Here is a 55,991-nt window from a genome sequence, read left to right on the forward strand (position 1 = left end):
GACTGGTACTAATAGGCCGAGGACTTACCAACAAAGAAGCTACGCGTCCACTGTGCGGTATCTGAAACAACACACAGACACTGCAGCAGACACCCGAAACACGATTATTGTTGTGTTTTTGGTTGTCAGCGCTGTTGTGTGGATAGTTTCATAGAGTTACGGCGGCCATAGCGGCAGGGAAACGCCCGGTCCCATTCCGAACCCGGAAGCTAAGCCTGCCAGCGCCGATGGTACTGCACTCGACAGGGTGTGGGAGAGTAGGACACCGCCGGAACATCATTGCGAAAGGCCCCCAACATTGTTGGGGGCCTTTCTGCGTTCCACGACTTCTCACCACTGGTCGGCGCTCTTGCGGCCGAGTGCTCGCCGACTACGGTGGAGCGCGTGGCCACCACCAGAATCGGCAGGCATATCGGCGCACCGCGGTCGGTGGTCTATCGCTTGTTGATCGATGCGGACGCGGTACGGACCTGGATGGTTCCCACCGGAATGACCAGTCGTGTCCACGAATTCGATCCGACGCCGGGTGGGGCCTTCCGTATCTCGCTGACCTATGACGAGCCGACTGCTGTCGGTAAGACCTCCGCGCACACCGACACGTTCGGCGGCCGCTTCGTCACCCTCGTTCCCGATGAACAGGTCGTGCAGATCGTCGAATTCGTGACGGAGAATCCCGATATTCGCGGCGAGATGACCATCACCTACCGCCTGGCCGACGCCGAGCACGGCGGAACCGACCTGGTGGCACTGCACGACGGCGTCCCGCCGGGGGTGGCGCCGGACGAGAACGAGTTGGGTTGGCGGATCTCACTCGGCAAACTCGCCGAACTGGCGGAATCGTTGTCGACCCACTGATACTTCGCGGCCCTACAACAGCTGGCAACCGGCTGTGCAGGCGTGGTATTTCGTCGCTGTCGCTGTCGCTGTCGCTGTCGCTGTCGCTGTCGCCCGTTCGGCGGCGGGTGGGTGATGATCGCCAGTCCGCCAGTCCGCCAGTCCGCCAGTCCGCCAGTCGCCCGATGGCCTGACCTTGCGGCCATCGCCAGGTGAGAGTGACGCTCTGGCGTCGAGAGTGACGCTGTGGCGTCCGAATGCTGTGCCGAGCCGATGCTCTCAGTTTCGGGGCCGACCGGGCTTGTTCGGTGCGGGTATGCCGCGCCGCGTGGTACGGCACATCAACTCGTATGTGGGTCGAAAGCACATCAGCCCGTACGTAAGCACATCGACCCGTGCGTAAAGGCGCTGGACCCAACGGTTCGGGGGGCGGACCGATCTGTTCCCGTCGAACTGCCTGATCAGCCGTCGCTTTTCACGCTGTGTGTCCTCGTTCGTGGTGCCTGGCTGATTGAGCCGAACAGCGGTGGGTATGGCCGCCGATGTTGTGATCGGCGCGGCCGCGTGGATCCGAGGGATGTGCACGGAGAGGGAGGGGCGCTCGCGGGTCGAGAAGCGGCGGGGACGGAATGGAGGCACAGTGGAGTGATGTCGCCGTTGGACGATCGGCATCCGTCCAGCATTTCGGACTGGGACGATGCGCGACGGAAGGCTCGATTCCGAGCGACTCGCCTCGGACACGACTGGCTGACGTGGCGCCGCACCAGGCTGATGCTGCTGCGGGTCGCCGCGCTGTTCGTCGCGGGGCTCATCGTGTTCGCGCAGTACTGGGCGATCGACGTGGCCCCGGAACGCGCGCGTCTGGCACGCACCGAGCCGGCCGTGCTGCCCATCGCCGCGCCCGCCGACAGCAGGAACTGGGATACGGTCGTCGTCGATATGGTCGGGTTGGGCGGGCTCAACGCCAGCGACACCGCCGCCGCGCTCCCCTCGTTGAGCCGCATGGGTGTGGTGTGGGCGATCAAATACGACAACCGCGGTATCGATACCAAGGTCATCGCGGATCTGATCACCCGCGCGGCGCAGATGTCGGGGCTGAAGAACGTGATCCTCGTCGGGCACAGTATGGGCGGGGTGATCGCGCTCGAAGTCGCCAAACACATCCACACCGACAGTGATCGTCGACTGGTGGCGGTGCTGCTGGATTGCACGCCGATGGATCTCAACGCCGTGCGTCCCGAAAGCCGTGGCCGCGGTGAGGATATGGTGCGCTGGATGGGGTGGCTGCCGGGAGCGCGCGAGAGCCGCGCGTTGCGACTGCTCGTCGAAACCTATGCGCGTCGAGAGCAATTCGTCGACGACACCGGCTACGGGTTGCCCGGCATCCGGTTCGCCGAATTGCGTTCGGTCCTCGACGAGGTGTTGCGCGAGAAGATCTACTCGGCCGACGCGGCGAGTAACGGCCTGATCGAAGCACAGTTCCTGGCGATCGTGGCGGGCGGCGCGGTCAACGATCTGCGCGCGCTGTCCGAGCCGGTCGACGGAAAACCGCCCCCCGCCATCGTCTTCCTGCGCCCGCGCGATCCCGCCGCGGACGGCGTGGTCGACGTCGAATATTCGCACCGGGTGCTCGTCGAACAGGTGGGTGGCGTCGACGGAACCCTGCTCGTCGCATTCCCGCGCAATACCGGCCACGCCAACCCCCGACAACGGCCCAACGAATACAACCGGGTGATCACCGATCAGGTGCTGCCGTTCGTCCAGCGCTACCAAGCGCAGGCCAGGGCCACCCAGAACACTGCCGCACCCCGCTGAGACCATCCCTTCCGGAGCCGGAGCCGGAGCCGGAGCCGGAGCCGGAGCCGGAGCCGGAGCCGGAGCCGGAGCCGGAGCCGGAGCCGGAGCCGGAGCCGGAGGCTAGAGGCCAGAGCCCAGAGCCCAGAGGTCGGTCGGAGTTCGAATCAGGGCAAACCAAACCGTATGCAGGGGAGCGGCAACTTGTTTAAATCACCGGCATGTATCGACCAAGTACGATGTTCCCCGGCCTTCGTGGCCGCACGATCGCCGCGTTGCTCGCCGTGGCTACTGTTGCGAGCCTTGGTCTGACCGGGTGCGTGAGCAACGACGAACCGGTCGGTACCACCAATGCTGATGCGCCGCTGCCCACCGAGATTCCCGCCGGTACCACCCTGACCATCGCCGATCAGTCCGAGCGCTTGCAGAGTGCGCTGCGAATTTCGGGCGAGCTGGACAAGTTGCCGTTCAAGGTGCAGTTCGCCAATTTCGTCGGCGGGCCCGCGATCCTCGAGGCGTTCCGCGCCGAGGCGGCGGATGTGGCGCCGGTCGGTGACGTTCCCCCGATCCACGCGTTGATCGCCGGTCAGGACGTGCCGATCATCGCGGCCTACCAGACCGCGCCGAGCGCGATGAAACTCGCGGTGGCGCCGGGGCGTTCGATCACCCGCCTGGTGGATCTGAAGGGGAAGAAGATCGCCTACGCCGAGGGCACCGCCCAGCAGGCCGCGGTGTTGCGCGCGTTGAACAAGGCGGATCTGAAACCCGATGACGTGCAGCTCGTCCGGTTGCAGTTGGCCGAATTCCCCGATGCGGTGCGGACCGGACAGGTCGACGTCGCGCCGCTCATCGAGCCGAACGTGACCCGGTTCCTGCGCACCCAGGGCGCGTCCTTGATTCCGGATTCGGAGACGACCGGTATCTACAGCGGTCTGGCCTACCTGTACGCCCGGCGGGCGGTGCTACAGGATCCGGCCAAGGCAGCAGCGACGCGGGCGCTCGTCGCCGCCTATGTGCGGGCCTACCAGTGGGTGAACACCCATCCGGAGGAGTGGGCGCAGAAATACTACGTGGACAACCAGAAGGTCGGTCCGGAGGACGCGAAGCGGATCATCGATTCGCTGGGCACCTACACGTTCCCGCACCTGGACCAGGCGCTCGTCGATCAGCAGCAGTCGACCATCGATGTGATCGACGCGGCCGGTCAGTCGCCCAAGAAGGTGAAGGCCTCCAACGGCTTCGATCTCCGCTTCGACGCGGTCATCTCCGAGACCGTGCCCGCGGCGGGAGCCACATTCGTGCGAGGGAAGAACTGATGGCTATCAGGACCGCCGACGCTGGCGTATTCGGCAGGCTGCAACGGGCGGACAGGGCCGCCTCGACGAAGGTGCTGGCCCAGCGCAGGCCCGCGCGTCCGAGGCTGGGCCCCGGCCGGGCGATTCCCGGGGGAATCGCGATCGGCCCGGTGCTGCTGATCGCGGCCTGGGTGATCGGCTCGGCGAGCGGATCATTGGATCCGGAGACCTTGCCCGCGCCGTGGACGGTGGCCCAGACCGCGGGCGACCTGATCGCGGACGGCAGACTGCAATCGAATCTGCTCACCTCGGTACAGCGGGCGGGCTGGGGTCTCGGCATCGGTGTGCTGGTCGGACTGGTACTCGCGCTCGTCGCGGGTCTGAGCCGAGTCGGCGAGGCGGTGGTGGACGGCCCGATCCAGATCAAGCGGTCGATTCCGACGCTGGCGCTGATCCCGCTGTTCATCGTGTGGTTCGGTATCGGCGAGGAGATGAAACTCATCGTCATCACCACCAGTGTCGCGATTCCGATCTACATCAACACCCACGCGCATCTGCGCAGTGTCGATGCCCGCTACGTGGAACTCGCTCAGACCGTGGGGCTTTCCCGGTGGGGTTTCATCCGCAAGGTGGCGCTGCCGGGTTCGCTGCCGGGATTCTTCACCGGACTTCGCCTCGCCGTCACCATCGCGTGGCTGGCGCTGGTCGTGGTGGAACAGGTCAACGCCACCAGCGGCATCGGCTATCTGATGACGCAGGCCCGTACCTACGGCCAGATCGACGTCATCGTCGTCGGCCTGGTGATCTACGGCCTGCTCGGCCTGCTCGGTGATATCGCCGTGCGCGCGACCGAGAGGAGGGCGCTGTCATGGCGACAGACCTTGGGAGACTGAACAAATCCGCCATCGTCCGGTTGCGTAACCTCAATCGTGGTTTCGGTGAGCGCGTGGTGTTACGCGGAATCGATATCGATATCGAGCGCGGTGAATTCGTCGCGCTGCTCGGGCGCAGCGGCTCGGGTAAGAGCACGCTGCTGCGCGCGCTGGCCGAACTCGACTACGACGTGCCCGGTTCCGGCGATCTGACCGTGCCGTCGGAACGCGCCGTGGTGTTCCAGGATTCGCGGCTGCTGCCGTGGTTGCGGGTGCTGGACAATGTGACACTCGGTCTCGGCGGCTCCGACGCCGCGGGACGCGGTCGCACGGCATTGGCCGAAGTGGGTCTCGCCGGGCGTGAACGGGCCTGGCCCAAGGAACTGTCCGGTGGTGAGCAGCAGCGCGTGGCGCTGGCCCGTTCGCTGGTCAGGGAACCGGAACTGCTGCTGGCCGATGAGCCTTTCGGCGCGCTCGACGCGCTCACCCGGATCAAGATGCATGTACTGCTGCAGGAGTTGTGCGCCAAGCACAAGCCCGCGGTCCTGCTGGTGACCCACGATGTGGACGAGGCGGTGCTGCTCGCCGACCGGGTGCTGGTCCTCGACGAGGGGCAGATCGTGCTCGATCAGCGCGTCGAGTTGGGCCGTCCACGCCGCCACGGTGATCCGGAATTCATTCGTTTGCGCGAGATCCTGCTCGCCGGCCTCGGTGTCGGTGTGGAAGGGATCCCGTCGAATACTCGCGAGGAAGCGAAACAGCCTTCATGACCGAGCCACGTCAGCTCAGCCTCAACGCTTTCATCTACCCGTCCGGACATCACGAAGCCGCCTGGCGGCATCCGCAGAGCAGGCCGGAGCGGATCTACGACGTCGGCTACTACCAGGAGATCGGCCGGACCGCCGAAGCGGCCAAGCTGGACGCGGTCTTCTTCGCCGACGGACCGGCGTTGCGCGCCGATGTGAAGCACAACGCGGTATCCGGCCTCGAGCCCATCACGCTGCTCACCGCGATCGCCACGGCCACCACGCATCTGGGTCTGATCGCGACGGCGTCGACCACCTACTACGAGCCCTACAACCTGGCTCGCCTGTTCTCCACCCTCGATCACATCTCCGGTGGTCGCGCGGGCTGGAATATCGTCACCACCGGCACCGATCTCGCAGCGGCGAATTTCGGCCTCGACGCGCACCCCGACCACGCCGAACGCTACGCGCGGGCACGGGAATTCGTCGACGCGGTGGTCTCGCTGTGGGACAGCTGGGAAGACGACGCGATCCTGCTCGACAAGGAAGCGGGTATCTACGCCGATCCGGACAAGATCCATCAGATCGACTTCGTCGGCGAATACCTCAAGGTGCGTGGGCCTTTCAACGCTCCCCGCACACCGCAGGGGCATCCGGTGCTCGTGCAGGCGGGCGCGTCCAACGACGGCCGCGCTTTCGCGGGCAAATACGCCGAGGCCATCTTCACCGCCCATCAGCGGCTCGTGGACGCACAGGCGTTCTACTCCGACATCAAGGCCCAGGCGCGTGCGTTCGGTCGCGATCCCGACCAGATCAAGATCCTGCCCGGCATCAGCCCGTTCATCGCCGACACCGAGGCCGAGGCCAAGAAACTGGAGCGCGAGTTCAACGAACTCACCGTTCCCGACTACGGCCTCAAGCAGTTGGAGTCGATCGCGGGCACGAGTCTGCGCCATCTGCCGCTGGACGGGCCGGTTCCCCTCGAATTGTTCAGCGACGCGGGCGATGTCACCGATAACAGCCGCAGCCGTTTGCAGGTCGTCGCGGGCATCGTCGAGCGGGAACGGCCGACGGTTCGCGGGCTGCTGCACCGCCTCGCCGGTGCTCGTGGGCACCGGGTCTTCGCCGGAACTCCGGAGCAGGTGGCCGATACCATCGAGGAATGGTTCCGCAACGGCGCGGCCGACGGCTTCAATGTGATGCCGCCGTACTACCCGGGCGGTCTCGAGGTGTTCGCGCGGACCGTCGTGCCGATTCTGCAGGAACGCGGCATCTTCCGGACCGAGTACACCGGCACCACGTTGCGCGATCATTTCGGGCTGACCAGGCCCGAGAGCCGCTACGCGCGCCACCCGGCACTGGCCGGGTGAGCGCCGCGGGCTGCTGTACCGGCGCCGGACACCCGGTGCGGTCGGACCGGCTCGACGTCGCGACGGCGGGCCGGTGACCGGCGGATCGATATCCGCCGACACCTCGGTCGCGCTGCGTCGTCTGGCGTGGACGATGTTCGTGCCGATGGCGATCTACAGCGTCGGCTACGGCGCGGCCGGGCCGATGTATGTGCTGCGGGCCGTCGATCTCGGCGCCTCCGCGGGCCAGGCCGGTGTCATCGTCGCGCTCACCGGGCTCGGCATGGTGCTCGCCGATCTGCCCGCGGGCGGGATCGTGGCCCGGATCGGGGAGCGCGGCGCCATCGCGGTCGGGTCGGGTGTCGGCATGATCGGGGTGGCCGCGGCGCTGTGCGCGCCGAATGTCGGAGTACTCGCGGTGGGCATGCTGCTCGTCGGCGCGTCCGGTGCGGTGTGGGGGCTGGCGCGCCAGTCGTATCTGGTCGCCGTCGTCGCACCGGCCGATCGCGGCAGGGCGATGTCGCTGCTGGCGGCTTCCTCGCGGTTCGGATTGTTCTGCGGACCGTTCCTCGGCGCGGTTCCGGTGCATTTCTTCGGGCCGAACGGGGCCCTGTGGCTGCAACTCGTCGCGACAGCGATCTCGGCGGCGGCCATGGTGGCGATCCCGTCGGCGGACGGCGAGCATTCCGACGGCAGCGTCCAGCCGTTGCGCGCGGTGATCGTCGAGAACCGCCGCGTTCTCGCCACCCTGGGTTCCTCGGCGTTGCTCGTCGGCGCGGCACGGGCGGCGAGGCTCGCGCTGTTGCCGCTGTGGGCGGCGCATATCGGGGTGAACGCGGCGACCATCAGCCTGATCTTCGGAGTGGCCGGTGCGGTCGATGTCCTGATGTCGTATCCCGCCGGTATCTGGCTGGATCGGTATGGACGACGCGCGACCGGTGTCCCCGCCATGGCGTTGTTCGCGCTCGGCTACGCCAGCCTGCCGCTGACCTCGTCGGCCGTCGCGATCGGAGTGTCGGCGTTCATCCTGGGTGTCGCCAACGGTCTGAGCAACGGGCTGATCATGACCGTGGGCGCGGATGTCGCCCCGGAGGCCAGGCGTGCGGAATTCCTCGGGGCGTGGCGGCTCACGCATGACGCGGGCGCCTTCGTCGGGCCGATCGCGGTCGGGGCCATCAGCGTGGTCACCGTGCTCGCGGGATCGGCGGTCGCGCTCGCGGTGACGTCGGTACTGGGGGCGGCGACGATGTACCGCTGGTTCCCCGGCGTGCCGTCGCCGGGGAAGGACCCGGATCGGCGTGGCGGGCGGCCGGAGCGTGAGGTCGAGAGTGGGGTCGAAATACCCACGGGCGGAAAATAGTTCGCCGCGCGGTGGGTGACATCGGCGATGACACCGAACCGGGCATGGTGGCCCGGGCGGTACGGCGACGGGCGTCGGCGACTCAGCGGCGCAGTGCACCGGTGGCATCGAATTGCGCACCGCGCCCGCGCATCTGCGAGCGGTACCAGTTCTCGCGATGCGCCCGGGTGACGCGTTCGTGCAGGCGGTCGAGGCCCGGCACCGTGCGGCGGGCGATCTCGGCGACGGCGACGAACGGGGTGCGGGCCAGCGGCCACAGAATCCACGGGAACGCGCTGGGCAGGTCGTATCGGCGGCGGGTGATCGGCGACATGTACAGCGCGGTGTAGGCCGAGTGCAGCCGGTAGTTGTACGCCTGACGCAACCGGCGCAGACCGCGCTGGTCGGGGCGGGGCGCGAAGGCCGCCGGATAGGATTCGATCAATTCGCGGCCCTGCTCACCGGCGTCGTCGGCGCGCGAGATCATGACCATCGCGAGAATGCGCAGGGCGTCGCCGATGGTCTCGGGATACCAGTCGACGCGCACGCCGAGCAGATGGCCCATATAGCGTTGGAAATGCAGTAGCGCGCGCATTTCGCCGGGGGTGGTGAAATGTCCGAGTGGCCACAGACCCAGCGCTGGCGTGATGCTTCCCGCCAGCAGGGTGAGCAGCATATAGCTCTGGCTGATGGGAAGGCCCCAGCGCCGCGGATCCCATTCCCGGTGCTGGGCAACGCGTTTGCGTACCGAGACGTGCATGATCCGGACCTTGAGGGCGGTGGCCCGGCCCGCCGATCCCGGTGTCAGGATCGCGCCTGGCTCGGAGACGTCGATCCAGAATCGGGTCGTCTCGAGGAATCGCCTGAGCGCGTTGTCTCCGGCGTAGCCGCCCGCCAGCGACAGCGGGGTGGCGACGGCGGCCTCGGTGTACATCTCGAGTGTTTCCGCGCCCGCCATCGCGAAGAGCATGGTGCCCCACCGTCGCCAGATCGCCGCGCCCTGTTCCACGAGTTCGGGGCGGACCCAGTCGGGGACCGTCTCGAATTCCCGGAACAACTCGCGCATCGCGTCGTGCGCGTCGGGAACCGCGTCCACGCCGTCGCGCAATGCCGTCTCCAGCTGTTTGCGGCCGCGTTTGGCGCCGGTCTCGCCGTCGAACACCTCGGCGACGAAGCGTTCGGCGGTCGGATCACCGCGGTAGAGGTCGGCGCGGAACGCCTCGGCGATGTCGTCGGCCGGGAAGAGATCGGTGCGGAACAGCGTCATGAAGCTTTCCCGGATCCGGCGGATACCGCGGCTCTCGCGGCGTTCCCGGTAGCGGAACGAGGTCGGGTGGTGTGCCGCGGCCGTCCGCGGTGTTTCCGCGCCGACCGGTACCGAGATCTCCATGCTGACCCGCGCTTTCGACAGAGCTGGATGGTGCGACCGGAACCCCCGGCCTCACATACCCTAAGGTATGTCGCAACATACTCTAAAGTATGTCTGCATGTCTCGGTCGCCGGTGGCACTGTTAATCTGGGACCGCATCGGAGTCGACTCGCGCTCGCCGTGCCCCGTGAACGGCCCGGTTCGGGCCGGTGGGGCGGAACCGGATGCGGATGACGGCGCCGGAATGGCTCGTCCCAACAACGAGAAGGCGGCGATGACAGAAGGGTCGGACCAACACCCGTCGCCCGTCGTCGAGGTGTCCAAACGCAAAGCCGCGGCCGCCGCGCGACGGACCCGGCGCGCGCCCAAACTCACGGTCACGAACTGGGTCGACGCGGCGATGTCGGTCCTGCTGAGCGAGGGTGTCGCCGCGATCTCGATCGCCCGGCTGTGTGAACACCTCGGCGTCACCAAGGGCAGTTTCTACTGGCATTTCGATGATCTGGAACATCTGCTCGAGGCGACGGCCGACCACTGGTGCGCCGCGCAGAACGACAGCGTTCGCGGCTTGCAGGGGCTGGAGGCCCTGTCACCGGATCGGCGACTCCAGCGCATGGGCGAACTGCTCGCGGGCGACGAGTTGTGGAAGGTCGAGTACGCGGTCCGCGACTGGGCCCGCACCAATCCCAAGGTGTTCGACGCGGTGCGATCCCTGGATCAGCGGATCTTCGCGGTACTGGAACAGACCCTGACCGAACTCGGTTTCGCCGCCGCCGACGCGCGGATGCGGGCCGGGATCCTGTCGTTCATCGGTATCGGATTCGTCCACGGGCGTGCCACGCTGCCGACACCGAACGCCGAACAGATCAGGGCGACTTTCGATTTCATCACCCGCCCCTGACCGGAAGACGTCTCAACGCACCCGGGTGCCGAGCAGGTGGCGCACACCGCCGACGAACAATCGCAGACCGAAATCGAAAGTCGCGGTGGCGTCGGGGGTTTCGTCCAGCGGCGAGGTGTCCTCGGCGAGCGCGCCGACGGAATCCATCTGCATACGGGACTGCTCGTCGACGGTCTGACCGAGGACGTAGTACAGCAGCGTGAACGCCGCCGACTCGGCTTCGGGGCGTGGCATACCCGCGCGGATCACGGCACCGACCATGCGCTCGCGCCCCTTGCTCGTGGTCAGCCTCGACGCGTAGGTGGCCGAAACCAGTTCGGCGCCGTCGCGGTAGGTGAGCAGGCAATCGCGCAGCCGGTGGGCCAGTTCGGTGATCTGGGCCGACCACTCCTCGGCGGCGACGGGCTCGTCCATCGGCGCCAGGATCCGGTCGGCGACCGCGCCGAGCAGCGCCTGTTTGTTCGGGAAATGCCAGTAGAGCGCGCCGGGCTGGACCTGTAGTGATCCCGCCAGCCGACGCATCGTCAGATCGCCGAGACCGTACTGGTCCAGGATGGCGATCGCGCCGTCGACCACGTCCGCTCTGTGCAGTTGCACCCGAAGCCCTCCCCGTGTGGATGTTTGACTCGCTGTCTACCGCTACCCTAGCCTGAACACCGTTCAAGTTGCACGGCCACCTCGGCCGGACGAAGGGATTCGTGCAGTGACCCAGGCACCAGTGACCACCGATATCCTGGCTGTCGCCCGCGAGCAGGTGCTCGTGCGCGGCGAGGGGTTGAGCCAGGAGCAGACGCTGGAAGTGCTGCGCCTGGGCGACGACAGACTGGAGGATCTGCTCGCCCTCGCGCACGAGGTCCGCATGCGCTGGTGCGGCCCCGAGGTCGAGGTCGAGGGCATCATCTCGCTCAAGACCGGCGGCTGCCCCGAGGACTGCCACTTCTGCTCGCAGTCGGGCCTGTTCCAGTCCCCGGTCCGCGCCGCGTGGCTCGATATCCCGAGCCTGGTCGAGGCCGCCAAACAGACCGCCAAATCCGGCGCCACCGAGTTCTGCATCGTCGCGGCCGTCCGCGGACCCGACGAACGTCTGATGGCCCAGGTCGCCGCCGGCGTCGAGGCGATCCGCAACGAAGTCGACATCCAGGTCGCGTGTTCGCTGGGCATGCTCACCCAGGAACAGGTCGATCAGCTGGCCGCGATGGGCGTGCACCGCTACAACCACAATCTCGAGACCTCGAAGTCGTACTTCCCGAACGTGGTCACCACCCACACCTGGGAGGAGCGCTGGGACACCCTGCGCATGGTGCGCGAGGCAGGCATGGAGGTCTGCTGCGGCGGCATCCTCGGCATGGGCGAAACACTGGAGCAGCGTGCGGAATTCGCGGCGAACCTCGCGGTGCTCGAACCCGACGAGGTGCCGCTGAACTTCCTCAACCCGCGCCCCGGCACCCCCTTCGGCGACCTCGACGTGCTGCCCGCGTCCGACGCGCTGCGCGCCGTCGCCGCTTTCCGCCTGGCGCTGCCGCGCACCATGCTGCGCTTCGCGGGCGGACGCGAGATCACCCTCGGCGACCTCGGCGCGAAACAGGGCATCCTCGGCGGCATCAACGCCGTCATCGTCGGTAACTACCTGACCACGCTCGGGCGTCCCGCCGAAGCCGACCTCGATCTGCTCGGCGAGCTGAAGATGCCGATCAAGGCGCTCAACGAAACGCTGTGAGCCGCGACCATGAGTAATGTCATGGACATGGACGAGCGCTACAACCCGTTCACCGGCAAACGGATAGTGCCAGGGGTCGACGACGTGGTTCCCGCGTCCGCGGCGATGGGCCTGGAGCCGCCGCGATTCTGTGAACAGTGCGGCAGGCGCATGATCGTGCAGGTGAGCCCCGACGGCTGGTGGGCGAAATGTTCGCGCCACGGTGTCATCGATTCGGCGCGTCTGGAACACCGGTAGTGGCGGCGGTGGGATCCGGCGGCCTGCGACGCGAAGTGGTCGCGGGACTGCTGACCGTCGCCGGTGTCGTGCTGGCGAGCGCGATCGGCGGCGCGATCTGGGGGTATCTCGCGCCCGTCGAACAATTGCTGGTCACCGAGGCCGGGCGCGGGGTGGTGCTCACGGGGGAGAGCGTCCACCAGTTCGACGCGCTCGCGATATTCGTCTGCGTCGGCGCGGTGGTCGGTGTGCTCTCGGCCGCGGGAGTGTGGCGGCTGCGCTCGGTACGCGGACCCGTCCTCCAACTGGGGCTGCTGGCCGGATCGTTACTCGGCGCGTTCGCCATGCGGACCATCGGCGAGGCCGTGGCCGAATGGCATCACGCGCGCCCCGACGATCCGCCGGTGGGACAGATCATCGATATCGCCCCCGAATTGGGAAGCGCTCTCGCGATGATCGCGCAGCCGTTGCTGGCGTCGCTGGTGTTGATGTTCCTGGCCGCGTTGAGCCCGTCGGAGGATCTCGGCACCGGATTCGGTGGTCCCTTCGGTGCGACGCGACCGGTCCAGCGCTTCGTTCCCGATCTCGAACCCGGGGCGTCGTACACGCCGTACGGCCCGAACGGTGGTCACGGCGGGTATGACCCCGCCGCGGGCGCGGGCCCGGTGCGGGAGAGTCGCCCGGCTCGCTGACGCGGGAATTCGCGCGGCTCCCGGCGTCCGTCCGTGACGCGAACCCGTCGCGTCACGGTCGCAGATCGGCACCGCCGCGGATCCGATGCGCACCGACGCCCATCTCGCTGCCGACGCCGGTCCCGCCGCCATCCGATCCGCACCGACCCGGGCCGCGGGAACAGCCGCAAGCGTCCCGGTGTTCTGCCCACGGACGACCTGGCGCTCGGCCCATCGCGATGTTGCGGGCATCCGGTTGTAGGACGCGAATAATCGGTGGAAGCGGGGGATCGCGGCGGCTACGGTGGGTGTCCGCCCCGGCCGACCTTCGTGGGAATAGCGGAGTCGCCGTGGCGTGTTCGGTGAAGACATGGTCGGGGGAGCATCGATCGTGGAGAGGGGGTGTCATCGATGAAAGCCGAGATGCGTGCCGTGCCCGGGCCGGGTGTGGCCGAGCGCGACGAGCGACCGGATCTGGCCGCGTGGCGTCGGCGTCACGCGCTGCGGCAGAGCAGTGCCGCGCAGCCGGTCCGCAACGAGCGGAAGTATCGGCGCGGCGCGAAACACCGCAAGCGGTCGATGGATTCCTGACGAAAGCGGTCACGCGCGACGATGTCGGAACGGTCGTGCGATCGCCGGGACCTCTCGAATCAGTCGGTCTTCCACAGTGATTCACGTCGGTGGACGCAGTGCAGCGAACTCGTCGGTGACACGGATACCGGAGTCGCTGAAACGGTAGAGGGCGGCGGGACGTCCCCCCGCGCGTCCGGGAGCGGCGGTGGCTCCGGTGGGCGTGATGACCTTGCGCCGGGTCAGGACCCGCTGGAGGTTGGTGGTGTCGACGTCGTAACCCAGTGCGGCGCAATAGATCGCGCGCAGCGTCGACATCGTGAACGCCGACGGGGCAAGGGCGAAGGCGATATTGGTGTAGGAGAGTTTGGCGGCGAGCCGGGTTCTGGCGTGTTCCACGACGGTGCCGTGGTCGAAGGACATGGTCGGCAGGGCCGAGACCGGATGCCAGGCGGTGTCGGCGGGGAGTTCGGGATCGACGGTGAGGGGCACGAGCCCGAGGTAGGCCGAGGCGATGCGGCGCGGCGCGGGGACCCGGTCGGGAGCGCTGAACACCGCGAGTTGTTCGAGGTGGGCCAGTTCGCGCACGTCGACCTTCTCGGCGAGTTGACGCCGGGCCGAGATGTCGAGATCCTCGTCGTCGCGGAGTCGACCTCCGGGTAGTGACCAGGTGTCCTTCTGCGGGTCGAGGGCGCGCTCCCACAGCAGTACGGCCAATTCTGTTCGCTGATCGGGTCCGCACGGGGCGAACGCGGTCTCGATCGTCTCGACAGCCTCGACAACGCCACTACCTGCGGTGATGTCCTTCGAGAATCGACGAACCTGGAACACGGCGGTGAGCGTTTCATGGATGGTGCTACTATGGGCCACGTTTTCGATTGTAAGTCGAAAACCTGGTTTGGTGCGAATTACGGCGAAGAGGCCGGCCGCACGAGGAAGGGAGCCATCATGGCGACAATGGGTGCACAGCTCGCGCCTGCGCTGATGGAGCAGGTGGTCGACGGACCATCGGGATTCACCGGTGTCGAGGCGACGCCGCAGTGGGCGGAAGAGGTCAAGCGGCTCGCGCGTGCGCGCAACGCGACGATTCTCGCGCACAACTACCAGCTGCCCGAGATCCAGGACGTGGCCGATCACGTCGGCGACTCGCTGGCGCTGTCCCGGATCGCGGCCGAAGCCGCCGAGGACACCATCGTGTTCTGCGGCGTGCACTTCATGGCCGAGACGGCGAAGATCCTCAGCCCGGAGAAGACCGTCCTCATCCCGGATCAGCGGGCGGGCTGCTCACTGGCGGATTCGATCACCGCCGACGAACTGCGCGCGTGGAAAGCCGAATTCCCGAATGCCATGGTCGTGTCGTACGTGAACACCACGGCCGAGGTGAAGGCGCTCACCGACATCTGCTGCACGTCGTCGAACGCGGTGGACGTCGTCGCCTCCATCGACCCCGATCGCGAGGTGCTGTTCCTACCGGACCAGTTCCTCGGCGCGCACGTCAAACGCGTCACCGGGCGCGAGAACATGCACATCTGGGCGGGCGAATGCCACGTCCACGCGGGCATCAACGGCGACGAGCTCACCGAGCAGGCGCGCACGCATCCCGACGCCGAACTGTTCGTGCACCCCGAATGCGGTTGCGCGACGTCGGCGCTGTACCTGGCGGGCGAGGGTTCCTTCCCGGCCGACCGGGTGCACATCCTCTCGACCGGCGGCATGATCGACGCGGCCAAGGCGGCCAAGTCCAGCCAGGTGCTCGTCGCCACCGAGGTCGGCATGCTGCACCAGCTGCGTAAGGCCGCGCCCGGGATCGACTTCAAGGCCGTCAACGATCGCGCCTCCTGCAAGTACATGAAGATGATCACCCCGGCCGCGCTGCTGCGCTGCCTGGTCGAGGGCGCCGACGAAGTGCACGTCGACGTGGAAACCGCTGCCCGCGGCCGTAGCTCGGTGCAACGGATGATCGAGATCGGCAATCCCGGCGGGGGCGAGTGACGGCCCTTCCGGGCGCAGGGCGCGCGCGGACCCGAGGGTCGGCGCGCGCGTGATCTATGGAGGCCGCCGCTGGGCGGCCGCCGGGCCGGGTGGGCCCGGAGCGAGAGGCGTGGAGAGATGACGGCTCCGGTATCGATCGAGTGGGAAGCCGCCGCCGATCTCGTGGTGATCGGCGGCGGTGTCGCCGGTCTGACAGCGGCGCGCACGGCGTCGCTGCACGGGGCGCGGGTGCTGGTGCTCAGCAAGGGCGGACCCACCGATACATCGACGCAGTACGCCCAGGGCGGTATCGCCGTGGTGGCGCCGCAAGAGGATTCGATCGAATCCCACGTCCTCGACACCGTCGAGGCGGGTGCGGGACTGTGCGAAGTGGAGGCGGTGCGTTCCATCGTCTCCGGGGGGCAGGACGCGGTCGCCGCGCTGACCGATCTCGGCGCGGTCTTCGATCTCGGCCGCGACGGCCAGATCTCGCGCACCCGCGAGGGCGGGCACAGCACCCGCAGGATCATCCACGCCGGTGGTGACGCCACCGGCGCGGAGGTACAGCGCGCCCTCAACGCGGCCGGACTGCCCGTGCTGTTCGGCGCGGCGGCCTGCGAGGTGGTCACCGGGCCGACCGGGGTGCGCGGGGTGATCGCGGTGTCGGAGCGGGGTTTCGGCGTCGTGCACACCCCGGCGGTCCTGCTCGCGACCGGCGGTCTCGGTCAGCTGTACGCGCTGAGCACCAACCCCTCCGGCGCGACGGCGGACGGGATCGCGCTCGCGCTGTGGGCCGGGGCGGCGGTAGCGGACCTGGAATTCGTGCAGTTCCATCCCACCGTGCTCTACACCCCCGGCGGTACCGGACGGCGTCCGCTGATCAGCGAGGCGGTGCGCGGCGAGGGCGCGATACTGGTCGACTCCGCGGGGGATTCGGTCACCGCGGGCGTACATCCACGGGGTGATCTCGCCCCGCGCGATGTCGTCTCGCGGGCCATCGCCGCGCGCATGCGTGAACTCGGCACCGATCACGTCTATCTCGACGGCCGCGCGATCGACGGATTCGTCGAACGTTTCCCGACCATCACCGCCAGCTGTCGCGCGGCGGGTCTGGATCCGCGCGTCGATCTCATCCCGGTCGCCCCCGCCGCGCACTACCAGTGCGGAGGTGTGGTCACCGATCCGTACGGTCGCACCGGGGTTCCCGGCCTGTACGCGGCGGGCGAAGTGGCGCGGACCGGACTGCACGGTGCGAACCGGTTGGCCTCCAACAGTCTGCTCGAAGGTCTCGTCGTCGGTGAGCGGGTCGGCGCGGCGGTCGCCGAGCGCAGGGATATGCCTGCCGAGGTGACCGAGATCAGGACCCGGACCATGCCGAGGGTGGCGCGCGCGGCGCTGCAACAGGTGATGACGGCGCACGCGTCGGTGGTCAGGGACCGCGACGGTCTCGACGAGGCGAACGCGCGCCTGGAACGCGCTGTCCTGCGCAGCATGTCGACACGTTTCACCCAGTCGATACGCAACGCGGCGGGCGATTCCGCCGCGGTGGCACCGGAGGCGCTGGCGGCCAAGCGCATCGCCGATATCGAAGACGGGGCGCTCACCTTGACGGCGCGCGTCCTGCTGCTGGCCGCGGCGGCCCGCACCGAGAGCAGGGGCTGCCACACCCGCTCCGACCATCCCGTGTCGGACCCGGCGTTGCGGCACAGCATTCCGATCCGCTTGGACAGCGACGGACATCCCGACGTGCGTCCGATGGCGGGCGCTCCCGAGGGTCCGCTGCTGGCGACCCGGCTCGCCGCCGATCCGGACGGGCCGGAACTGTCGATCGCGGTGCCGTGAGCACCGCGATCGGACAGCGCTTCCGACCGGATCGACCGGACTCGGACCACCGGACGGTCAACGCTCGCGCATGCCGCGCCGAGCCGTCCCCACCGCATATTCGCTTCGGCGAGAACACGTTAGGAGTGCACCCATGACGCTCGATACCGCGTTGAACCAGGACGAAGTGGTCGCGCTGATCCGCACCGCGCTCGACGAGGATCTGCGCTACGGACCCGATATCACCACCGTGGCGACGGTGCCCGCCGACGCGGTGGTCAAGGCGTCGATAGTGTCGCGACAGCCGGGGACCGTCGCCGGACTCGACGTCGGGTTGCTGGTGCTGGACGAGGTGATCGGCGCGGGCAACTACGAGATCACCGATCGGGTAGCCGACGGCACCCGGGTGGCGGCGGGCGGTGCGGTACTCGGCCTCGTCGCGCCGACGCGGGCGCTGCTCACCGCCGAGCGCACCATGCTCAATCTGGTCTGTCACCTGTCCGGGATCGCCACCGCGACCGCCGCTTGGGTCGACGAGGTCGAAGGCACCCACTGCCGGATCCGCGACAGCCGCAAGACACTGCCCGGCTTGCGCGCCCTCCAGAAATACGCGGTCCGGGTGGGCGGCGGTGTCAATCACCGGATGGGACTCGGCGACGCCGCGCTGATCAAGGACAACCACGTGGTCGCCGCGGGTTCGGTGGTCGACGCGCTGCGCGCGGTGCGCGAACTGGCCCCCGATATCGCGTGCGAAGTGGAGGTCGACAGCCTGGAACAGCTCGACGCCGTACTCGCCGAGAACGTGGAACTGGTGCTGCTGGACAATTTCCCGCTCTGGCAGACCCAGGCCGCCGTCCAACGCCGCAATGCCGTCGCGCCGAACACCCGGCTCGAATCCTCGGGAGGGCTGAGCATCGAGGTCGCCGCCGACTACGCCCGCACCGGCGTCGACTATCTCGCCGTCGGCGCGCTCACCCATTCGGTGCGTGTACTCGACCTCGGCCTGGACATGTAGGAGTTTCCACGCCGGGCACCGGCCGATCGGCGCGTGCCCGGCCTCGGGCAGCGAGTGTCTGGGCTCGGCGTGAGGTACCGATCGGCTCGGAGCGGAGATTCCCGCGCGCTCACGCCGTCAGTTCGCGCTCCAGCGGTGTCCGGAAGCGTGGAATCGCACGGATATCGCCGTACCAGGCCGCCGTCTTCGCGACCTCCCGCTCGATCAGCGCCACGTGCTCGGATCCGACATCCTCGAGGAGACGGTGGACGATCTCGCCGTCCTTGCGCTGCGCCCACCCGCCGACGATGCGGCCGTCGCACCAGATGCTCGGACCGATATTGCCGTTGCGGTCGAAGAGGGCGGGCGCGTGCGGGCCCAGGTACCAGTCGCGCGACTGCCAGCCCATGGGAGTCGGGTCGAGTGCGGGCAGCAGTGCCGCCCACGGTTGTTCCGGTGGGGCGACGGGATCGATGTCCTCGGCGAGTAGAACGCCGACGGTGCCGTCGAGGTCGACCTCGACGAGATCGAGTTCGGCCAGGGTTGCCCGAACTTCGCTGAGAGTCCACCCGGTCCACCATTTGATGTCGGAGACCGGTGCGGGCCCGAAGGCGTACAACCATTTCCGCACCAACTCGGCGCGCGCCTGCTCGACCGACAGCGCCGCCACCCCGTCCGGAAGCCAGGATTCGACGGGAGCCCAGCTGTACTGGCTGCTCGTCCAGCTTCCGTTCGGCCGCCCGCGCACGATGCGGCCTTCGCACCCGAGCGTCACCAGCACCCACGTGGTGATATTGGTCGGCCGCGAATACGCCTTGTCCGGGGCCGCGTTCACCTGGGTGCGCAACCTGGGGACGTCCTTGGACAGTTGGGCACCCGTCGCGAGTCCCCGCGCGAGCAGCGCCGCGTGCGTCTCGGCCTCCACCTCGGCCAGCCACGTCGCCACATCCCCGTCGATCACACCCGCCTGTTCGATGTAGCGGCCGTAGGCGCGACGCTGCTTGTGCGCGAGCGCGTTCGCGCAGGACGCCTGCAACGCGGGGACCAGTTCGACGGGCGCGATGAACATGGTGCGCCGCATGGCCAGCATCCGGACCAGCGCGCGGTCGTCGTAGAGCGCCTTCTCGACATGCGCGGGGGTGGCGGCGTGCGAGCGCGCGCCGACCGAGAGGTACACGGTCGCGGGATCGGTCGCGTGCAACACCACCAGTGACCGGACCACCTCGACGACGTCGTCGGTGCGCGAATCGTTCGCGAGCCGGTGCCGCACGGCCAGTCTTGCCCGCCGTTCGGCGGCGTCGATCGAACGCATGGGCGGCATGGTAGCCGGGTGGTCCGACAAGTACGCGTGACTACCGGCAGGCGCCGGTCAGAGCCCGAACTGGCGCGGGTCGACCCGCAGTGCCCGGCACGCCTCGCGAACGGCGGCGACCTCGGCCTGGTCGAAATCGCCGTCGGCGTTACCGATCAGGATGCCGATCTGCGCCACCGCCTCCGCCTCGGTCGGCTTCCCGGCGACCTTGGCGATCTGTTGCAACACGTGGGCGCGTCCGAAGGCGGCGTCGGCGACGAGGCGATTGCAGTTGTCCTCGAACAGTTGCCGCAATTCGTCGGCGGAGAAGTTCGACAGCGCGGGTTCGGTGCCGATCAGTCCGGCCACCCGCATCCGCTCGTTCGGTTCGATCGAACCGTCGGCGGCGGCGACCAGGGCGCACATCCCCATCGCCGCGTCACGGAAGGCGCCGCCGCGTAATTCGTTCTTCTTGGCCAGCAACTGCTTGCGCCACTGCGGGGCCTTGTCGACCACGTCCATCAACCGGCCGAAGGTGTGTGCGTTGGACACGATTCTGTTCAAGAAGGCCATGTGCTCTGCTCCCCGGAAAGTGGGTCGGGACCGGCGCAAACGGCGGTCGGGACTCCATATCGACATCGGCACGCCAGCAGAAGGACATCCGGCCCGCGCGCTTCGATTATCGGCCCGAATTCCACCGGTGTTAATGCTTCGAGCCGGACCGTATCACCGTGCCACCGTGGGATCATTCGGTGATGAGGCGTGGACGCGGATTGCTGGCTGTGTGCTGCGTGCTGTGGGGAGTTTTCGCGGCGAGCGGCCTCACCGCGTCACCGGCTTCGGCCGAACCCGCCTGCGCGGCCGGGGTGGACGTACGCCCCGTGACGGTCACGGTCGACGGCGAGGAGGCGACCGGCCGGGTGTACGAGCCCTACCGATGCGTTCCCGGCGATCTGCCGCCGGAGCAGCTGGCGATCGCGGTGCACGGGCACACCGGTACCTCGGCCGACTACGCCGCGTATGTCACCTCGATCGCGCGCCGCACCGAAACCCCTTTCCTGGCCATGGATCTGCGCAACGACACCAGTGTCTGGCGGACCGGCGACTGGAATCTGTGGGCGGGGTGGCGCGATATCGTCGCCTCGACCCTGTGGTACCGGGCCGAGCATCCGCGGATCGCGCGGACGGTGCTGTGGGGCTGGAGCCAGGGCGGCATCATGAGCGGACTGGCCGTCGCGCACGCGCCGCGTGGGCTGTTCGACTACTGGGTCGACAATTACGGTCCCGGCGACGATTTCACGATGTGGGCCGCGGGCGGGTTCGTCGATCCCGACCTGCCCGGCCAGATCGAGCGCGACGCCGGAGGGTGCACTCCGATCGTCTGTCCGCAGGCCTACGTGGAACGGTCGCCCGCGCTGCTCGCGGGGCGGATGGATATGCGGCGCGCGTTCCTCGTCCACGGCATCGCGGACACGGTGGTCCCCTACGTGACCAGTGTCGAGATGCGCGCGGCCCTGCTCGCCGCGGGAAAACCGACCTCGATGTACACCGTCGTGACCGGCCGCGATCTGAACGGCGCGATCGTGCCGGGCGATCACAGCATCGGTCCCGCCTTCTTCGAGGGCGGCTGCGTGGTGGAAAGGCTGCTGCTCGGCACCGAACCCGCCGACGGTCCCGACCGCGATTACCTCGTCGACGTGGCGCGCCGAACCGTCACCGCGCCCGCGGCCCCGCCCGGCGCGAAATGCGCGGCGTGAGCGCGGAACAGTTCCGTGGGCCGCGTGGTTTTCGATAAGGGGTGAGCACGTCGAGGAGGACGCGGTGACGGATCCGGCATATCGGTGGAACGGCGCGGCCATCGATCTCGACGCCTATCTGGCGCGGATCGGCTTCGACGGCGAGCGCGCGCCGACCTCGGCGACCTTGCGTCGACTGGTCTACCTGCACACCACCACGATCCCGTTCGAGAACCTCGAGATCATCCTCGGACGCACGATCCCGCTCGACCTGTCCGCGCTCCAGGACAAATTGATCGGACGGCGTCGCGGCGGGTACTGCTACGAGAACATCGGAATCTTCGCGGCGGTACTCGAACGGCTCGGTTTCGGCGTGACCGGTGTGAGCGGACGGGTCACCATGGGCGCCACCGAGGGCCTGCGCCCCGCCACCCACGCGTTGCTGCGCGTCACCACCGAGGACGACGAGCGCGTGTGGATGGTCGACGTCGGATTCGGCGCGGGCCCGCTCGAGCCCTACGAATTGGTCCCGAGCACGGGGGAATTCACGCTGGGCCGGTGGCGCTTCCGGCTGGAACGCCGGGTCGGGGAACTGGACACCGAACTCTGGGCGCTGCACCAATTCGGCCGCGACGGCTGGCTGGAGCGCTACACCTTCGGCACCCAACCGCAGTACCGCATCGATTTCGAGGTCGGCAATCACTTCGTCTCGACCGCGCCGCGCTCGCCGTTCACCACGCGACCGTTCGTGCAGCGTTTCCTGCCCGATGTGCACTACGTCATCGACGGCACGACGATGACCACCGAATATCCGGACGGTTCCGGCGACACCCGCGAACTCGAACTCGCAGAACTCCCGAAAGTCCTGTCGGAGATCTTCGATATCGATCTGGACGAGGCGGACGCGGCGACCCTGTCCGAGGGCGGATGGCTGTTCCGCTGACGAATTCGCCGGAATCGCGCTTTCCGACCTGACCTGTGGGTGACCGTGCTCCCGATACAGTCGGCCGGGTGCGTACCCAACGGAAGCTTTTCGCCCTGTTCGCCGCACCCGCGCTGATTCTCTTCGGCTGCGGTTCCGGTCCCGACCAGCCGCAGACCGTCGCCGGTGATCTCGCCGACGCGCTGACCCGCGCCGATATCGCCGCGGCCGCCGCGTTGACCGACGACCCGGCCGCGGCGACCTCGGCGCTGGACCAGCTCTACGACGGCCTCGGCAAACAGGTGGAATTCCGGGTCGACTCGACCGACGACGACCAATTCACCCTGGCCGCCACCTGGAAATTCGGCACGGGCGCGGCGGGGGAGTGGAATTACACCACCACCGGGACCGCGCGCGATCGCGACGGCTGGAAGATCCACTGGGATCCGGCGACGATCGCTCCCGGACTGGCGATGGGTCCGCTCGAATACAGCCCGCTCGCTCCCGCTCCCGCCCGGATATTGGATTCCGCGGGCGGCGAACTGATGACCCAGCAGGTGGTGACCCTGGTGAATATCGCGCCCGGCGCCGATCTACCGGCCGTCGCGCCGGTGTTGGCACCGCTCGCGCCCGGGATCACCGCGCAGTCGCTACAGGCCGATCTGGCCGCCTCCGAGGGCGCGCCCGTCACCGCGATCACGTTGCGCGCGAGCGATATCGAGCCCATCGCGAACACGTTGGCCGCCATCCCCGGTGTCACCCTCGCCCCGCAGACCCGTTTGCTGACCACCGACAAGGCACTGTCCTCGCCGACGCTGTCGGGTCTGGCCGACCTGTGGCAGTCCACCACCGACGCGGCGACGGGCTGGTCGGTACATCCGGTGAATCCCGATGTGTCCGGACGTGTCGCGGGCCGGGATCCGCGCCCGACACCCGATATCCGGACCACCCTCGATCCCGCGATACAGCGCAACGCCGAAGCCGCGCTCGACCCGATCGCGCAGCCCGCCGCCGTCGTGGCGCTGCGGCCGTTCACCGGCGCGGTCGTCGCGATGGCGCAGAACGCGCAGGCCGACGCGCAGGGACCGATCGCGCTCACCGGTCTGTACCCGCCGGGGTCGACCTTCAAGACGGTGACGGTGTCGGCCGCGATGCAGGCGGGCGCGGTCACGCCGGACACCGTGCTGCCGTGCCCCGGCGTGGCCGATATCGAAGGGCGTCGCATCCCCAACGACGACAATTTCGATCTCGGTCCGGTCGCGTTGCACACCGCGTTCGCCCGCTCCTGCAACACGACGATGGCGGCGCTCGGTGTGGGTTTGCCGCCGGACGGGCTGACGAACGCGGCCGCGCAGTTGGGTCTCGGCGTCGACTTCGTCACGCCGGGCCTGACCACGGTGACCGGCAAGGTGCCCAGCGCGGACACCCCGGCCATGCGCGTGGAGTCGAGTATCGGTCAAGGCCGGGTGACAGCGTCGCCGTTCGGTATGGCGCTCGTCGCGGCCTCGATCGCGCGCGGATCGGTGCCAGCGCCGATGCTGGTGGCCGGCCAGCCGGGTGTCGCCGACCGGACACCGCGACCGCTGCCGCCCGCGACCGCCGAACAGATCGAGACGATGATGCGCGAAACCGTCACCGGCGGCACCGCGACGCAGCTCGGCGACATCCCCGGCCTGCTCGGCAAGACGGGCACGGCCGAGTACGGCGACAACACCCACGCGCACGGCTGGTTCGTCGGCATCGACGCCTCGGCGGATCTCGCGTTCGCCGTTTTCATCGCCGACGCGGGGAGTTCGGCCCCCGCGGTGGAGGCCGCCGGACGCATGTTGCGCGCGCCGCGCTAACGTGGCGCGGCAGCGCGCCGGACACCGTGTGGCAGTAAACGCACAGTGTGGTCACCGCCTGTGACGGCCCTCCGCCGGAGCGGCCGGAAATACTTCCGTGCTGACGCATGGCTCGGCCCATAAGCCAGCTACACTCGTCGGCGGGCCGCGTACGCGGTCAATATGCGGGATGTCACGATTTCGAGAAGGTTCGGAGTAGGCGCCATCGATACCGGTCAGTTGATCGCGGAGCATTACCGCCTGGTCGAGCGGATTGGTAGCGGCGGCACAGGCGTTGTTTGGCGTGCCGTCGACGAACGACTGCAGCGCTCGGTCGCGGTCAAGCAGATCCACATCAAGGCGAGTCTGCCGGAGTCCGAACGCGACGTGGTGCGTCAGCGCGCCATCCGCGAGGCACGGAACGCGGCACGGTTCCAGCACCCGAACGCGATCGTGGTCTTCGATATCACCGAGCACGACGGCGATCCGTGCCTGGTGATGGAATTCATGAAGTCCAAGAGCCTGGCGGCTGTGCTCTCCGCGCAGGGCACCCTGCCGTTGACGCAGGTATCGCGTATCGGTGAACAGGTGGCCTCGGCGCTGATCTCGGCGCACCAGGCGGGCATCGTGCACCGCGACGTGAAACCGGGCAACATCCTGCTCGACGACAACGGCACCGTGAAGATCACCGACTTCGGCATCTCACGCGCCACCGGTGACGTGACGCTCACCGAGACCGGCCTGATCTGCGGCACCGCCGCCTATCTCGCGCCCGAGGTGGCGCGCGGCGCGGACCCCACCCCGGCCGCCGACGTGTTCGCGCTCGGCGCGACGCTGTTCCACGCGCTGGAGGGCGAACCGCCCTACGGCGCGAGCGCCAACCCGCTGGCGGTGCTCTACGCCGCGGCCAACGGTCAGGTGAGCGAACCGCGAAACGCGGGTGCCGCCACCGATTTCCTGTTGCAACTGCTCGATCCGGAACCCGAGCACCGGCCGACCATGCGTACGGCGCGCGAACATCTGGCCGCGCTGGCCGATTCCGGCACCGCGCCCGCGCACGCCGGATTCGTCCCCGCCAGTGAGGCTTTCGCGCGCAGGCAGCGCGGGCACGAGGAGGCGGCGACCCGCGCGCTGCGCTCGTCGCCGGTCGGCCCGCCGCCGCATCAGGCCACCGAATGGCACAACCGGCCGACACCGCATCCGACTCGCGGTGGCACCCATCCGAATACGATGGCGCACCCGCGCACCCAGGCCCAGCCGCGTCCGCAGCCGCCGCGTAAATCCAGCGGCAGGCGCGGAGCCGTGCTGATCGGCGGCGCGGTCGGCGCGGTGATCGCCGTGGTCGCACTGGTGATCGTCGCGATGAGCCAGTCCGGTTCCGATACTCCCGCGCCGCAGGCCGCTCCGCCGTCGGCGGCGACCTCGTCGGCCAGCGCCACGACGCAGGCCGCGGTTCCGCAGCTCGGTAAGACGCCGAGCGCGGGGTCGGTCGATGTACAGGCCGCGGGCAGTTTGATCACCGAGTTCTACAGCAATCCGGCGGGTTCCTGGTCGTTGCTGACACCCGCGGCACAGAAGCAATACGGCGGCGAGCAGGCATTCCAGGAGTACTGGGAATCACGTACCGTCAGACGGTTCGCCACTATCACCGGTGTCGAGGAGGGCCCCTCCCCGGACGGGTCGCACGATATGCGGCTGGCCACCCTCATCGTGGGCGACCAGACCACCTCGATGTTGCTGCATGTCATCGTCGGCAGCGGCGGCAGATTGCTGATCGACAGCGAGACGCGACCGGCCGTGACCTAGACGGACCGTGCTGTGCGTGGTCCGGGCTTCGACCGAGCGAATGGTCGTGCCGGACCGCGCGGGCCTGCCCGTCCGGGACGGAACGAACGCGGGACCGACGGCGAAGTCGCCTGCGCCGATACCCGCGCGGTCTGCCGGATCCGATCAGGCCATCGCGAAACGCAGCAGGTTCTGCTTGTCGCCCTGCTTGACCTTGCCCTTGCGGTTGAGTACCTCGAGTTGCCAGACCGGGCCGTTGCGGAACGCCCGCGCGACGGCGTTGGCGTTCTCGTTGCCGAGCAGCGAGGGCCAGATATCGGCGACCTGCTGGCTGCTGCCGCCGGAGGCGTCGTAGACCTTGAACGAGATGTTGTTCGCCTTCTCGAAGGAACTGCCCTTCTTGAAGGCCACCGCGACGAAGATGATGGCGTCGATGCCGCCGGGTACGTCGGCGAAGGTGACGGTGACGGTCTCGTCGTCGCCGACGGCCGCGCCGGTCTGCTCGTCTCCCGAGTGCAGCACCGAGCCGTTGCCGAGCGGGTCGAGCGAGTCCAGACCCGCGAACCGGACCGGTTCCGCGCCCTGCATGAGGATGGCGATGAGGTCGAGATCGACCCCCTTCTTCCTGCGTGCCCACCCGAGTGCGCCACCGCTGGCACCCGCCGACGGATCCCAGCTGACCCCGACACTCAGTTTGGTGATGCCGGCGAGATCCGCGGCGCCGTCTTCTTTCTTCAGCGTGATCATGGCATCAGACTACCGGCCTTGCCGAATACCCGTGGGGCACACCATTATCGCTGGTCAACACCCGAACGGGGAAGATTTTCGGCACTCGGAACCGGCCGGGAGCGAAGGAATGTCGGTCGACGCGCGCCCGCGCCGAAGACCTGTCGCCGACCCGATCGGCGCGGTCGCGTGCGCGCGTCGACGGCCCGGCGTTCGCGCGAGCCCGCCCGCCCCGGCTGAGATCCAGGTCACCGCGGCGTCGCGGGGTGAGACCGGGCCGGAAACCCGGTTGATGCCGACCATTAGGCTGGTACCGGACAAAGCCCAGCACAGACAGGACAGCCGACCGATATGACATCCCGCATCGAGCTCGCCCGCGTCGATCTGCGCGGTCGCACTCCTTCCGCTGCCGAGCTGCGCACCGCGCTGCCGCGCGGGGGAGTCGACGTGGACTCGGTGCTGCCCCATGTGCGCCCGGTGGTCGAGGCCATCCGGGATCGCGGTGTCGCGGCGGCGCTCGAATTCAGCGAGCGGTTCGACGGGGTGGTCCCGGCCTCGGTCCGGGTTCCGGCCGCCGAGTTGGCGCGAGCACTCGACGAACTCGATCCCGCGGTGCGCGCGGCGCTCGAGGTCGCGATCGAGCGGACCCGCAAGGTACACGCCGACCAGCGGCGCACCGACACGGTCACCGAGGTGGTGCCCGGCGGCGTCGTCACCGAGCGGTGGGTGCCGGTGGAGCGCGTCGGGCTGTACGTGCCGGGCGGAAACGCCGTCTATCCCTCCAGCGTCGTGATGAACGTGGTGCCTGCCCAGGCCGCCGGTGTCGACTCCCTGGTCGTCGCCTCGCCGCCGCAGGCGCAGTTCGGCGGGCTGCCCCATCCGACGATCCTGGCCGCCGCTCGGCTGCTCGGCGTCGAGGAGGTGTGGGCGGTCGGCGGCGCGCAGGCGGTCGCGCTGCTCGCCTACGGCGGCGTCGATACCGACGGCGCGGGGCTGGAACCGGTCGACCTGATCACCGGACCGGGCAATATCTACGTGACCGCCGCCAAGCGGCTGTGTCGAGGACTGGTCGGCATCGACGCCGAGGCGGGCCCGACCGAGATCGCGATCCTGGCCGACGCCACCGCCGACCCGGTACACGTGGCGGCCGATCTGATCAGCCAGGCCGAACACGATGTCCTCGCCGCCAGCGTGCTCGTCACCGACAGCGCGGAACTCGCCGACGCCGTCGACGCCGCGCTCAGCGCGCAGATGACCGTGGTCAAACACGCCGCCCGGGTGCGCGAGGCGCTCACCGGCGCGCAGTCCGGCACCGTCCTCGTCGACGATATCGATCAGGGCCTGCGCGTGGTCAACGCCTACGCGGCCGAACACCTCGAGATCCAGACCGTCGACGCGTCCGCCGTGGCGGCGCGGGTGCGCAGCGCGGGCGCGATCTTCGTCGGCGCGTTCGCGCCGGTCAGCCTCGGCGACTACTGCGCGGGGTCCAACCACGTCCTGCCGACCGCGGGCTGTGCCCGCCATTCCTCCGGGCTGAGCGTGCAGACCTTCCTGCGCGGCATCCACGTGGTCGAGTACACCGAGGCGGCGCTGAAGGATGTCGCCGGGCACGTGGTCGCACTGGCCACGGCCGAGGATCTGCCCGCGCACGGCCAGGCCGTCACGGCGCGTTTCGAGGCGCTGTCATGAGCGCGACCGCTCCCGGCTCGGCCATCGGACTCGACGATCTGCCGCTGCGCGAGAACCTGCGCGGCAAGAAGCCCTACGGCGCACCGCAATTGACGGTGCCGGTGCAGCTGAACACGAACGAGAACCCGCACCCGCCGACCCGCGCGCTGATCGACGACGTCGCCGAATCCATTCGCACCGCCGCCGCCGACCTGCACCGCTACCCCGATCGGGACGCGGTGGCGCTGCGCGCCGATCTGGCCGCCTACCTGAGCGAGCAGACCGGCGTCACCGTCGACACCGTCAACGTGTGGGCGGCCAACGGGTCCAACGAGATCCTGCAACAGCTGTTGCAGGCCTTCGGCGGACCGGGCCGCAGCGCGCTGGGTTTCGTGCCCTCCTATTCGATGCACCCGATCATCTCCGAGGGCATCGACACCGAATGGGTGGAGGCCAAGCGCAGCGCCGATTTCTCCCTGGATATCGACTACGCGGTGGCCGTCATCGCCGAACGTCGTCCCGACGTGGTGTTCGTGACCAGCCCGAACAATCCCACCGGGCACAGCATTCCGGCCGCCGACCTGGTCCGCCTGCTCGAGGCGGCGCCGGGCATCGTGGTCGTCGACGAGGCGTACGGCGAGTTCTCCGCCGAGCCGAGCGCGCTCGCGCTGATCGACCGTTTCCCGGCGAAGCTGGTGGTCACCCGCACGATGAGCAAGGCCTTCGCCTTCGCGGGCGGACGTCTCGGATACCTGGTCGCCGCGCCTGCCGTGATCGACGCGCTGCTGCTGGTGCGCCTGCCCTACCACCTGTCGGTGGTCACCCAGGCCGCCGCCCGCGCCGCGTTGCGCCATGCCGACGAGACCCTGGGCAGTGTCGCCGAATTGGCGGCCCAGCGTGATCGCGTCGCCGCGGCACTGACCGAACAGGGGTACGACGTGGTGCCCAGCGACGCCAATTTCGTGCTCTTCGGCCGGTTCGCCGACGCGCCGCGCGCGTGGCAGCGCTACCTGGACGACGGCGTGCTGATCCGCGATGTCGGCATCACCGGCTACCTGCGCGCCACCATCGGCCTGGCCGCCGAGAACGACGAATTCCTGCGCGTCAGCGCGAAACTGGCCGCGACCGAACTGGCCCCACGATGAATCTCAGCGAGGTGACGGCATGAGCAGGACCGCGCGGGTCGAACGCGTGACCAAGGAATCCAGCATTCTGGTCGAACTGGATCTGGACGGCACCGGCAAGACCGAGATCTCCACGGGCATCCCCTTCTACGATCACATGCTCACCGCGCTCGGCGCGCACGCGAGTTTCGATCTGACGGTGCGCGCGCAGGGCGATATCGAGATCGAGGCGCACCACACCGTCGAGGACACCGCGATCGTCCTCGGACAGGCCCTCGGGCAGGCGCTGGGCGACAAATCGGGGATCCGCCGTTTCGGTGACGCCTTCATCCCGATGGACGAAACCCTCGCGCACGCCGCGGTCGACGTCTCCGGGCGGCCCTACTGCGTGCACACCGGCGAACCGGATCACCTGCTGCACACGGTGATTCCGGGTGCCGCGCCCGGCGCGCCGTATTCCACGGTGCTCAACCGCCACGTCTTCGAGTCGATCGCGCTCAACGCGCGCATCGCGCTGCACGTGCGGGTGCTCTACGGCCGCGACCAGCATCACGTCACCGAGGCGGAGTTCAAGGCCGTGGCGCGGGCGCTGCGCGCCGCCGTGGAACTCGATCCGCGCGTGCACGGCGTCCCATCGACGAAGGGAACGCTGTGAGCGCCACATCGGTCGCGCTGCTCGACTACGGTTCCGGCAACCTGCACTCCGCCGAGCGCGCGCTGGTGCGCGCGGGCGCGACCGTCGAGGTGACAGCCGATCCCGAGATCGCCTTGGCCGCAGATGGTTTGGTGGTTCCCGGCGTCGGCGCCTTCGAGGCGTGCATGGCGGGTCTGCGTGCCGTGCGCGGTGAACGCATCATCGGCCAGCGCCTGGCGGGCGGGCGTCCGGTGCTCGGCATCTGCGTCGGCATGCAGATCCTGTTCGAACGCGGCGTGGAATTCGGTGTGGAGACCGACGGCTGCGCCGAATGGCCGGGCACCGTCGAACGCCTCTCCGCCCCGGTGCTGCCCCACATGGGCTGGAACACCGTCTCGGCCCCCAGCGACAGCACCCTGTTCGCCGGAATGGACCGCGACACCCGCTTCTACTTCGTGCACTCCTATGCCGCCCAGACCTGGGACCTGCCCCCGAGCGAACATTTCGCCAATCCGCGTCTCACCTGGGCCGAACACGGCGTCCCCTTCCTGGCCGCCGTCGAGAACGGCGCGTTGTCCGCGACCCAGTTCCACCCCGAGAAGTCGGGCGACGCGGGCGCACAACTGCTCCGCAACTGGGTCGCCTCCCTGTAATCACCGTGATACCCGCCGGTTCGGCGGGGTTGTTCGCGTACCCGGAGGTCGTCCGGGTACGCGATAGGAGGTCCGCCCGGGTCACGGGCGGGTGCCCTTCGACCACTGCGGGGTCATCTCGACCCGGGACATGCTCCAGCCTTCTCCGGAGCGGACGGCGTCGATGCGGTACACCACGCCGAGGGTGAACGCGGGTTCCGGGGCGACTCGTCCCGGCGTCTCCGTGGCGGGGGTGAAGATCGCCACGATATTGGCGCGGACGTCGGCGCTGTCGCCGTGTACGTCGACGATCACATTGCTGAAGAAGTGCTGAATCCGGTGCGCGTCGGTGTGGTTGCGGCGTGCCTGGGCGATGAGGGCGTCGCGGCCTTCGGCGGTTCCGCCGGGAGTTCGCACGGTGGCGTCGGGGGTGTAGATGGCGCGCAGGTCGTCGAAGCGGCCTTCGTCGAGGGCGCGGCCGAGTCGGTAGACCAGTTGCGTGATCTGGTCGCGGTCGCGGAGTTCGCGCGTTTCGCGCTGCGCGGCGTCATCGGTCGCGGTGGCCGTCGTCGAGCAGGCGGCCAGCAGTGCCAGCGGGAGGGCGGTGAGGGCCACGGTGCGGAATCTGTTCATTGGAGGAACCTTTCGGATAATTGTTGGCCTGTCCAACGTTGGTAAAGCCAACGGTATCAGAATGTGGGTCGCACCAACAAGTCTTGTAATGTAGGCGCATGGAAATCTCCGACGAAGGCGCGGCGAGCAGGCTTCGCGCCCTACCGACGAGGCTGGTCAACCAGGTCGCGCTCCTCGCGGACCGGGCCACCGACCGGGCGCTCGAGCACACCGGGTCGCGCAGGCACCACTACGCGCTGCTCACCACGCTCCAGGCGTTCGGACCGGACAGTCAGGCCGAACTCGGTCGTCGGACCCGCATCGACCGCAGCGATATCGTGGCCGCGCTCAACGACCTGGCCGAACGCGGATTCGTCGAGCGCAGCCCCGACCCCGGCGACCGCCGCCGCAATATCGTCACCATGACCGATTCCGGCGCCCGTCACCTCGCGGAACTCGATCGGCGCCTCGACACCGCCCAGGACGAGTTGCTGGCCGGATTCTCCGCCGCCGAGCGCACGGAACTGGTCGAGCTGCTCACCAGGATCCTCGATCACCATTCGCGCGGCTGACCGGTTCGGCCCCCGTCGTGACCGTCATCGCATCAGCGCAGGCCCGGGGCTCGAATGCCACGGGACAGCAACTAAGCTGCTCGGAGTGAGTCTTGTACTGCTTCCCGCCGTCGATGTCGCCAATGGAGAGGCCGTGCGCCTCGTGCAGGGGGAGGCGGGCAGTGAAACCAGCTACGGTTCGCCCCGTGACGCCGCGCTGGCCTGGCAGGAGGCCGGTGCCGAATGGGTCCATCTGGTCGACCTGGACGCGGCCTTCGGGCGCGGTTCCAACCGCGAGCTGCTGGCCGGTGTCGTCGGCGAACTCGATGTGAAGGTCGAACTGTCCGGCGGTATCCGTGACGACGAATCGCTGCGTGCCGCCCTGGCCACCGGCTGCGCGCGAGTGAACCTGGGCACCGCCGCGCTGGAGGATCCGGTGTGGTGCGCCAAGGCCATCGCCGAACACGGCGACCGTGTCGCGGTCGGTCTCGATGTCAGGATCATCGACGGCGAATACCGGTTGCGCGGTCGTGGCTGGGTCAGCGACGGCGGCGACCTGTGGGAGGTGCTGGAGCGCCTCGAACGCGACGGCTGCTCCCGCTACGTCGTCACCGACGTGACCAAGGACGGCACCCTGACCGGCCCCAATCTCGAACTGCTGCGCGAGGTCTGCGCCGCCACCGACGCACCCGTGATCGCCTCGGGCGGAGTGTCCACCGTCGCGGATCTGGTCGCCATCGCGGGACTGGTCGAGGACGGCGTCGAGGGTTCGATCGTCGGCAAAGCGCTCTACGCGGGCCGCTTCACGCTGCCCGAGGCGCTGGCAGCGGTGCGCTGAGCACCCGATGACCGCCGACCCGATCGCCGATCTCCCGGCCCTGCTCGCCACCGCGAGCGACATCCTCGACGCGGCGGCCCCGCGCTTCGCCGAGGGTATCGGCGCGCCGAGCGCGATCAGCAAGGGCGGCAACGATTTCGCGACCGAACTCGACCTGGAGTTGGAACGCACCATCTCCGACCGGCTCGAGCAGCGGACCGGAATCGAGGTGCACGGCGAGGAATTCGGCGGTCCGCAACTGACCTCGGGCACCGCCTGGGTGCTCGACCCGATCGACGGCACCTTCAACTATTCCTCGGGCCATCCGCTCTCGGGCATGCTGCTCGCGCTGGTGCACGAGGGTGAGCCGGTACTCGGGCTGACCTGGCTGCCGATCCTGGGCAGGCGCTACGCCGCCGCGCTCGGCGGGCCGGTCACCCTCAACGGCGCGCCGTTGCCGCCGCTGCCGCGCGGCAGACTCGCCGAGGCCATGATCGGTTTCGGCGCCTTCAACGTCGACGCCACCGGGCGCATCCCCGGCCGTTTCCGCTTCGATCTGCTCGGTCCGCTGAGCAGACTCTCCTCGCGGGTGCGCATGCACGGCTCCACCGGAATCGATCTGGCGTTCACCGCGTCGGGGGTGCTCGGCGGCGCGATCGTGTTCGGACATCACCCGTGGGACAACGCGGCCGGTGTCGCGCTGATCCGCGCGGCGGGCGGCGTCGTCACCGACCTCGCGGGTGATCCGTGGCATATCACCTCCGGCTCGGTGCTCGCGGCCGCGCCGGGGGTGCACGAAGAACTGCTGGACATGATCAGCATGGTCAGCACGGCATGAGCGGTGGGCGCGACGCTCACCGGGGCGCGGCTCGCACGCGCCGCAACAGACGAATTCGAAGGGTGAGTCAATGACGTTGGCGGTACGCGTGATCCCGTGTCTGGATGTGGACGCGGGCCGGGTGGTCAAAGGCGTCAATTTCGAGAATCTGCGTGACGCGGGCGATCCCGTGGAACTCGCGGCACTCTACGACGCCCAGGGCGCCGACGAACTGACCTTCCTCGACGTCTCGGCCTCCACCGGGGATCGCGGCACCATGATCGATGTCGTCACCCGCACGGCGGAGCAGATCTTCATCCCGCTCACCGTCGGCGGCGGCGTGCGGACCGTGGAGGATGTGGACCGGCTGTTGCGCGCGGGCGCGGACAAGGTGTCGGTGAACACCGCCGCGATCGCCAGGCCCGAGGTGCTGTGGGAGATGTCGCAGCGGTTCGGATCGCAGTGCATCGTGTTGTCCGTCGACGCCCGCACCGTGCCGGAAGGTCAGCCCGACACCCCGTCGGGGTGGGAGGTCACCACACACGGCGGCAAACGCGGCACCGGCATCGACGCCGTCGAATGGGCCGTGCGGGGAGCCGAATTGGGGGTCGGGGAGATCCTGCTCAACTCGATGGACGCCGACGGCACCAAGGTCGGCTTCGACCTCCCGATGATCCGGGCGGTGCGCGCGGCGGTCACGGTACCCGTCATCGCCAGCGGCGGCGCGGGAGCGGTCGAACATTTCGCCCCGGCCGTGGCGGCGGGCGCGGACGCGGTACTGGCGGCCAGTGTCTTCCACTTCGGTGACCTGACCATCGGCGAGGTCAAGGATTCCATGCGCGCGGAATCCATCGTCGTGCGCTGAGACCGGAATTCCGGTCGCGGGTGCGGGGGTTGCACCGGAGATGAGTATCGGAATCGCATTGTCCCCCTTCACACTCGACGCCACCGACAACGCGGTGGACGCGGCGGTAGCGCTGACTCGCGAGGCCGCCGAAGCAGGCGTGCGCTCGGTCTGGTTCGGGCAGACGTTCAGTACCGACGCGATCACGCTGGCCGGAATCGCCGGGCGCGAAGTGCCCGAGGTCGAGGTGGGTACCTCGGCGGTGCCGATCTCGGCCAGACATCCGCTGCTGATCGCCGGTCAGACCCAAACCGCCGGGGCGGCCACGCGCGGACGTTTCACCCTCGGCCTCGGACTCGGCGCGTCCGCGTTGGCGGCACAGGCCTTCGGTATCTCCGGCGACCGGGTGATCACCCGGCTGCGCGAATTCCTCACGCCGCTGCGCAGCGTCATCGAAACCGGCGCGGCCGATTTCCACGGTGACACCCTCACCGCCGTCACGCCGATGCCCGCCGCGGTCGCCGGGGCACGGCCGCCCGCGCAGATCCTGGTCGCCGCCATGGGGCCGCAGGCATTGCGCGTGACCGGTGAACTCGCCGACGGCACCCTGCCGTTCCTGGTCGGACCCGGTGCGCTCGCCGACCACATCGTCGCCCCGTTGACCCGCGCGGCCGAGCGGGCCGGGCGACCGCGCCCGCGCGTCGTGGCGTTGGTCGCGGGAGTCGTGACGTCCGATATTCGCACCGCCCGCGCCGCGGCCGAGGCGGCGACCGCCTTCTACGACGGAATTCCGTCCTACCGCCGTACCGTCGAATTGTCCGGCGCCGCCAGGGCTTCGGAACTGGTGGTGATCGGCGACGAGGAATCGGTGGCCACCCGGGTCGCCGAGTATTTCGACGCGGGCGCCACCGATGTCGTCTTCACCCAGACCGATCTCACCACCGCCGCCGACCGTTCCAGGACCTGGCGGCTGCTCGGCGATCTCGCGAAAACCCGAGTGGCCTGACCGGAAACGCAGAAGCGCCCGCCCACCCGGGCACTCGGGTGGGCAGGCGCGGCCTGGCGGTTTCGGTTACTTCGCGGGAGCGGGCGCCGGGACGGCGGGATCCTTGCAGTACGGCAGCTCGGCCGGGCACGGCGCGAGGATGGTGGAGAAGTACTGGAAGGCGGCGAACAGCGCCAGCGGACCGCCGACGGTGATCAGGCCGACCATGCCGCCGACCGCGCCGAAGGTGGCCGCACCCAGGACACAGCCCGCGATGGCGGCACCGACGAAGGGCAGCAGCAGGGCGATGACCGGGCTGGCGATCGCGGCGCCACCCGCGGCGCCGAGCAGACAGCCGACACCGCCGCCGAGCACGGCGCCCACGACCGCGCTGACGGCGCTGCCGATGGTGATGCGCTGGGCGAGCGCGCCGAGCGCGGTCAGGTCACGCGGGGTGAAGGATTCGGCGACCTGATCGGCGGTGACGATCTGGCTCGGCGAAACGGCCGCGACCGGTGTGCCCGCGTCCTTGGTCGGGGTGAGGGTCGCGGTGCGTCCGTCGATATTCGCCGAGATCGGGTAGGCGAGAGCGTCCATCCGGTAGCTCAGCGGCAGGGCCGCGACCGGGGTGTCGCGATCGTCGGTGATGACCAGCTGATCGGCGACCACGCGCAGTTTGCCGCTGTCGAGGGTGACGACAGCCGAATCCCCTTGGCGGGTGACCTCGTAGGAAATATCCTGCTGCTGCTCGGGCGCCGGTGCGGCGTGGCTCGCGCCCGCGCTGACGCCGAGGGCGACCGCCGCCAGCGCGGCGGTCATGATGGAACTGCGGAACTTCATCTGTTTCCTCATCTATCTGTTTTCTTCGGGGCCGGCTACGGCGCTGGAGTGCGCCGAAGCACGAAGCGTTGGTGGATCACTTGCTGGTGCGGATCACATCGCCGTTCAGAACCCAGCGGTCACCCTCGAACTTCTGGATTCGCATGGCCTCGAGCGGGAACGCGTCGCCGGGGCCGGTCTTGAGCGTGATCCCGGGCAGCATCAGGTCGATGGTCACGTCGTTCAGGGCGCGCACCGAATCCCGAAGGCCTTCGCGGGTCTTGCATTTCGCGGCCTCGAACGTCTTGGCGAAGCTCTCCGCGACCGCCCAGCCCGAGGTGGTGTACTGGTTGGTCGGATCGGCGCCGGGGGCGTACTGGGCCAGCTTCTCCCGGTACAGGCGCACCGCGGCGTCGTTGGCGAACTGCGGATCGGCCGGATCCTTGAGGAACGCCGCCGAGACGATGCCCTGGACGTTCTCCAGCCCGACCGGCTTGAGCGTGGTCATCGGGTTGGAGACCACGGTCAGGATGTGCAGCGGGTTCCAGTCGACGTTGCGCGCGTCGGCGGCCAGCGTCTGGGCGGCGAACTTCGGCGTCGCGAAGTTCAGCAGCACATCGGCTTTCGAGTTGGCCAGGTTGCGCAGCTGGGGCTCGACGGTGGGATCGGTGGCCTCGTAGCTCTGTTCGGCCACGATCGAAACGCCGCTGCCCGCGACGTTCTTGGTGAAGCTGCTCAGCAGATCCTTGCCGAAGTCGTCGTTCTGGTAGAGAACCGCGACTTTCGCGTCGGGCTTCTGCTGACGCACGTACTGGGCGAACACCTGTCCTTCGGCGAGGTAGCTGGGCTGCCAGCCGATCGTCCACGGGTGCGCGGTATCCGCGCCCCACTGCGTCGCGCCACCGGCGACGAAGATCTGCGGCACCTGACGCTGGTTCAGGTAGTCCCAGACCGCCGACGAGGTCGGGGTGCCGAGGGTCTGGAAGACCGCGAAGACCTGGTCCTGTTCGACGAGGCGGCGGATCTCCTCGACGGTCTTCGGGGGCTGGTAGCCGTCGTCGCGCACCAGGTACTCGACCTTGTGTCCGTCGATGCCGCCCTTCTCGGCGTTGACGTAGTCGAAGTAGGCCCGGATGCCCTTGGGCAGTTCGGCATATGCGGACGCGGGGCCGGACAGGGGGTAGGCGCCGCCGATCTTGATAGTGGTATCGGTGATGCCGGTGGTCTGCTGCCCCTTGCAGTCACCCTGGCCGATGGTTCCGCCACCGTCCCCGTCCCGGCCGCCTCCGCATGCCGTGGTCGCGAACAGCACGGCCGCCGCCAGACTTATCAGGCGAATCGCCCTAGTGCGCATTGGTATTCCCTTTCCGAAGAACTGGCCGACCTCGCCGGCCGAGCCACCACGCCGCACGGCCGACCAGGCCGGCCAATCCGTTCGGCGCGAGGTACATGACCGCGATGATCAGCAGTCCGAAGATGACGCCGGGTGCGGCCTGATTGATGTCCTGGGCGAAGTTCGGCACGTACATGACGAACAGTCCGCCGAGCACCGGTCCCCACTGGGTGCCGAGTCCGCCGACGACCAGTCCGGCCAGCAGCGTGATCGACAGTCCGACCGCGAACGAGTCGGGGGAGACGTAGGCGATCACCCAGGTGTAGACACAGCCGGCCACCCCGGCGAAGGTCGCGCTCCACGCGAAGGCGAGCGTCTTGTAGAACGCGAGCCGGACGCCGAGTACCTCGGCGGCGATCTCGTTGTCACGGATGGCGTGCAGCGCGCGCCCCACCCGTGACCGCAGCACCCCGGCCACCAGCAGGAAGCTGATCAGCGTCGTGCCGAGGGCGAGGAAGTACAGCCACTGGTCCTCGGCCAGCCCGGTCCACTCGGGCGGCTGCGGTTTGCGCAGGGTCAGACCCATGGACCCGCCGGTGACATCGTCGAATCGTTTGAGCAGCGGCACCATGAAGATGGCGATGGCCAGTGTCACGAGGGCGAGATAGAGCCCGCGCAATCGCAGGACCGGGATGCCGAGTGCGAAGCCGATGACGAAGGTGACGACGGCCGCGATCGGCAAGGTCGCCAGGTACGGGGTGTCCCAGCGATCCATGAGTACCGCCGCGGTGTACGCGCCGACCGCGAAGAACGCGCCGTGGCCCAGCGAGATCTGGCCGGTGTGGCCCACGATCAGATTGAGCCCGAGCAGCGCGATCGCGTAGATCATCGCCATGGCGAGCTGGAAAGTGCGGAACGGTGCGAGTTCGAACGGCGCGTAACAGGCGACGAGGACGACCACGCCGACGAGCAGCCAGTGCCACCGTGCGGCGGTGACGAACCTGCTCAGCGGGGATTTCTTCGGCTCCGGCACGGTGGGCGGAGCGGGGGCGGCGGCAGCGGGGGACTCGCTGCGGGATACGGCGGTCATACGCGTTCCACCACCGCGGTTCCGAAGAGGCCCTGCGGTCGCAACAGCAGTACCCCGAGGATGATCACCAGCGGGACTCCGACCTTGAGTTCGGTGCCGATGGCGTCGACGTAGGCGCCGGTCAGCGTCTCGGCGACCCCGACGATGATGCCGCCGACGACCGCGCCACCCGGACTGTCGAATCCGCCGAGTGTCGCGGCGGCGAAGGCGTAGATCAGAACCCCGCCCATCATGTTGGGTTCGAGGAACAGCAGCGGCGCCGACAGCACCCCCGATACCGCGCCGACCAGCGCGGCCAGGCCCCACCCGAGGGCGAGCACGGTGCCGACCCTGATGCCGACGAGTCTGGCCGACTGCGGATTGTTCGCGACGGCCCGCATGGCGAGGCCGATCTTGGTGTAGCGGAACAGCAGGTAGAGCAGCGCCATGACCACGGCGACCACGGCCACCACGCCGAGGCTGTTGTATCCGGCGGTCACTCCGCCTGCGCGGATCGCGCCCTCCGGGAAGGGATTCGGGAAGGATTTCACCTGGAACGACCAGATCCAGCCCGCCGCGGCGTTGATGAAGAAGAACAGCCCGACCGTGACGATCACCAGCGTCAGTTCGGGTGCGCCCTCCACCGGCCGGATGATCACCCGCTCGATCAGCATGCCGCCGATGAACGAGATCGCCAGCGTCGCGGGCAATGCGAGCCAGAAGGGCATACCGGACTCGACGAACTGCCAGGCGAGGAATGCCGAGAACATGGCCAGCTCACCCTGGGCGAAGTTCACGATTCCGGTGAACCGGTAGATGAGCACGAGAGCGAGGGCGAGGCCCGCGTAGATCGCCCCCGCGGTGATCCCCTCGATGAGTTGCTGTAGGAATTCGGCCATCGGTCAGACCTGGTATCCGAGGTAGGACTGCACCACACGCTCGTCGGCGCGGATCTCCGCTGCGGTGCCGGACAGAACGATTCGGCCGGTTTCGAGTACATGCGCGTGGTGCGCGGTGGCCAGTGCGAGGTGAGCGTTCTGCTCGACGACGATCACGGTGGTGCGTTCCTCCTGGTTGATGGTGTGCACGATCTGGAAGAGCTCCTGGGTGACCACGGGAGACAGGCCGAGGGACGGTTCGTCGAGCAGCAGCAGCGTCGGGCGAAGCATCAGCGCCCGGCCGATGGCGAGCATCTGCTGCTGACCACCGGACAATCCGCCCGCCGCCTCGCCGAGGCGTTCCTTCAGAACCGGGAAGTAGTCGAGAACGCGCCGCAGATCGGCGTCGATACGCACGCGGTCGCGGTGCCGGTAGGCGCCCAGTCGCAGGTTCTCCTCGACGCTGAGCTGGCCGAAGGTGCCACGACCCTCGGGAACGTGGGCGACGCCGAGGCGCGCCATGGCTTCCGGCGCGCGACCGGCGACCAAGGTGCCGCCGAGTTCGATCTCACCGCGCACCTTGACCATTCCGCACAGCGCGCGCAGCAGTGTCGTCTTCCCCGCGCCGTTCGGCCCGAGGATGGCGGTGACTTCGCCTTCGGCGACCGAGAAACTCAATCCGTGCAGAACCTTCGCCGCGCCGTAGCCGGCGTGCAGATCGGTGACGAGTAGGTAGGGGTCAGCGCTCATGCCGCTGTCCCGAGGTAGGCCGCGATAACGGCGGGATCGCTCTGCACGACTTCGGGGGTGCCCTCGGCGATCACCTTGCCGAATTCCAGGCACACCACCCGGTCGCACAGGCCCATGACGAAACCCATGTGGTGTTCGACGACGACGACCGTGAGATCCAGTTCGTCGCGCAGCGACCGCAACAGATTCGCGAATTCGCCGACCTCACCGTGGCTGAGTCCGTTGACCGGCTCGTCGAGCAGCAGCAGTCGCGGCTCGACGGCGAGCGCGCGGGCCAGCTCGATGCGCTTGAGCGTGCCGAAGGGCAGGCCACTGGCGGAATGGTCGGCGACGTCGTCCAGATCCAGCCGCTCGAGCAGGGCATCCACCTCGGCGCGCAGCCGCCGCTCTTCGCGGCGGACCTTCGGCAGTCGCAGCGCCGCCGAGACGAAACCGGCTCCGGCGCGATGGTGCGCGCCGACCAACACATTGTCTCTGACCGACAAATGCGGAAAAAGGCCCAGATTCTGGAAGGTTCGTGCTATGCCCAGGCCTGCCAGCGCGTCCGGTCGCACCCCGCCCAGGTCCTCACCCAGGTAGTGCACGGTGCCCGAATTAGGCGTGTAGCGGCGGGTCATGCAGTTGAACAGCGTCGTCTTACCTGCGCCGTTCGGTCCGATCAGCCCGACCATCTCGCCGGGCGCTACCGCGAATCCGACATCGTGCAATGCGGTGATGCCGCCGAAGCGGACGGTCAGGTGGGATATCTCGAGCATTCGTCCTCCGGCCCGCGATTTTTTTCGCGGGCGAAATCCGTGCGGGACAACGCGGTCTGCTACCGGCGTATCTGGTCGTGCCAGCGTAAAATCGCAGGTTGGGAGACACATTGGGCTTCGTGGCTCAAACTCCGCCGACGAATTTGTCCTCTGCGGACATGGACGGTTCGCGAATCGGGTGTGTTGACACCCCGGGGCGTCGCCGTGGAGTATCCGACTATGTCATCTGGATCACACCCGCGCGCCACCTCGGATCCGGAGACTGTGTACGCCGAGCGCAGGCGGATCGCAGGCACGGTTTTCGAGCACGCGCGCGATATCGCCGATGCCGGGATCTCCGCGATCACCACTCAGATTCCCGGCTACTCGGCCCGCGACACCGGCTTCCGCGCCGATGTGCACGATCAACTCGCCCGGTTGAACCGGACCGGCTTCGAGGCGATGCTCGACAAACGCAGGGTCACCTCGGAGGATTTCGCCTATGTTCGCCGGGCTGCGGCGCGCCGGGCCCAGTCCGGACTCACCCTCGTCGACTACATCAACGCCTTCCGGCTGGGGCAGCAGGCCACCTGGAAGACCATGCTCGCGCACGCGGGGGAGTCCGAGGCCGCTCGCGAGGCCACCCTGTCCATGGTCGCCCCGCTCACCCGCTTCTGCGATCTGATCAGCACCCAGGCGGCGCACGCCTACCTGGAATTCCAGCAGTACCTCTCGGCCGAGGTCGGCGGTGACAGCAGGGAACTGCTCGAATCCCTGCTCGACGGCGTGCTGCCCGAGCGCGGCACCCAGTTGGTGACGGCCAACGCGCACGGCATCGTCGCCGATCGCACCGCGCCGATGGTCGTGGTCAGGGTGGTGGTTCTCGGCACGGCGACCCGGCGCGGGGAATCCTCCGATTCCGACGCCGAGGTCAGACATCTGGTCTGCGCCTCGACCTCGCGCATCGGGGTCAACGGGCTGCGCACACTGTCGGTGGTGCGCGGCGGCGAGGTCGTCGCCGTTCCGGTCCTCGGGCGCAGCGGCAGCAGCGACGAACTGTGCGAGCGACTGCGGGTGATGCGGGAGAAACTGCGCTCGGAAGGGATCTCCCTCGCCATCGGCATCAGTCCGTCCGTCTCCGAGGTGGCGGGAATCCCCCGGGCCTATCAGCAGGCCCAGGCCGCGCTGGAACTGCTACCGGAGGACGGCGGCGTGCTCGCCCTGCCGCAGCTGAGTCCGTTCCGCTATCTGATGTTGCGCGCCGACGACACCGCCCGTCATCTCGTCGACCCGCGCATCGGCGCCGCGCTGACCGACGACCGCACCCGTGGCGGCGTCTTGGCCGACACCATCCGGGCCTTCGCCGCCGCCGATATGAACCTGCGCGAGGCGGCCGACGAACTGCGCATCCACCACAACACCGCCAAATATCGGCTCGGGCGCATTCAGGAACTGACCGGCCGCAACGTCCGCAGTATCAACGACCTGGTCGAACTGCTGGTGGCGATCGAGTTGCAGACGAGCCAGCAGGAGTAGGGCAGCGGTAGGGCGAAGACGTCGCGTCTCCCGCGCCTTGTTATAACGGGGGACATGACACTCGACCCCGATATCGCCGCCAGGCTCAAGCGCAACGAGGCCGGTCTGGTGGCCGCCGTGGCGCAGGAGCGGGCGACCGGCGACGTCCTGATGGTCGCGTGGATGGACGACGAGGCGCTGGCGCGCACGCTGGCGACCCGCAAGGCGACCTACTATTCGCGTTCGCGCCGCGAGTACTGGGTCAAGGGGGAGACCTCGGGGCACACCCAATACGTCCACCAGGTCCGGCTCGACTGTGACGGCGACACGATCCTGCTGGTCGTCGACCAGGAGGGCGCCGCCTGCCATACCGGCACGCACACCTGCTTCGACGCCGACCTGCTACTGGGCGAGCCCGCCTGATCCGCGTCCCTCAGCCGTCGTCGTCGGTGGCCCCGGCGGCCGTGTCCGGTCTGGACAGCACCTCGGTCAGCCGGGTGGACAGGAGTTCGCTCAAATCGGCCAATCGCGCGGTCTCGTCGGCGGCCAGACCGTCGAACACCAGACGACGCACGGTGTCCAAGTAGCCGGGGGCCGATTCGACCACCTTCAGATAACCGTTGTCGGTGAGGACCGCGTGCACGCCGCGGCGGCCCTGGGTCGCGACCCGTTCCGCCAAACCCATTCGCTCCAACTTGGAGATCACGTGCGACAGCCGGGACAGCGACGCGTTCGCCTTGTGCGCCAGATCGCTCATCTGGAGGCGGTGACCCGGTTCCTCGGACAACAGGGTCAGCACCCAGTACTCGAAATGGGTGACTCCGGACTCACGCTGCAACTGCGTATCGAGGGCGCCGGGCAACCGGGTCATGAGCGCGACGATCGCGCGCCACGCCCGCTGTTCGACGGGGTCGAGCCACTTCGTCACCATGTGCCTCTCTCGAGCCAGCGACGTGCGTTCACAAGTCCGATAGTCACTGTCACCTGCGAATATCGAGTTTGCCACGACTTCGCTCGACCGTCTCAGAGTTGCCGGATGTCGTGAGGTCATTCACAGGATGGGTGAAATCTCCACCGGAATATCGGCACGGTTGCTGCTCGATCGCGTGGAGGTAGCGGCGTGGGCCACCGCCGTTTCGGAGGTGACCGCCGGTAGCCGGTGCCGTGACCCTATCGGCGCGCCGAACCTGCCGGTGAGCGCGTCACGCGCGGTTGCCGCAGCGGTTCGGCAGGGCGTCGAACCGCCGCCGCCTCCGCTATATGGGCATTTCGGCGGATCGAGACCGCATCGGCTGATCGTCGGTACTGCCTTCGCCGGCTCGCCGCCCGCGTCGGAGACCGGGCATCGGGTGCGGCCCGGCGTAACGCGGAGGTCCGCCGCCGCCCGCAACGCTGATGAGCTCCGGCGGGATGGGGGTACCGCAGTTCTGCGACAAGGCCGGATCGACCCGGGCGCCCGCGTAACGCGGAGGACTGCCGCCGCCCGCACCGCTGATGGCGTCCGGTGGGGTGGGCATCCAGCAGTTCTGCCGCAAGGCCGGATCGACCGGGGCCACGTCGAAGCGATCCGGTGTGCCTGGCGCGGCCGAGACCGATCTCGTCGTCTCGGTCACTGTCGTGACAGCCGAATCCCTGTCGGCGAGAAGGAGTTTCGTGCCGGACACACGCGGTATCGGCGACGGATCCGGCGCCGGTCGGTGCGGTGCCACCGCTCGAGCGACGGCGCACGGCCCCGTTTACGATCGCGCGGAGGTATTCCTATCCGGCACGCTTGGTCAGGAATTCCAGCGCGTCGTCGGCGTGCACGCCCGCGCGGATCTCACTGGCGATGACCTTCAGCACGGTGCGGTCGGTATCGATGACGAAAGTCTGGCGTTTGACCGGCGCGAGTTTGCCGAGCAGTCCGCGCTTGACGCCGAACTGCGCGGCGACCGCGCCGTCGGAATCGGACAGCAGCGGGTAGCCGAGGCCCTGTTTGGCGGCGAACCCCGCCTGGGTGTCGACGCCGTCGGTGCTGATTCCCACGCAGGACGCGCCGATCTTCTGGAATTCGGCGGCCAGATCACGGAAATGGCAGGCCTCGGCGGTGCACAGGGGCGTGTTGGCGGCGGGATAGAAGAACAGAACCAGAGGACCGTCCGCGAGCAGTGCTTCGAGCGAACGGGGCGTACCGGACTGATCGGGGAGCTCGAATAGGGGGGCGAGCTGACCTGTCTGCATGACTCGGACACTACCCGTCGTCGGCGAATCGTCGCGTCGCGGAAAAAGTTACGGCGGCGATCGCGGCGCGGGCCCGGACGGCGACTCCGGCGCGGTGCGGGTCGGGGACGGGTGCGGCGAACGTGTGTGGACACCGCTCGTCGGCGGGGGAGCCGGTGCTGGGATGATGGGGCCATGCCAGGCGCGTCGACACCGACAACCACGACCCGTGCACAGTTCCACGCCCTCGCCGCGGAGCATCGGGTCGTCCCGGTGATCCGAAAGGTGCTGGCCGACTCGGAAACTCCGCTGTCCGCGTACCGCAAACTCGGCGGCGACCGGGCGGGCACCTTCCTTTTCGAGTCCGCGGAGAACGGGCGGTCCTGGTCGCGTTGGTCCTTCATCGGCGCGGGAAGTCCGTCGGCGTTGACCGTCGTCGACGGCGAGGCGACGTGGCTCGGCAATATCCCGGTGGACGCGCCGTCGGGCGGCGATCCACTGCTCGCGCTGCGCGAGACACTGGAATTGCTGCGCACCGAGCGGTTGCCCGATCTGCCCCCGCTGACCGGAGGCATGGTCGGTTATCTGGGGTACGACGCGGTCCGCAGGATCGAACGTCTGCCCGAGATCGCGACCGACGATCTGGGGCTGCCCGAGATGGTGCTGCTGCTCGCGACCGATCTCGCCGCGTTCGATCACCACGAGGGCGCGATCACGCTGATCGCCAACGCGGTGAACTGGAACGGCACCGCCGAACGGGTGGACGAGGCCTACGACGACGCCGTCGCGCGATTGGACCGGATGACCTCGGCGCTCGCCGCGCCGTCGCCGTCCACGGTGTCGGTCTTCGATCAGCCCGAACCGGAATACCTGCGCAGGCGCACCACCGAGGAATTCGGCGCGGGCGTGCGACGGCTGATCAAGGAGATCGAGGCGGGCGAAGCCTTCCAGGTCGTGCTGTCGCAGCGCTTCGAGATGGACTACGACGGCGCGCCGATCGACCTCTACCGGATGTTGCGTGCCTCCAACCCGAGTCCGTACATGTACCTGATCCATATCCCCGACGGCGACGGCGGTACCGCGTTCTCCATCGTCGGGTCGAGTCCGGAATCCCTGGTGACGGTGCAGGACGGCGTCGCCACGACGCACCCGATCGCGGGCACCCGCTGGCGCGGTGTCACCGAGGAGGACGATCTGCTGCTCGAGAAGGGCCTGCTGGCCGACGAGAAGGAGAACGCCGAGCACCTGATGCTGGTCGACCTGGGCCGCAACGATCTGGGCCGGGTCTGTCAGCCGGGCACCGTCCGGGTCACCGACTACCGCCACATCGAGCGCTACAGCCACGTCATGCACCTGGTCTCGACGGTGTCCGGCCGTCTCGCCCCCGGGCGGATCGCGCTCGACGCGGTCAACGCCTGCTTCCCCGCGGGCACGCTGTCCGGTGCGCCGAAGGTGCGGGCGATGGAACTCATCGAGGAATTGGAGCCGACCCGTCGCGGCGTCTACGGCGGCGTCGTCGGGTATCTCGATTTCGCGGGCGACGCCGATACCGCCATCGCCATCCGCACCGCCCTGCTCAAGGACGGCACGGCCTATGTGCAGGCGGGCGCGGGCGTCGTCGCCGATTCCGATCCCGAATACGAGGACGTGGAGGCGAGGAACAAGGCGATGGCGGTGCTCAAGGCCGTCGCCGCCGCGAAAACCCTGCGCGCCTACGGCATGGAGCCGGGTGTCCCGCCCGCGCCGGACGGTAGCCGATGACGGATCCCGCCGTGACAGATCAGCAACCCGATGCGGGCGCCGCGCCGAGCGCGGCGCGGCAGGCACGCCGGTATCCGGTCGGCGCGATCACGCTCATGGCGCTCGCCGCGGCGGCCATGTGGGGTTCTTCGCGCCTGACCTGGGTCACGGTGTCGTCGACCGACGGCCTGACCCAGCCCAGAACCGACGAACTCCTCGGCAGCGACTGGTTCGGCGCGCTCACCCCGCTCGCCCTGGTCCTGCTGTCCGCCGTCGCGGCGGTGCTCGCCACGCGCGGCTGGCTGCGTCGTATCGTCGGCATCCTGGTCGGCCTGGTCGCCGCGGTGACCGCCGTGCCGTCCTTCGCGCTGCTGACCGGTTCCGGCGCGACCGAGGAACGCGCCGCGACACTGGCCGAGCTGCCGGGGCGCGCCACGGTCACCGAGGTCGTCGTCGCGCCGTTCCCGGCCTGGCTCACCCTCGCCGCGGCCGCCGCCGCCTTCGTCGCGGCGGTCCTGCTGGCGCGAATGCCCGAACAGACCGCGCGACTGTCCGGCAAATACGACAATCCGGTGTTCCGCCGCGCCGCCGCCACCGAACAGGTCGCCAAACGCGACGCCGACGCCCCCGACGGCGGTCTGTCCGAACGGGTGCTGTGGGACGCGCTCGACGCGGGCACCGACCCGACCGAGGAGAGTTCCGGAGAGACCGCGGCGGCCGACGACGCGCAGGACAAGTCCCACCGCGACGAACCGGGCGGCCATGACCGTTGACGTCATCGCGGGCACCGCGCGCCACGTCGCGCGCGGGATACCCGACCGGAGGTGTCGTGGCCGGGCCAACCCCGCCGCGATCGGGAAAGAGCACGCCATTTATTCTTTGTCAGCATCGGTGAGACAGCGCCTGGGGGGATTCTCAGGCAGCAAGTCCGTCTCCCCAGAAAGGATTCGAGCCAGATGACGGTACTCGACTCGATTCTCGACGGGGTCCGCGCGGATGTGGCCGCTCGCGAAGCCGTCCTGGACTTCCAGGCCATCAAAGCCGCCGCGACCCGCGCCCCGTCGCCGCTCGACGGCCGTGCCGCACTCCTGGAGGACGGCATCGGCGTCATCGCCGAGGTCAAGCGATCCAGTCCGTCCAAGGGCGCTCTCGCCGACATCCCCGATCCGGCCAGTCTGGCGAAGGCCTACGAGGACGGCGGCGCGCGCATCATCAGCGTCCTGACCGAAGGCCGTCGTTTCGGCGGTTCACTCGATGATCTGGACGCGGTGCGCGCCTCGGTGAGCATCCCGATCCTGCGCAAGGATTTCGTCATCGGCCCGTACCAGATCCACGAGGCCCGCGCGCACGGCGCCGACGTGATTTTGCTGATCGTCGCCGCCCTGGAACAGGACGTGCTCTCCTCGCTGATCGACCGCACCGAATCGCTCGGCATGACCGCGCTGGTCGAGGTGCACACCGAGGAAGAGGCCGACCGCGCGCTCGAGGCAGGCGCCTCGGTGATCGGGGTGAACGCGCGCAATCTCAAAACCCTCGAGGTCGATCGCGACGTCTTCGCGCGGATCGCCCCCGGCCTGCCGACCGAGGTCATCCGGATCGCCGAATCCGGCGTGCGCGGCACCGCCGACCTGCTCGCCTACGCGGGCGCGGGCGCGGATGCCGTCCTCGTCGGTGAGGGTCTGGTGACCAGTGGCGACCCCCGCGCGGCGGTGTTGCAGCTGGTGACGGCGGGCACCCACCCGTCCTGCCCCAAACCGGCCCGCAGGGGCCGGTGATGGCGACGAGTTCGCTGCCCAAGGCCAGTCAGGGCGTCCACGAGCGCAGCGCGCACGAGCCCGATCCGGGCGGCCACTGGGGCGTCTACGGCGGTAGGCACGTGCCCGAGGCGTTGATGGCGGTCATCGAGGAAGTCACCGCCGAATACGACAAGTGCAGGCTCGACCCGGTCTTCCTCGACGAGCTCGACCGCTTGCAGCGCGACTACACGGGACGGCCCTCGCCGGTCTTCGAATGCACGCGGTTGGCCGAACACGCGGGCGGCGCGCGCATCCTGCTCAAGCGCGAGGATCTCAACCACACCGGCTCGCACAAGATCAACAACGTGCTCGGGCAGGCACTGCTCGCCAAGCGGATGGGCAAGACCCGCGTCATCGCCGAGACCGGGGCGGGCCAGCACGGCGTCGCGACCGCGACCGCGTGCGCGCTGCTCGGCCTCGAATGCGTCGTCTACATGGGCGCGGTCGATACCGCCCGGCAGGCACTGAACGTGGCGCGCATGCGTCTGCTCGGCGCCGAGGTCGTCTCGGTGACGACCGGTTCGCAGACCCTCAAGGACGCCATCAACGAGGCGTTGCGCGACTGGGTCACCAACGCCGACGCCACCTACTACTGCTTCGGCACCGCGGCGGGCCCGCATCCGTTCCCGATGATGGTGCGCGATTTCCAGCGCATCGTCGGCATGGAGGCGAAAGCCCAGGTACGCGCGCTCACCGGCGGACTGCCCGCGGCGGTCGTGGCCTGCGTCGGCGGCGGATCCAACGCCATCGGCATCTTCCACCCCTTCCTGGACGACACCGACGTTCGGCTGATCGGCTACGAGGCGGCGGGCGACGGCGTCGACACCGGCAGGCACGCCGCCACCTTCACCGGCGGCACACCGGGCGCGTTCCAGGGCGCGTACTCCTACCTCCTCCAGGACGAGGACGGCCAGACGATCGAATCGCATTCGATCTCGGCGGGCCTGGACTACCCGGGCGTCGGTCCGGAGCACGCGTACCTCAAGGATGTCGGGCGCGCCGAGTACCGGCCGATCACCGACACCGAGGCGATGGACGCGCTGCTGCTGCTGAGCCGCGCCGAAGGCATCATCCCGGCCATCGAATCGGCGCACGCCGTGGCCGGTGCGCTGAAACTGGGCGCGGAACTCGGACCGGGAGCGATCATCCTGGTCAATCTGTCCGGGCGTGGCGACAAGGATATGGACACCGCGGCCCGCTGGTTCGGTCTGTTCGACGAGCACGACGAGGAGACCGGCGCATGAGTCAGCAGTCCCGCCTCGCCAACACCTTCGCCGCCGCGCGCGGCGAGGGCAGGGCGGCGCTCATCGGCTACCTGCCCGCCGGTTATCCCGATCTGGCCGGGTCCATCGCCGTGTGCAAGGCGATGGTCGAATCCGGATGCGACATCGTGGAAGTCGGCGTCGCGTACTCCGATCCCGTCATGGACGGCCCGACGATCCAGGCCGCCGCCGAACAGGCGCTGCGCGGCGGCGTCCGCGTGCGCGACGTGTTCTCCGTGGTCGAGGCGATCACCGCCGCGGGCGGTCAGGCCGTGGTCATGAGCTACTGGAATCCGGTGCTGCGCTACGGCGTCGACCGGTTCGCGCGCGATCTCGCCGGTGCGGGCGGCGCGGGCATCATCACCCCGAATCTCATCCCGGAGGAGGCCGACGACTGGTTCGTCGCCTCCGCCGCCCACGATCTGGACCGGATCTTCCTGGTCGCGCCGTCCTCCACCGAGGAGCGACTGGTCAAGACCCTGGAGGCCTCGCGCGGATTCATCTACGCGGCGTCGACGATGGGTGTGACCGGAGCGCGCGACATGGTTTCCTCGGCCGCGCCCGCGCTGTGCGCGCGGATCCGCACGCATTCCGATATACCGATCGGCGTCGGCCTCGGTGTTCGATCGGGTGCGCAGGCCGCCGAGATCGCGTCGTACGCGGACGGTGTCATTGTCGGTTCGGCGCTGGTCAGCGCCGCAGCCGAAGGGCTGGACGCGGTGCACACGCTCACCGCCGAACTCGCCGAGGGTGTTCGCTCCGCGACCGTACGGTCCTGATCGGCTGCCGTGATTCGCGGTGTCACCGCCGTGATACGCGGTGCGTGGTGACCGGCGTTTCCGTTCCGGTCTTCGTCGGCTCGCGCCGTTGAGCGGCGTGTGATCGGACCGCGACGCTCGCCGGGGGTCGTGCCTCCGCTACGGTGGCGACCGTGACCTTACGAGTCCTGGCAGACAGTGTCGTGGCCAACAGCGACGTGCTGGCCTACATTCCCAGCCCCTCGCAGGGCGTGTGGCAGATCGGTCCGTTCCCGCTACGGGCCTATGCCCTGTGCATCATCATCGGCATCGTCGTCGCCATCTGGTGGGGCGAACGCCGCTGGCAGGAGCGCGGCGGACGATCCGGCACGGTACTCGACGTCGCGATGTTCGCCGTACCGTTCGGACTCGTCGGCGGACGGCTCTACCACGTGGCGACGGACTGGCAGAAGTACTTCGGCGAGGGCGGTGATCCGCTCGACGCGCTGAAGATCTACCAGGGTGGTCTCGGTATCTGGGGCGCGGTCTTCCTCGGCGGCATCGGCGCCTGGATCGGCTGCCGGATCTACCGAATCCCGTTGCCCGCGTTCGGTGACGCCATCGCGCCGCCGATTCTGCTCGCCCAGGCCATCGGCAGGCTCGGCAACTATTTCAACCAGGAACTCTACGGCCGGGAGACCGACCTGCCGTGGGGACTCGAGATCAACCTGCGTTTCGACGACGACGGCAAGCTGGACATGATGAACGGCGTCTCCACCGGCGTCGTCGAGAAGGTCGTGCAGCCGACATTCCTCTACGAGATGGTCTGGAACCTGATCGTGGTCGTGCTGCTGGTGCAGATCGACAAGCGTTTCCGCATCGGGCACGGTCGCCTGTTCGCGCTCTACGTCGCGGGCTACTGCGTCGGCCGTTTCGTGGTCGAACTGCTGCGTGACGACGAGGCGACCCATATCGCGGGTATCCGCATCAACTCCTTCACCTCCGCCCTGGTATTCCTCGCGGCCATCGCCTACTTCGTCTTCGCGACCAAGGGCCGTGAGACAGCGCAGATGCTGCAACCCGACGCGGTGCGCCGCCCGTGGCCGTGGCAGTTCGCCGAACTGCGTGCGGTGGGCGCGAATCCGGAGGTGATCGAACCGGTCGTGGGGGCGGAAGCGGAGTCCGACGACGACGCGAAGTCCGAGACCGCCGACGAACCCGACGTGAAGGCTGAATCGGAGACGGACGTGAAATCCACGGAGGACGAGTCGGAGGCGTCATCGGTCGCCCTCGGGAAATCCGCCGCCGAGGCCGAATCCGCCACCGTCGCGAAGCCGAGTGGATCCGCCACGACGGCCGAACCGGATTCGGAGGCCACGCCGAGCGAGACGAGCTCCGCTACCTCGAAGGCATCGTCCGCCACCGAATCCGGCAAGTCCGCGGCGAACGGCGTCAACGGTACGAAGAATTCGGCCGCGACCGGCAACGACACCTCCGCCGTCGCCGAGGGCGATACCGCCGACAGGTCCTGAGACGCCCCGGCATTCGCGGGCGCGCGCACGGATTCCGCGCCTCCGGCGAATTTCTCGGCCGAAACGGCAACGGATCGGTCACGCCGTGCGATAACCGTAGCGGGTCCGGCGAACCGTTCGCCGGACGACGAGTCGGCCGAGGTCGGCGTCGCGGAGCCGAAGACAGTAGAGTCTGGCGAAGCCGCCGAGTCGGACACGACTTCGAGCAGGTCTCGGGGTGGAATCCGAGCGGGAGAGCCGATTCGGCGCCCGCCGGAACCAGTCGGACACGCTCGTCGTCGAACCCGCCGGTCCGTGGCGAACAGGGTCACGGTTTCCGGCGTCCGACAGGACGCGCCACAGGCGGGGGAGCGCCCGCACAAAATGAGGAGGACATTTCGTGACCGACCCCTATCAGCAGAACCCCGGCGGACCCCAGTACGGCCCGCAGGGCACGGGGCCTGACCTGAACAAGCCGGGGGCCGCACCGGGACAGCCGCAGTACAACCAGCCGCCGAGCGATCCCTACGGCCAGCAGCCCCAGTACGGGCAGCCCCAGTACGGCCAGCAGCCGGGTGGCTATGCCCCCGCGCCCTACGGCGGTCAGCCGGGCGGGTACCCCGGTGACGCCGAAGCTCCCTACGGCCGCGACCAGTACGGAACGCCGTTTTCCGATAAGGAGAAGCTGACCGCGGGTCTGTTGCAGCTTTTCGTCGGAACCCTGGGCGTGGGCCGCTTCTACACCGGCCACACCACCATCGGCATCCTGCAACTCGTCACCTGCGGTGGCTGCGGCATCTGGGCGCTGATCGACGGCATCATGATGCTCACCGGCAAGGTGCCCGACGCCGAAGGTCGCCCGCTGCGCGGCTGATCCGGCTGATCGAAGGCATGAGAAGGGCACTCCGCCGCACGGCGGGGTGCCCGTTCGCATTTCCGGGGGTCTCCCGAGTACCGAGGTCGCCTCGGTGGCGGTGGATCGGGGTAGAACGGCGGGGTGAGCGCGCTGTCACGCGCGCGTAATATCGCTCTGTCAAGTGGGGTGGACATCGCGGTTTCGCGAGAGTGCCCGACCGTCGCGTTCCCTCCGTCCGCACGCACTTCGGCCTTTACACGTCACAAATTCGGCGCCGATGCCGGTCGGCACCGGAATGTCGCGCTGTGACCCGGTTTCGCCCGCACACCTGCCACCGAACAGCCCGAGGTCGCGCCCGGTGAGAGTTCTCCTCGCACGGTGCATCGTTGCGTGCGCATTGTTTTCACCCAGGTTTCACCGAGGCCAGCACAGGCCCCGGTACCCCAACGGGATTAGGCTCTAACCCGTGATGCGACGGACGAAGATTGTGTGCACGCTCGGCCCGGCCACTGCCACCGAGGACCGTATCCGCGAACTCGTCGAGAGCGGCATGGACGTTGCCCGGCTGAATTTCAGTCACGGGGAACACGCCGACCATGCCGAGAACTATAAGAAGGTGCGTCAGGCCTCCGATCATCTCGGCAGAGCCGTCGGCATCCTCGCCGACCTACAGGGACCCAAGATCCGCCTCGGTCGGTTCACCGAGGGGCGCACGGTCTGGGCCACCGGCGAAGAAGTCCGCATCACCGTGGACGAAGTCGACGGCACGCACGACCGGGTCTCCACCACCTACAAGGAATTGGCCACCGACGCCAAAGCCGGTGACCGGCTGCTGGTCGACGACGGCAAGATCGGCCTGACCGTCACCGGTGTCGACGGCAACGACGTGATCTGCCGCGTCACCGAGGGCGGCCCCGTCTCCAACAACAAGGGCGTCTCGCTGCCCGGCATGGACATCTCGGTACCCGCCCTGTCCGAAAAGGACATCGAGGATCTGGAATTCGCGCTGAAACTCGGCGTCGATTTCATCGCGCTCTCGTTCGTGCGCTCGCCCTCCGACGTCGAGCTGGTGCACGACATCATGGACCGCGTCGGGCGCCGGGTGCCGGTCATCGGCAAACTCGAGAAGCCGGAGGCCATCGACAATCTCGAGGCCGTCGTGCTGGCCTTCGACGCCGTCATGGTGGCGCGCGGCGATCTCGGTGTGGAACTGCCGCTCGAGCAGGTGCCGCTGGTGCAGAAGCGCGCCATCCAGATGGCAAGGGAGAACGCCAAACCCGTCATCGTGGCGACCCAGATGCTCGAGTCGATGATCGAGAACTCGCGCCCGACCAGGGCCGAGGCCTCCGACGTCGCGAACGCCGTGCTCGACGGCGCCGACGCGGTGATGCTGTCCGGTGAGACCTCGGTCGGCGCGTACCCGATCGAGACCGTGCGGACCATGGCGCGGATCGTGCAGGCCGTGGAGATGGAATCGACGCGGGTGCCTCCGCTGACCCACGTGCCGCGCACCAAGCGCGGCGTCATCTCCTACGCCGCCCGCGATATCGGCGAGCGGCTCAACGCCAAGGCGCTGGTCGCCTTCACCCAGTCCGGCGACACCGTGCGACGGCTGGCCCGCCTGCACACCCACCTGCCGCTGCTCGCGTTCACCCCGCTGCCCGAGGTGCGCAGTCAGCTGGCCTTGACCTGGGGCACCGAAACCTTCATCGTGCCGACGGTGAACAGCACCGATGCCATGATCCACCAGGTCGATGTATCACTTCTGTCGATGGGCCGATACGAGAAGGGAGACCTGGTGGTCATCGTGGCGGGGTCCCCGCCCGGTACTGTCGGTTCGACCAATCTGATCCATGTGCACCGCATCGGCGAGGAGGATCACTAAATGTCAGCTGCCCTAGGTGGCGCCGTCGACATCGAATCGACGGAGGGGACCGACCTCGACATCCTGCTCGGCCTGCTGGATCTCGAGCAGGTCGACGAGGACGTCTTCGTCGGTCGGCATCCGGCGAAGGTGGCGAGCAGGACCTTCGGCGGGCAACTGGTCTCGCAGGGCATCATCGCGGCGGGACGCACCGCGGGTGATCGCCCGCTGCACGTCGTCAACGCGCATTTCGTGCGCGGTGGCGACCCCAAGCAGCCGATCGAGTACCGCGTGGACCGGCACCGGGACGGCCGTTCACTGGCCAACCGGACCGTGACCGCGAGCCAGGACGGACAGGAACTGTTCGTCATGCTCGCCGCGTTCCAGGAGTGGGCCAAGGGGCTCGAACACGCCCACGACAAGCCCGAAGTGCCCGATCCGGACGGGCTGCCGCGGGTCGAAGAGCATTTCGCGGGCTTCGAGGACAAGTTGCAGATGTTCGTCAAGGCGCCGCATCCGATCGATATGCGCTACACGAACGACCCGGCCTGGATCATGAAGGGCACCGGGGAGCAGCTCAATCACAATCGGGTCTGGATGAAGGCCGACGGCACACTCCCCGACGATCCGCTGATCCACGTTGCGACACTGGGGTATTCGTCGGACACGACGATTCTGGACTCCATCATCACCACGCACGGACTCTCCTGGGGTCTGGATCGCATCGTCGCCGCGACGGTGAACCACTCCATCTGGTTCCATCGCCCGTTCCGCTTCGACGAGTGGGCGCTCTACGCCACCGAATCCCCGGTCGCCGCGGGGTCACGCGGCCTGGCCACCGGCCGGTTCTACTCGCGCGGCGGCGACCTGCTCGCCACCGTGGTGCAGGAGGGCATGATCCGGCATTTCCCGCCGCGTCGCTGAAGCGAGAAGGGCCCCGTCGTCCTCGGGTATTCGAGGTCCGGCGGGGTCCTGTCGTATCGGGGGCGTATCCGGCTGTCCTACAGGCTTTCCCGTTCGGTCTCGAAGTCGAAGGTGTCGCGGCGCTGCGTCCGGATGGTGCGCGGGATCTCGGGACCGGTGATCCCGCCCGCGGTCTCCAGCATCAGCCTGCGCTCCAGCGCCGCCAGACCGGGTGCGCTCAGGTCGCGTTGCGCGCCGACCAGGCTCAGTGCGATCTCGTAGGTCCGGCGATCACCGGGCTCCGCGTCGGGATGGTCTACCCGCCACTGGGATTCGAGCACGATGTGGACGGGGTCCTCGGTGTCGACGGGCAGTGTGAACCGCCACGCGAAGACGTCGCGGTCCTCCAAATGATCGTCGACCACCCCGCGCACCGTCTCGACGACACGTTCCAGGGCTTCCGGTGTCACATAAACATGGAGAGAAACATCCGAAATTCGTTTCGGCATGTCTGATTCCTGTCGTGTGTCGAACCATCAACGGCGGAAGTATGTTCGCCGGGAGTGTAATCCCTCGATGCCCGCGGACGACACAGTCGG

General features: G+C 68.5%; 54 protein-coding genes, 1 rRNA gene and 1 pseudogene. 40 read left to right on the top strand and 16 right to left on the bottom strand.

Going from position 1 to position 55,991, the window contains the following annotated elements:
• The first annotated feature begins 157 nt into the window (after positions 1–157).
• The 8 genes from rrf to DAT37_RS37855 all read left to right on the top strand — a co-directional run bounded on the left by rrf (position 158) and on the right by DAT37_RS37855 (position 8,250).
• Positions 158–274 (top strand): 5S ribosomal RNA (gene rrf, locus DAT37_RS37820).
• A gap of 110 nt (positions 275–384) precedes the next feature.
• A complete protein-coding gene (locus DAT37_RS37825) occupies positions 385–855 on the top strand; it encodes an SRPBCC family protein (protein WP_109529756.1) in 471 nt (156 codons plus the stop codon).
• A 627-nt stretch (positions 856–1,482) separates the two neighbouring features.
• A complete protein-coding gene (locus DAT37_RS37830) occupies positions 1,483–2,649 on the top strand; it encodes an alpha/beta fold hydrolase (protein ID WP_109529933.1) in 1,167 nt (388 codons plus the stop codon).
• A 200-nt stretch (positions 2,650–2,849) separates the two neighbouring features.
• Positions 2,850–3,944 (top strand): ABC transporter substrate-binding protein, encoded by a 1,095-nt coding sequence (locus tag DAT37_RS37835; protein WP_109529757.1) that lies wholly within the window; start codon positions 2,850–2,852, stop codon positions 3,942–3,944.
• Positions 3,944–4,816, top strand: a complete 873-nt coding sequence (locus DAT37_RS37840; protein ID WP_109529758.1) for an ABC transporter permease — start codon at positions 3,944–3,946, stop codon at positions 4,814–4,816. Before DAT37_RS37835 ends, DAT37_RS37840 begins: the two co-directional genes overlap by 1 nt.
• The gene (locus tag DAT37_RS37845) at positions 4,792–5,565 is read left to right on the top strand and encodes an ABC transporter ATP-binding protein (protein ID WP_198654644.1); all 774 of its coding nucleotides are present in this window, start codon (positions 4,792–4,794) and stop codon (positions 5,563–5,565) included. Before DAT37_RS37840 ends, DAT37_RS37845 begins: the two co-directional genes overlap by 25 nt.
• Positions 5,562–6,911, top strand: coding sequence for an LLM class flavin-dependent oxidoreductase (locus DAT37_RS37850; RefSeq protein WP_109529760.1), 1,350 nt, complete (start codon positions 5,562–5,564; stop codon positions 6,909–6,911). The genes DAT37_RS37845 and DAT37_RS37850 overlap by 4 nt, the downstream gene beginning before the upstream one ends.
• Positions 6,912–6,984: 73 nt before the next feature.
• Positions 6,985–8,250, top strand: a complete 1,266-nt coding sequence (locus DAT37_RS37855; protein WP_232840249.1) for an MFS transporter — start codon at positions 6,985–6,987, stop codon at positions 8,248–8,250.
• An 82-nt stretch (positions 8,251–8,332) separates the two neighbouring features.
• Here the strand turns inward: DAT37_RS37855 and DAT37_RS37860 are convergent, their stop codons facing one another.
• Positions 8,333–9,619: an oxygenase MpaB family protein gene (locus DAT37_RS37860; protein ID WP_109529761.1), complete on the bottom strand. Its 1,287-nt coding sequence runs from the start codon at positions 9,617–9,619 to the stop codon at positions 8,333–8,335.
• Between the two features lie 253 nt (positions 9,620–9,872).
• Between DAT37_RS37860 and DAT37_RS37865 the strand changes: the two genes are divergently transcribed.
• Positions 9,873–10,499 (top strand): TetR/AcrR family transcriptional regulator, encoded by a 627-nt coding sequence (locus DAT37_RS37865; protein WP_109529935.1) that lies wholly within the window; start codon positions 9,873–9,875, stop codon positions 10,497–10,499.
• A 12-nt stretch (positions 10,500–10,511) separates the two neighbouring features.
• On the opposite strand, the gene DAT37_RS37870 is transcribed toward DAT37_RS37865, so the two are convergent.
• The gene (locus DAT37_RS37870) at positions 10,512–11,096 is read right to left on the bottom strand and encodes a TetR/AcrR family transcriptional regulator C-terminal domain-containing protein (RefSeq protein WP_109529762.1); all 585 of its coding nucleotides are present in this window, start codon (positions 11,094–11,096) and stop codon (positions 10,512–10,514) included.
• A gap of 106 nt (positions 11,097–11,202) precedes the next feature.
• Between DAT37_RS37870 and bioB the strand changes: the two genes are divergently transcribed.
• The 4 genes from bioB (at position 11,203) to DAT37_RS37890 (ending at position 13,694) form a co-directional block, all read left to right on the top strand.
• A complete protein-coding gene (bioB, locus tag DAT37_RS37875; protein WP_109529763.1) occupies positions 11,203–12,216 on the top strand; it encodes a biotin synthase BioB in 1,014 nt (337 codons plus the stop codon).
• 9 nt (positions 12,217–12,225) lie between these two features.
• Positions 12,226–12,453 (top strand): biotin synthase auxiliary protein BsaP, encoded by a 228-nt coding sequence (bsaP, locus tag DAT37_RS37880; protein ID WP_232840250.1) that lies wholly within the window; start codon positions 12,226–12,228, stop codon positions 12,451–12,453.
• On the top strand, positions 12,453–13,124 hold the full coding sequence (locus DAT37_RS37885) for a DUF2567 domain-containing protein (RefSeq protein WP_232840251.1): 672 nt from the start codon (positions 12,453–12,455) through the stop codon (positions 13,122–13,124). The genes bsaP and DAT37_RS37885 overlap by 1 nt, the downstream gene beginning before the upstream one ends.
• A gap of 390 nt (positions 13,125–13,514) precedes the next feature.
• On the top strand, positions 13,515–13,694 hold the full coding sequence (locus tag DAT37_RS37890; RefSeq protein ID WP_109529764.1) for a hypothetical protein: 180 nt from the start codon (positions 13,515–13,517) through the stop codon (positions 13,692–13,694).
• Positions 13,695–13,775: 81 nt separating this feature from the next.
• On the opposite strand, the gene DAT37_RS37895 is transcribed toward DAT37_RS37890, so the two are convergent.
• Positions 13,776–14,543 carry an NUDIX hydrolase gene (locus DAT37_RS37895; protein ID WP_109529765.1) on the bottom strand — a complete coding sequence of 256 codons (768 nt, stop codon included), beginning with the start codon at positions 14,541–14,543 and terminating at the stop codon, positions 13,776–13,778.
• A 78-nt stretch (positions 14,544–14,621) separates the two neighbouring features.
• Here DAT37_RS37895 and nadA point away from each other — a divergent pair, with 78 nt between their 5' ends.
• From nadA to nadC, 3 genes are all read left to right on the top strand, one after another.
• Positions 14,622–15,665, top strand: a complete 1,044-nt coding sequence (nadA, locus tag DAT37_RS37900) for a quinolinate synthase NadA (RefSeq protein WP_109529766.1) — start codon at positions 14,622–14,624, stop codon at positions 15,663–15,665.
• A gap of 117 nt (positions 15,666–15,782) precedes the next feature.
• Positions 15,783–17,486: an L-aspartate oxidase gene (locus DAT37_RS37905; protein ID WP_109529767.1), complete on the top strand. Its 1,704-nt coding sequence runs from the start codon at positions 15,783–15,785 to the stop codon at positions 17,484–17,486.
• Positions 17,487–17,619: 133 nt separating this feature from the next.
• Positions 17,620–18,480: a carboxylating nicotinate-nucleotide diphosphorylase gene (nadC, locus tag DAT37_RS37910; RefSeq protein WP_109529768.1), complete on the top strand. Its 861-nt coding sequence runs from the start codon at positions 17,620–17,622 to the stop codon at positions 18,478–18,480.
• A 109-nt stretch (positions 18,481–18,589) separates the two neighbouring features.
• Here nadC and DAT37_RS37915 read toward each other — a convergent pair whose 3' ends face one another.
• Both DAT37_RS37915 and DAT37_RS37920 read right to left on the bottom strand, forming a co-directional pair.
• Positions 18,590–19,771, bottom strand: coding sequence for a winged helix DNA-binding domain-containing protein (locus DAT37_RS37915; RefSeq protein ID WP_109529769.1), 1,182 nt, complete (start codon positions 19,769–19,771; stop codon positions 18,590–18,592).
• Positions 19,772–19,828: 57 nt separating this feature from the next.
• Complete coding sequence (locus tag DAT37_RS37920; protein WP_109529770.1) at positions 19,829–20,323, bottom strand: tellurite resistance TerB family protein; 495 nt, start codon at positions 20,321–20,323, stop codon at positions 19,829–19,831.
• Between the two features lie 182 nt (positions 20,324–20,505).
• Here DAT37_RS37920 and DAT37_RS37925 point away from each other — a divergent pair, with 182 nt between their 5' ends.
• The 4 genes from DAT37_RS37925 to DAT37_RS37940 all read left to right on the top strand — a co-directional run bounded on the left by DAT37_RS37925 (position 20,506) and on the right by DAT37_RS37940 (position 26,037).
• Positions 20,506–21,507, top strand: coding sequence for an alpha/beta hydrolase family protein (locus DAT37_RS37925; protein WP_109529771.1), 1,002 nt, complete (start codon positions 20,506–20,508; stop codon positions 21,505–21,507).
• Between the two features lie 64 nt (positions 21,508–21,571).
• Complete coding sequence (locus DAT37_RS37930; protein WP_109529772.1) at positions 21,572–22,429, top strand: arylamine N-acetyltransferase family protein; 858 nt, start codon at positions 21,572–21,574, stop codon at positions 22,427–22,429.
• Positions 22,430–22,497: 68 nt separating this feature from the next.
• Positions 22,498–24,252, top strand: coding sequence for a penicillin-binding transpeptidase domain-containing protein (locus DAT37_RS37935; protein WP_109529773.1), 1,755 nt, complete (start codon positions 22,498–22,500; stop codon positions 24,250–24,252).
• A gap of 219 nt (positions 24,253–24,471) precedes the next feature.
• Entirely contained in the window at positions 24,472–26,037 is a 1,566-nt protein-coding gene (locus DAT37_RS37940) for a serine/threonine-protein kinase (protein WP_332873388.1), read from the top strand.
• 144 nt (positions 26,038–26,181) lie between these two features.
• Here the strand turns inward: DAT37_RS37940 and DAT37_RS37945 are convergent, their stop codons facing one another.
• Complete coding sequence (locus DAT37_RS37945; protein WP_109529775.1) at positions 26,182–26,763, bottom strand: TerD family protein; 582 nt, start codon at positions 26,761–26,763, stop codon at positions 26,182–26,184.
• 330 nt (positions 26,764–27,093) lie between these two features.
• Here DAT37_RS37945 and hisD point away from each other — a divergent pair, with 330 nt between their 5' ends.
• Genes hisD through hisH form a run of 4 tightly spaced genes read left to right on the top strand, consistent with a single transcriptional unit; the run spans position 27,094 to position 30,821 of the window.
• Positions 27,094–28,431 (top strand): histidinol dehydrogenase, encoded by a 1,338-nt coding sequence (gene hisD, locus DAT37_RS37950; protein ID WP_109529776.1) that lies wholly within the window; start codon positions 27,094–27,096, stop codon positions 28,429–28,431.
• The gene (locus DAT37_RS37955) at positions 28,428–29,555 is read left to right on the top strand and encodes a histidinol-phosphate transaminase (RefSeq protein WP_109529777.1); all 1,128 of its coding nucleotides are present in this window, start codon (positions 28,428–28,430) and stop codon (positions 29,553–29,555) included. Before hisD ends, DAT37_RS37955 begins: the two co-directional genes overlap by 4 nt.
• Positions 29,556–29,574: 19 nt before the next feature.
• A complete protein-coding gene (gene hisB, locus DAT37_RS37960) occupies positions 29,575–30,189 on the top strand; it encodes an imidazoleglycerol-phosphate dehydratase HisB (protein ID WP_109529778.1) in 615 nt (204 codons plus the stop codon).
• Positions 30,186–30,821 (top strand): imidazole glycerol phosphate synthase subunit HisH, encoded by a 636-nt coding sequence (gene hisH, locus DAT37_RS37965; protein ID WP_109529779.1) that lies wholly within the window; start codon positions 30,186–30,188, stop codon positions 30,819–30,821. Before hisB ends, hisH begins: the two co-directional genes overlap by 4 nt.
• 81 nt (positions 30,822–30,902) lie before the next feature.
• Here the strand turns inward: hisH and DAT37_RS37970 are convergent, their stop codons facing one another.
• Positions 30,903–31,433, bottom strand: coding sequence for a nuclear transport factor 2 family protein (locus DAT37_RS37970; RefSeq protein WP_109529780.1), 531 nt, complete (start codon positions 31,431–31,433; stop codon positions 30,903–30,905).
• Positions 31,434–31,531: 98 nt separating this feature from the next.
• Here DAT37_RS37970 and DAT37_RS37975 point away from each other — a divergent pair, with 98 nt between their 5' ends.
• The 5 genes from DAT37_RS37975 (at position 31,532) to DAT37_RS37995 (ending at position 35,447) form a co-directional block, all read left to right on the top strand.
• Positions 31,532–31,984 (top strand): MarR family winged helix-turn-helix transcriptional regulator, encoded by a 453-nt coding sequence (locus DAT37_RS37975; protein ID WP_109529781.1) that lies wholly within the window; start codon positions 31,532–31,534, stop codon positions 31,982–31,984.
• Positions 31,985–32,069: 85 nt separating this feature from the next.
• Positions 32,070–32,801, top strand: a complete 732-nt coding sequence (gene priA / locus DAT37_RS37980) for a bifunctional 1-(5-phosphoribosyl)-5-((5-phosphoribosylamino)methylideneamino)imidazole-4-carboxamide isomerase/phosphoribosylanthranilate isomerase PriA (RefSeq protein ID WP_109529782.1) — start codon at positions 32,070–32,072, stop codon at positions 32,799–32,801.
• A gap of 7 nt (positions 32,802–32,808) precedes the next feature.
• Positions 32,809–33,618 (top strand): inositol monophosphatase family protein, encoded by an 810-nt coding sequence (locus tag DAT37_RS37985; protein ID WP_109529783.1) that lies wholly within the window; start codon positions 32,809–32,811, stop codon positions 33,616–33,618.
• A 70-nt stretch (positions 33,619–33,688) separates the two neighbouring features.
• Positions 33,689–34,462, top strand: coding sequence for an imidazole glycerol phosphate synthase subunit HisF (gene hisF / locus DAT37_RS37990; RefSeq protein WP_109529784.1), 774 nt, complete (start codon positions 33,689–33,691; stop codon positions 34,460–34,462).
• A gap of 40 nt (positions 34,463–34,502) precedes the next feature.
• The gene (locus tag DAT37_RS37995) at positions 34,503–35,447 is read left to right on the top strand and encodes a TIGR03564 family F420-dependent LLM class oxidoreductase (protein ID WP_109529785.1); all 945 of its coding nucleotides are present in this window, start codon (positions 34,503–34,505) and stop codon (positions 35,445–35,447) included.
• Between the two features lie 66 nt (positions 35,448–35,513).
• Here DAT37_RS37995 and DAT37_RS38000 read toward each other — a convergent pair whose 3' ends face one another.
• The 6 genes from DAT37_RS38000 to DAT37_RS38025 all read right to left on the bottom strand — a co-directional run bounded on the left by DAT37_RS38000 (position 35,514) and on the right by DAT37_RS38025 (position 41,030).
• Positions 35,514–36,266, bottom strand: a complete 753-nt coding sequence (locus tag DAT37_RS38000; protein ID WP_157978889.1) for a hypothetical protein — start codon at positions 36,264–36,266, stop codon at positions 35,514–35,516.
• A gap of 76 nt (positions 36,267–36,342) precedes the next feature.
• Positions 36,343–37,599 (bottom strand): ABC transporter substrate-binding protein, encoded by a 1,257-nt coding sequence (locus DAT37_RS38005; protein ID WP_109529787.1) that lies wholly within the window; start codon positions 37,597–37,599, stop codon positions 36,343–36,345.
• Positions 37,589–38,668 (bottom strand): branched-chain amino acid ABC transporter permease, encoded by a 1,080-nt coding sequence (locus DAT37_RS38010; RefSeq protein ID WP_109529788.1) that lies wholly within the window; start codon positions 38,666–38,668, stop codon positions 37,589–37,591. Before DAT37_RS38010 ends, DAT37_RS38005 begins: the two co-directional genes overlap by 11 nt.
• Positions 38,665–39,546 (bottom strand): branched-chain amino acid ABC transporter permease, encoded by an 882-nt coding sequence (locus DAT37_RS38015; protein WP_109529789.1) that lies wholly within the window; start codon positions 39,544–39,546, stop codon positions 38,665–38,667. Before DAT37_RS38015 ends, DAT37_RS38010 begins: the two co-directional genes overlap by 4 nt.
• Positions 39,547–39,549: 3 nt before the next feature.
• A complete protein-coding gene (locus DAT37_RS38020) occupies positions 39,550–40,275 on the bottom strand; it encodes an ABC transporter ATP-binding protein (protein WP_109529790.1) in 726 nt (241 codons plus the stop codon).
• Complete coding sequence (locus tag DAT37_RS38025; RefSeq protein ID WP_109529791.1) at positions 40,272–41,030, bottom strand: ABC transporter ATP-binding protein; 759 nt, start codon at positions 41,028–41,030, stop codon at positions 40,272–40,274. Before DAT37_RS38025 ends, DAT37_RS38020 begins: the two co-directional genes overlap by 4 nt.
• 219 nt (positions 41,031–41,249) lie before the next feature.
• On the opposite strand from DAT37_RS38025, the gene DAT37_RS38030 reads away from it, so the two are divergent.
• Together DAT37_RS38030 and hisI are read left to right on the top strand one after the other, a co-directional pair.
• Positions 41,250–42,545, top strand: a complete 1,296-nt coding sequence (locus DAT37_RS38030) for a PucR family transcriptional regulator (protein ID WP_109529792.1) — start codon at positions 41,250–41,252, stop codon at positions 42,543–42,545.
• Positions 42,546–42,599: 54 nt separating this feature from the next.
• Complete coding sequence (gene hisI, locus DAT37_RS38035) at positions 42,600–42,947, top strand: phosphoribosyl-AMP cyclohydrolase (RefSeq protein ID WP_109529793.1); 348 nt, start codon at positions 42,600–42,602, stop codon at positions 42,945–42,947.
• Positions 42,948–42,957: 10 nt separating this feature from the next.
• Here the strand turns inward: hisI and DAT37_RS38040 are convergent, their stop codons facing one another.
• Together DAT37_RS38040 and DAT37_RS38050 are read right to left on the bottom strand one after the other, a co-directional pair.
• Entirely contained in the window at positions 42,958–43,455 is a 498-nt protein-coding gene (locus DAT37_RS38040; protein ID WP_109529794.1) for a MarR family winged helix-turn-helix transcriptional regulator, read from the bottom strand.
• 827 nt (positions 43,456–44,282) lie between these two features.
• The gene (locus tag DAT37_RS38050) at positions 44,283–44,744 is read right to left on the bottom strand and encodes a peroxiredoxin (RefSeq protein WP_109529796.1); all 462 of its coding nucleotides are present in this window, start codon (positions 44,742–44,744) and stop codon (positions 44,283–44,285) included.
• Between the two features lie 174 nt (positions 44,745–44,918).
• Between DAT37_RS38050 and DAT37_RS38055 the strand changes: the two genes are divergently transcribed.
• The 9 genes and pseudogenes from DAT37_RS38055 to DAT37_RS38095 all read left to right on the top strand — a co-directional run bounded on the left by DAT37_RS38055 (position 44,919) and on the right by DAT37_RS38095 (position 55,413).
• Entirely contained in the window at positions 44,919–46,484 is a 1,566-nt protein-coding gene (locus DAT37_RS38055) for an anthranilate synthase component I (protein WP_109529797.1), read from the top strand.
• A gap of 11 nt (positions 46,485–46,495) precedes the next feature.
• Positions 46,496–47,236, top strand: coding sequence for a TIGR02234 family membrane protein (locus DAT37_RS38060; RefSeq protein WP_232840252.1), 741 nt, complete (start codon positions 46,496–46,498; stop codon positions 47,234–47,236).
• A gap of 183 nt (positions 47,237–47,419) precedes the next feature.
• Positions 47,420–48,238 carry an indole-3-glycerol phosphate synthase TrpC gene (gene trpC / locus DAT37_RS38065; protein ID WP_109529799.1) on the top strand — a complete coding sequence of 273 codons (819 nt, stop codon included), beginning with the start codon at positions 47,420–47,422 and terminating at the stop codon, positions 48,236–48,238.
• Positions 48,238–49,503 carry a tryptophan synthase subunit beta gene (gene trpB, locus DAT37_RS38070; RefSeq protein WP_109529800.1) on the top strand — a complete coding sequence of 422 codons (1,266 nt, stop codon included), beginning with the start codon at positions 48,238–48,240 and terminating at the stop codon, positions 49,501–49,503. The genes trpC and trpB overlap by 1 nt, the downstream gene beginning before the upstream one ends.
• The gene (gene trpA / locus DAT37_RS38075) at positions 49,500–50,300 is read left to right on the top strand and encodes a tryptophan synthase subunit alpha (protein WP_109529801.1); all 801 of its coding nucleotides are present in this window, start codon (positions 49,500–49,502) and stop codon (positions 50,298–50,300) included. Before trpB ends, trpA begins: the two co-directional genes overlap by 4 nt.
• 182 nt (positions 50,301–50,482) lie before the next feature.
• A pseudogene (gene lgt / locus DAT37_RS38080) lies at positions 50,483–51,562 on the top strand (prolipoprotein diacylglyceryl transferase); the annotation flags it as partial.
• 607 nt (positions 51,563–52,169) lie between these two features.
• The gene (locus DAT37_RS38085; protein WP_109529803.1) at positions 52,170–52,643 is read left to right on the top strand and encodes a TM2 domain-containing protein; all 474 of its coding nucleotides are present in this window, start codon (positions 52,170–52,172) and stop codon (positions 52,641–52,643) included.
• A 448-nt stretch (positions 52,644–53,091) separates the two neighbouring features.
• On the top strand, positions 53,092–54,510 hold the full coding sequence (pyk, locus tag DAT37_RS38090; RefSeq protein WP_198654645.1) for a pyruvate kinase: 1,419 nt from the start codon (positions 53,092–53,094) through the stop codon (positions 54,508–54,510).
• On the top strand, positions 54,511–55,413 hold the full coding sequence (locus DAT37_RS38095) for an acyl-CoA thioesterase (RefSeq protein WP_109529805.1): 903 nt from the start codon (positions 54,511–54,513) through the stop codon (positions 55,411–55,413).
• 77 nt (positions 55,414–55,490) lie between these two features.
• Here DAT37_RS38095 and DAT37_RS38100 read toward each other — a convergent pair whose 3' ends face one another.
• Positions 55,491–55,862, bottom strand: a complete 372-nt coding sequence (locus tag DAT37_RS38100) for a hypothetical protein (RefSeq protein WP_232840253.1) — start codon at positions 55,860–55,862, stop codon at positions 55,491–55,493.
• Between the last annotated feature and the right edge of the window lie 129 nt (positions 55,863–55,991).

Source organism: Nocardia aurea (assembly GCF_003123685.1).
Classification (GTDB): Bacteria; Actinomycetota; Actinomycetes; order Mycobacteriales; family Mycobacteriaceae; genus Nocardia; species Nocardia aurea.

What these genes read in the sequence shown, in the direction of transcription:
- DAT37_RS37830 (WP_109529933.1), top strand. Translation starts at nt 1,483, where the DNA reads ATGTCGCCGTTGGACGATCGGCATCCGTCCAGCATTTCGGACTGGGAC.
- DAT37_RS37835 (WP_109529757.1), top strand. Translation starts at nt 2,850, where the DNA reads ATGTATCGACCAAGTACGATGTTCCCCGGCCTTCGTGGCCGCACGATC.
- DAT37_RS37840 (WP_109529758.1), top strand. Translation starts at nt 3,944, where the DNA reads ATGGCTATCAGGACCGCCGACGCTGGCGTATTCGGCAGGCTGCAACGG.
- DAT37_RS37845 (WP_198654644.1), top strand. Translation starts at nt 4,792, where the DNA reads ATGGCGACAGACCTTGGGAGACTGAACAAATCCGCCATCGTCCGGTTG.
- DAT37_RS37850 (WP_109529760.1), top strand. Translation starts at nt 5,562, where the DNA reads ATGACCGAGCCACGTCAGCTCAGCCTCAACGCTTTCATCTACCCGTCC.
- DAT37_RS37860 (WP_109529761.1), bottom strand. Translation starts at nt 9,619, where the DNA reads ATGGAGATCTCGGTACCGGTCGGCGCGGAAACACCGCGGACGGCCGCG.
- DAT37_RS37865 (WP_109529935.1), top strand. Translation starts at nt 9,873, where the DNA reads ATGACAGAAGGGTCGGACCAACACCCGTCGCCCGTCGTCGAGGTGTCC.
- bsaP (WP_232840250.1), top strand. Translation starts at nt 12,226, where the DNA reads ATGAGTAATGTCATGGACATGGACGAGCGCTACAACCCGTTCACCGGC.
- DAT37_RS37890 (WP_109529764.1), top strand. Translation starts at nt 13,515, where the DNA reads ATGAAAGCCGAGATGCGTGCCGTGCCCGGGCCGGGTGTGGCCGAGCGC.
- nadA (WP_109529766.1), top strand. Translation starts at nt 14,622, where the DNA reads ATGGCGACAATGGGTGCACAGCTCGCGCCTGCGCTGATGGAGCAGGTG.
- DAT37_RS37905 (WP_109529767.1), top strand. Translation starts at nt 15,783, where the DNA reads ATGACGGCTCCGGTATCGATCGAGTGGGAAGCCGCCGCCGATCTCGTG.
- nadC (WP_109529768.1), top strand. Translation starts at nt 17,620, where the DNA reads ATGACGCTCGATACCGCGTTGAACCAGGACGAAGTGGTCGCGCTGATC.
- DAT37_RS37915 (WP_109529769.1), bottom strand. Translation starts at nt 19,771, where the DNA reads ATGCGTTCGATCGACGCCGCCGAACGGCGGGCAAGACTGGCCGTGCGG.
- DAT37_RS37920 (WP_109529770.1), bottom strand. Translation starts at nt 20,323, where the DNA reads ATGGCCTTCTTGAACAGAATCGTGTCCAACGCACACACCTTCGGCCGG.
- DAT37_RS37925 (WP_109529771.1), top strand. Translation starts at nt 20,506, where the DNA reads ATGAGGCGTGGACGCGGATTGCTGGCTGTGTGCTGCGTGCTGTGGGGA.
- DAT37_RS37945 (WP_109529775.1), bottom strand. Translation starts at nt 26,763, where the DNA reads ATGATCACGCTGAAGAAAGAAGACGGCGCCGCGGATCTCGCCGGCATC.
- hisD (WP_109529776.1), top strand. Translation starts at nt 27,094, where the DNA reads ATGACATCCCGCATCGAGCTCGCCCGCGTCGATCTGCGCGGTCGCACT.
- DAT37_RS37955 (WP_109529777.1), top strand. Translation starts at nt 28,428, where the DNA reads ATGAGCGCGACCGCTCCCGGCTCGGCCATCGGACTCGACGATCTGCCG.
- hisB (WP_109529778.1), top strand. Translation starts at nt 29,575, where the DNA reads ATGAGCAGGACCGCGCGGGTCGAACGCGTGACCAAGGAATCCAGCATT.
- DAT37_RS37970 (WP_109529780.1), bottom strand. Translation starts at nt 31,433, where the DNA reads ATGAACAGATTCCGCACCGTGGCCCTCACCGCCCTCCCGCTGGCACTG.
- DAT37_RS37975 (WP_109529781.1), top strand. Translation starts at nt 31,532, where the DNA reads ATGGAAATCTCCGACGAAGGCGCGGCGAGCAGGCTTCGCGCCCTACCG.
- DAT37_RS37985 (WP_109529783.1), top strand. Translation starts at nt 32,809, where the DNA reads ATGACCGCCGACCCGATCGCCGATCTCCCGGCCCTGCTCGCCACCGCG.
- hisF (WP_109529784.1), top strand. Translation starts at nt 33,689, where the DNA reads ATGACGTTGGCGGTACGCGTGATCCCGTGTCTGGATGTGGACGCGGGC.
- DAT37_RS37995 (WP_109529785.1), top strand. Translation starts at nt 34,503, where the DNA reads ATGAGTATCGGAATCGCATTGTCCCCCTTCACACTCGACGCCACCGAC.
- DAT37_RS38000 (WP_157978889.1), bottom strand. Translation starts at nt 36,266, where the DNA reads ATGAAGTTCCGCAGTTCCATCATGACCGCCGCGCTGGCGGCGGTCGCC.
- DAT37_RS38005 (WP_109529787.1), bottom strand. Translation starts at nt 37,599, where the DNA reads ATGCGCACTAGGGCGATTCGCCTGATAAGTCTGGCGGCGGCCGTGCTG.
- DAT37_RS38010 (WP_109529788.1), bottom strand. Translation starts at nt 38,668, where the DNA reads ATGACCGCCGTATCCCGCAGCGAGTCCCCCGCTGCCGCCGCCCCCGCT.
- DAT37_RS38015 (WP_109529789.1), bottom strand. Translation starts at nt 39,546, where the DNA reads ATGGCCGAATTCCTACAGCAACTCATCGAGGGGATCACCGCGGGGGCG.
- DAT37_RS38020 (WP_109529790.1), bottom strand. Translation starts at nt 40,275, where the DNA reads ATGAGCGCTGACCCCTACCTACTCGTCACCGATCTGCACGCCGGCTAC.
- DAT37_RS38025 (WP_109529791.1), bottom strand. Translation starts at nt 41,030, where the DNA reads ATGCTCGAGATATCCCACCTGACCGTCCGCTTCGGCGGCATCACCGCA.
- DAT37_RS38030 (WP_109529792.1), top strand. Translation starts at nt 41,250, where the DNA reads ATGTCATCTGGATCACACCCGCGCGCCACCTCGGATCCGGAGACTGTG.
- hisI (WP_109529793.1), top strand. Translation starts at nt 42,600, where the DNA reads ATGACACTCGACCCCGATATCGCCGCCAGGCTCAAGCGCAACGAGGCC.
- DAT37_RS38040 (WP_109529794.1), bottom strand. Translation starts at nt 43,455, where the DNA reads ATGGTGACGAAGTGGCTCGACCCCGTCGAACAGCGGGCGTGGCGCGCG.
- DAT37_RS38050 (WP_109529796.1), bottom strand. Translation starts at nt 44,744, where the DNA reads ATGCAGACAGGTCAGCTCGCCCCCCTATTCGAGCTCCCCGATCAGTCC.
- DAT37_RS38055 (WP_109529797.1), top strand. Translation starts at nt 44,919, where the DNA reads ATGCCAGGCGCGTCGACACCGACAACCACGACCCGTGCACAGTTCCAC.
- trpC (WP_109529799.1), top strand. Translation starts at nt 47,420, where the DNA reads ATGACGGTACTCGACTCGATTCTCGACGGGGTCCGCGCGGATGTGGCC.
- trpB (WP_109529800.1), top strand. Translation starts at nt 48,238, where the DNA reads ATGGCGACGAGTTCGCTGCCCAAGGCCAGTCAGGGCGTCCACGAGCGC.
- trpA (WP_109529801.1), top strand. Translation starts at nt 49,500, where the DNA reads ATGAGTCAGCAGTCCCGCCTCGCCAACACCTTCGCCGCCGCGCGCGGC.
- DAT37_RS38095 (WP_109529805.1), top strand. Translation starts at nt 54,511, where the DNA reads ATGTCAGCTGCCCTAGGTGGCGCCGTCGACATCGAATCGACGGAGGGG.